We start from the raw sequence: 52,720 nt of genomic DNA on the forward strand, positions 1-52,720 counted from the left end.
GAAAAATGGGGTACTTACAATCAAGTTATCGATGTAGATAATGATAACCTTGATGTCAACATTATTTTGGAGAATGATAAGGTTTATTTTGGAACATTGTTTACGTTGACTAATATTGATAAACTGATGGAGAAAAATCGTGAAATCTATTTTTGGTCTACAGATATGCTTATTGTAAAAGAGCTCTCTTATCAGGGGATTCATGCAGCTCTCCAAACTGTATTAAATGAGGGCTATTTTAATTCAGTTTTCAGTAAAATAGGTGTGGTCAAGGATATTTATTCGCATTGGGAGTGGAAAGATTTTTCGGATGTAGTATCGGAGATAAATGTGCAAATATGAAATTAGAAGACCAAATTTTAGTCAATCGGTTTGGCCAAGGTTTGATTGCAATTGATCAATTAACAACAGGTTTTAGATTACTTGAATTGATGACGAAAAAGAAATTTCTAAACGAACTTCTTTTTCTAATTATGCAGTCTAAACCGGAAGAAGGAGATATTGAATCCGCCATTATAAAAAGTGATTTAAAGTCCACTTTTACCCCCTGCGTTCTGCTTAAAAGAGGAGTTGCAAACCATAATTTGAAAAAAATTATAAATCTGCCCGAATATGAGTTAACAAAAGCATTTGTGCTGCTTTTAAGTTTATTTAAGATAGCTTATGAGAGAAGATTTAATGATGAAAAAGACAATCCAAACAAATGGTGGTACTGGGATTTGTCTGATCATGAAAAGCTTGAGAAGATAATAGAATCTGAAGGAAGAGGGCTATGAAGTTGAGTTCGAATAAATCAGCCGAGGGTTATATGAAGGTACCTATGGGAAATTAGAAATCAATCTTTCAAAACGCACTTTCTCCGAATTAATAATGTCTGTTGACTTTTTATTTTTAAAATTCAAGGCGAAAATAATGTCAGACTGACATTGCTATTAAATTAAACGGTTTTAATATGAATTTTGAAGAAATAAATAGAATTTTGTTTTTTACATTAAATGATATTTGCCCAATTGCGACAAGTAGGATATCAATGATGTCGACGGAGGATCGGTATGCGGTATACCCAATTAAAGATAAATTTCATGCGCAATAATTGTATCGTATGTAATTTAGAATGAATAATTTAGAATGTAAGCCCAAAAATTATCTTTTGGGCTAACTTTAAAAATGTTTAATCATTCATTTCATCGTAATAGACATCCGTCTTACTCAGGATCTGCTGTACCTGTTCGTACTGTTTTTTGCTAAGCCCTGTATCGTTCAAAAAGAAGAGACCGCTCCATTTTATTTTTTTGACAGAAGCCAAAAAGGGTTCCCATTGCAGGGGATTATTTGTAAATGGTACAAACACCAGTTTGGGATTATTGTACAAGGCTGCAGGGAAGCTCGTAAATTGATTGAACGAAAAATTGGCCTTTTCTAGATTTTTTAATGCAGCAATAGATTTCGGAAGCGTCGATAGCCCTGCATGCTCTACCCCGAGTTCCTTCAGCTCCGGTAAACGATCAAATTGATCAGGCAGATCTGTCAGCTTGGTCTCTCCTTTGTAATTGCCCGAAAGGTATAGGAAGGACAGCTTGTTCAAACTAAAGATTTCTTTGGGAAAAGTACGGAACAGATTGCCATTCAGTCCAAGCTGCTTTAGATTTTTGAGTTGTGCAAAGGATGCAGGCAGACTCGTCAAGGGATTATTGCAATCGAATTCTTCCAGCGCTGTCAAATTGGAAATACTTGCGGGAAGTACACTGAGATTATTTCTGCTTAACGTGATCTTTTTAAGTTTAGGATGGATGGTCTTGATCTCCGGAAATGTGTCGATGCCCAAATTGCTGATTTCCAGTGACTCCATTTGATTGCCTTCGTCCATAATCTTTTGTAGGATTTCGCTGCTGAGTTTCTTTCCGGAGATGGAAGAACCCAGGAATAAGGTTTTCACTTGAGCTAGGTCTGTACTTACTAATTCCTCCAGTTTCTCCAGATTCAGTTCTTGCCCATCTGTCTTTTTGATGCGCACCTGATCTGTAGCCCGCATGGGCATGGATATCATAACAGGCATGCTTTCCGAAGTACCCGCCTGTTCGATCACTTTTGGTGGCTCGGGGATGGGTTTCACCACTGGTGGTGGGCCCTGTTTCTTCTTTTTCTTCTGCGCCGAAACAGTTAACGTGAGTAAGGATAGACTGAATACGATAATATATTTTTTCATGTGTGTGCTTTGTCTTTTGTCGTTGAAGCAAATATGCACATTTTAAGACGAGTCTTTTCTATGGATTTATATCTGATCGTTTTGGCTTACGATTCGTTGCTGCTTGAACAATATTAATTTTAAAATACGGTCCGACAGAAGTATAAATGTAGAAAGAGCTGGTGGATTTTAAGGGCTCCCCGACAATTTAATGATCAGGGAGCTTCTTGTTAAAGGAAGTAAGAGGTTTTGTGAAATAGGCTGGGCTATTTTGCTTCAATCTTATACACGAAAATCGGTATTTCCTGACCCTCGGCAGTGGGTAAAGACAGCTGTAAAGCGTCTTTTTCCTGTGTCCATTTGACCTTTGAAGTGCTGCCAAGCAAGCTCAGGCTCTTGATCTCAAAACTGCTTTTTGAAAGCTCTGGAATGTCTATTGTAGCCGTTGTCGGACTCCGTACAAAGAGATAAATGGCCTTGCCTTTCTGTGTAAAGCAATAGTCTGACACGATTTCTTTGGACGTCGCATCATTCACAGCATCTTTCATGCCCACATTCTCCTTTTCGGCTATCTTTTTGTCGGCCTGTACGGCTTGCGCGGTTTGTTTGCCACTGCTCCAGACCCTGGTGCCGTAAATCGCCTCACCGTTGGTCTTCATCCAGCTTCCTATGGCTCGAAGATTTTCCTGACTTTCAACCGGCCAGGTGCCGTCGCCTTTGGGACCGACATTGAGCAGCAGGTTGCCGCCCTTGCTTACCACCTCAATCAGGTTGCGGACCAACAGCTCGGGGCTTTTCCATTTTGTATCATGCCTGTTGTAACCCCAGTTTTCGCTCATCGTGATGCAGGCTTCCCAGTTCTTCCGTGCAGTCGATACCAGCGACTGCTCGACAACAGCATAATCGCCAAGTCCATTGCCTATCCGGCTGTTGATGATACAGTGGGGCTGGATGGAATGGATCAGATCTTTGATCTCCTCGCTCTGCTTTTTAGTAATGAGCTCGGGGGTGTCAAACCAGATAATGCCGATGGGGCCGTATTGCGTCAGCAATTCGCGCAGCTGCGGTTTAACTTTGTTTTCGACGTATTTGTTGAGGTCTTTGGCATCTTCGTCGGGATAATCCCAGGTATTGCTGCGCCCAGCTTTGACAGGCCAGTTGGTGGGCACATCGGGGTTTTCCCAGTCGCGGCCAAGGGAATAGTAGAAGCAGAGCTTGAGACCGTATTTCTTGCAGGTCACCACGAGTTCCTTCATCGGATCTCTTCCCCAAGGCGTACGCTTGACGATGTTATAGTCGCTGACAGCCGAATTGTACATCGCAAAACCATCGTGGTGCTTGGCCGTAATCACCAGGTATTTCATGCCGGCATCGTGGGCCATCTGCGCCCAGCGGTCAGCATCAAAGCCCGTTGGATTAAATTGATCGGCGATCTTTGCATAGGTCTTGACGGGAATCCGTTCGTACAACATAAAATGCTCGCCTCCTTTGGTGGGATGACCGTTCCAGTCGCCCGCGGTCTGGGAATAGAGCCCCCAGTGCAGAAACAAACCGAATCTTCCGTCGGTAAACCAAGGAGCGGGCTGGCTGTATAATTTCAATCCTGACAAAGCAAAGAACAGAACCAACCATGCTCTTGCGTTTCTTATTAGTAATTTATTCATCGTATTTTCCGGATTTCCTAACGACTTTGTACTTTCATGGATGAAACCTTATCGTTAAAAGTCGAGAGATAGGAAGAAGAAGATGTGACAACAAGACTATCGCCTGTAAAATTATTGCCGTTGTATAACGTTACTTTAACATTGGCACCAACTTTAATGGAAGAGACGCTATTGTCTGTCACGCCTTTAGCCAATAGATCTGCGGTGGTATATTGCCCTATGCCAAAGCTGCCTTTCACGCCGGCATAGGATGCATTAGAATAGGTATATACCGAGTCTTGATTGGTCGTCATGAGATCGTTGACATAGTTGAATTCGTAAACATTAGAAGTGGTGTAGCCATTTTGCAATAATAATTTTACCTTAAGCTCATAAGGTGTATTGCCTTTGTAGTAGAGTTCATTGAGATCAATAGTACCCTGGATGTTGCCGGAGGAAACCGGTGCAAATTTCCAGGTAACTGCATTGTAATCTTTGTTGGCTCCTGTACCTTCGTTGTTCACATTGGGGTCCATATAGACCAGTATCTCGCTCACAGGTAAATTTGACGTATAATTTCCTGTGATAAAGATTTTTTGCTGACTGTTATCAATGGTAAATTGAGGCTGTATCGAATAAGTAGGTGCCTGATAAGGAGTAGCTGTCGCCGCCGCAGGCTGAAAAACTTCATTTCTATTGAGAATTGCTGCATCGGAACCCGTTAGAAAAGTAGGCTGTCCCTTGCTAAAACTTACATTACCGCTTCCCATTAAAGATGTCCCCAAGGTAGGTTCTTCGCTGACATACTTCGCGCGGTTATGGGGTAGATTTAACCCGTGTCCCAATTCATGCAGCATACCGCCAAGGTAGTTTGAGCTTGGATTTGGAATCCCATTGACAGACATGGAGGAGTTATCTACAGCAAAGCAGTATTTTCCATAGCCATAGAAGGGTTGACTGTTATCGCCATCTGTTCTTGCTGGCAAAAGGACTAAATAGTGATTGTTGGATGAAAACTGGCTTGGGTGGGCTGCTCTGTAGGTGTTGATCTCATTTATAATTTTACCAGCTGATATGGCTGAGCTGTAGGGGTAGTCTGCTTGAGCTCCCGCCGCCGGGATTTCAATGATGTTAACCAGACCGGTAGAATCTTTTGCCAGACCCAAATAGCTATTGTAACCATAACGTGCCATCTCAGTATGCATCCAGTCCTGGAAATGGACAAATAATTGAGATAACCGTGTTTTGTAGCCGGGTAAGGCAGGATTGTCTGTGGGGACAAACATGACGATATTGAGATTTACTGGATTAGTTACAAATGTAAGATTGGAAAGGGAGGTATCTATAACGCCGTTCGATGACGCTTTCAACCGTTGGGTTTCTGGCGTGTTTTGTTCTACCAATGGCTTTGAACAGGCGAAAAAAAGTGACAGGACTATGCTGGACAATGCAATTGCCGGCATCCATCTTTTGGTTTGTTTTTTCATAATTTTTGAATTAAATAATCTATAATTGTTCATGTGTATTGGTTAATGAGACGAGCCAAAACACCTGTCTATAATAAGGTTTATGTTTTGATTTACATGGCTTTGTATGTAAGTCAAACGTTTGCGTAACTTGCGAAAACGTTTCAGTTAATCTAGTTATTCAGAAGATCTGCGTGTCAGAATAGAAGCTTGTAATTCAATGGTTGGGTATTGTTTCGTAATCTTATGATCGGAACTGTCTAAAATTTTACTGAGAATAGCAAACGCCTGAGACCCGATTTCACGTGAAGGCTGTACAATGCTTGATAATGACGGCTGAAAAATATTAGTGTATTGAAAATTGGCAAAACCAATAAGGGCTATACGGTCTGGTACCGCAATGCCGACTGTATGTAATGCCTCCAGTGTTAAATAGGTGAGTTGGTCTGAGGCGGTGAAAATTGCGTCAGGCAGGGTACTTGAATAAACGAGATCGGTAAGGTGTTTTTTTAATTGGTCCAGCACATCTATTCTCTTCTGACTGGTTTCTATCGACAGGAGATCATCCGAATTAAATGCGATGTCATAATCCCGGAGACATTGAATATAACCACGCTGGCGCTCTAGTGATGTACCCCGCGACTGGTTGGAAATAAATAGAATTTTCTTTCTGCCCTGATTGATTAACTGGGAAATCCCTTGGTAAACAACTTTAAAATTATCTATTCCTATTTTGTAAGTGTTTATTTCGTAATTGGTCCGGTCAATAAGAACAATAGGTATACCCTCACCAATTAATCGTTCGAGAAACTTTAACGATGTATTATTTCCCGTTGCTGCAATGACGACCGCGTCGGCTCCCTTTTGATATAACATTTCTAAATGTTTTAATTCGAGTTGGGGATCGTCTGCGCTCTGCATAATGATTAGGTTATAAGTCGTTTCTGACAGCTCTCTTTCAATACCTTCGAGAATCTGTGAGAAAAATGGGTTGCCGATCGAAGGAACAATCATACCAATAATATTCGTTCGCCCCTTACGCAGGAGTTTAGCGTATTGATTCGATCGATAGCCATGCTCATCCGCAAATTTTTGAATTTCAACTTTCCTTACCGTACTGATTTCGTGACTATTTGAGAGCGCTTTGGATATGGTGCCCACAGAGTATCCTAAAGCCTTGGCAATATCTTTTATCGTTATTCTTTTCATGTTTGGAAATACTTTTTAGCGAAGTCCGAATGGAGAAACTTCAGGTGAATATTCTTGATCGCTTTGATTTCTGGTGCTGACTATTGGTTGCCTGTTTAACGTTTTTAGCGGTCACATGCCTTGGTCTATAAAAGAAGACTACCAGGCGGGTTTGCCTGATAGTCTAAACTAAACACTAAATTAACAAATGGTCATCTCTTACCATTATTTTTTGAGCATCGTAAATGCCGACTGTTAGTTGGTTACATTGACAATATACCATACATTCAGTTCGCCAGAACGGATAGTAACGGTATCCTTGCCGACGGTTAAACCTGTAACTAGGCCGGTACTGCTATAGGTTGCAATTTCGGGATGTTTGTTGCTATAGGTCGCTTCAGTGACGGTACGGTTTCCGGGATTGACCGCTAGATTGATCTGTAGCGGTGTTCCGATTTTAACAGGAATCTGCATGAAGCCGCCAGAATTTGCAGCTTCCCTAACGGTCAGATTGTCTTTGATGGGACCGAGTTCTTTTTTGCAGGCACTCATGCCTATAATTAGCCCCAAACAGCTTATCAACAGGTATATATTTGATCTAATTTTCATCTGTAAAAATTTGTTTTCAATTGTGATGAAGCTATCAGATTTATTCTTTCCCCAGTGCGGTTATTCATTTATAATTTGTTTTTGAGTTGTATTTATGAACTCGTTTCACTCGGGTTGAATAAATCATGATGGTTTCATGATGTTATTTCTTATGTATTCGGATTATTTTGCACCCAACCATCCTTGATTCTGAACCAGCTGATTACCGTCCAATGTGAGATCATATAAAGGTAAGGGCCAATAATAGCGGTAGTCTGCCCATAAGGCGACACCATTTGTAATGTTGGCACTCCTTGGATAAGCAATGATAAATCCATTATTATCCAAAAAGATGTCTTTATTGACTTCTTCTTTTAGGGCGATAATCGGTTTGGCGGTATGAGTACCATCGTACAATTTTCCTTTTTCAGCTGTAAATTTCATGCCGCGTAAGGGAACTGTCATCAGATTGCCGGCTTTCCAGCGCATCAAATCTTCGTAACGACGGTCTTCCAATACCATTTCGATACGGCGTTCGCGTCTGATTTCACGGATGATGGGGCTAACGGCATAGTCAAGCTTGGTGGCATAGATCTCATCGAGTCTTGGATCAGCAGGAAGGTTGCCAAGCTCGAGCCTGCTGCTTGGGTATTTTGCAAAGTCGAATCCTGCACGTTGGCGTAACAGATTGATCGTCCGATCCAGGTCATTTTGTGTCAGGGTACCTAAAATGGCTTTTGCTTCTGCCAGCATGAGCAGCACCTCGCCGTAGCGGAATTCGATCGCCGTCTGCTGTCCGTTCGTTGTTGCTTCGTTTTCGGTCCGGTCACCCATCCAATGCTTAATGGGTAGATAACCCGTAACAGTTGTACCGCCGCTCACATTATACGATAATCGAGGATAGGTGATGCCATTTTTCTCCAGACTGGTTGTACCGTCAGTCCTGTTGAATAATGACCTGTTTTCCCCCGGATAATTGATGGTCTGTTTCAGACGTGGATCGCGGTTCTCTAACTCGGACCATAGACCATCATAGCCTTTGAAAAGTGGGTTGGCAGTATAGTTTCCTGCAGATCCTGACGTATAGATCGGCTTACCGTCAATACATAAGTATTCGTCGATGAGGCCCCTTGTGGCTCCACCAGCCGGACGTCCGCCGGAAATACTGTTGTTCTGATCCCAATAACGCTGGGTCGCATGACCAACTACCGTACCATCATAAACGCGTGCGAGGATGGCCTCTTTATTGCCGTCGGAGTTTGGATCTTTCTTAAAAGTAAATAGTTTCCAGTAAGGTGTTTCACCGCTGGCATACAATTGATATCTGCCAGATGCGATGATTTTTTCACAGGCATCTACTGAAGCCTCCAGGAAGGACTTTGCTGTACTCTGTAACGATAATTCGTTGTGATAGGTCCGGAAAGAGCCTTCAAACAGGCCTATTCTTGCTTTTAAAAATAAGGCCATGTCCTGATTGATGCGTCCATCAGGGCGGCCGGTAACACCCTCTAGTGCTGCGATGGCCAGATTGATAGTCTTCATCAGCGAGTCGGCAACTACTGTCCGTTTGTCGCGCGGTTTGTACAGTTCCTTGCTATCGATGTTGAGGTCACTTGAAAGCCAGGGCACATCGCCAAAAAGCATCAGCTTGCGGTAATAATCCATGGATTTGAAGAAGTAGGCTTCCCCGATATATTTGTTCAGTCGGGTAACATCATTATTCACGGCCGGCAATGCATTTATGTAATTCCTGATGAAATAATTGACCGAGCGCAGGTTTTCCCATGTCCAGTCAACTGAAGTTCCCCCATTTGGTGGGACAAATGTATTGTCCATTATGCTTCCGATGTTGCCATAGCGGACCATATTGTCAGTCATAAAGTCGGAAGCCAGCAAATGGCTTCCGCCGACAACATTGGGGTTGACTTTGGCATCAGCCCAGTCAGAACCATGCCCCAGAATATAACGGCTATAAAGGTTATTCAGGTATAATGTCAACTCGGTTTCGGTATGTAAGGAGTTATCGTCCGATAGTTCAGTTTCGGGACTTAACTGTAAAAATTTATCGTTACAGGACTGCGTCAGTAATAGGGAGGACGCTGCAGCAATGCCGATTAATCTTAATATATTTTTTTTCATAATAGTAATGGTTAGAATACAATTTGGGCTCCGAAAGCAATAGATCTTTTTTGTGGATAGTCGGCAGATATCTGATCGACATCAAAAATTGTTGGTATTTTTGTAATTTCAAAGATGTTGTAACCGGCAAGCGTGAAACGCAGTCGTTCGACACCAAATCGTTTGGTCAGTTCATTGGGTAAAGTATAACCCAATACGGCCTGTTTAAGTCTCAGATAAGCACCATTGATCAGGTATCTGTCCTGTACGTTGACTGAGGAGCCATACATCGGAAATTCAGCATCTGTACGGTCGGGAGTCCAGGACCTTTCGTACATCCATTTTGAACCTGCTCCACCGCCCCAATAAGACGATAAGCCCGTCCAGATATCACGTTTCAGCACACCTTGGAACAAGAAATCAAGATCGAAATGTTTATATTGCACGTTTCCCGTGATACCAAATCGATACCGTGGTGTAGAATTTCCGATGACAACACGGTCGCCCGGATTCGCCAGTGTATTCAAACCTGCATTGATAATACCATCAGGTATCCCCTCGGGGCCGCCGAGATCCTGATACCAGATATATCCCGGATAGAGGGTGCCTTGATAAGCTCCATTGTAGATCCAGTTACCATTGCTTTCGTTTCGTCCGGCAAAATCACTTTCCTGCAGTATACCACCCGTTCGGTAGCCCCATATTTCGCCAATCGTTTTACCATCATACATGACCTCCCTATTGGATTGATTGACAATCATCATACTAGGGTTACCAGCGTAATGCTGTACTTTGGTCAGGTAGTCGGATAGGTTGAGTCCCACACGGTAGCGGAGATCGGGATTGATAGTTTGTTTCCAAAGGAAAGAAAGCTCAAATCCTTTTGTTTCCAGAATGCCTGAGTTTTCTAGCGGTGCGGCTGTTCCCAATGCAGTCGGAAATGCAGCGCTGCCATCGGTCAGGATATCGGTGGTTTTTCTGTTGTAATATTCAAAAGTTACATCAAGTCTGTTTTTGAGAAATGTACCATCCAAACCGATGTTCCATGTTCGCGCTTTTTCAAAAGTGAGGTAGGGGGACACAAGCCCCGGCGGGTTGATATAGACAATTTGCTGTCCATTGATCAGGTAGGGAGCTTTTCCTGTACCCATTGTTGCCAGATAGGGATAATTGTCTGAAGGCTGATTGCCCAATTTTCCCCAGCTTCCGCGCAGTTTAAGTTCGTTGAGCCAGTTCTTCGTCCCAGCCATAAAATCCTCCTGCGATATCCGCCAGCCGGCCGAGAAAGATGGAAAAGTGACGAACCTATCATTTTTTGTGAATTTGGAGCTGCCATCGTAACGGAGATTGCTTTCAAAGAAATACTTTTCGGCAAAGTTGTAGTTCACCCGGCCGAACACTGCCCGTCCCGAAACCGTATAAGCGGATCGGGATACTGTATGTAAAGAAGGATCCTCGGCAGCGTCAGGGTTCTGTATATCTGGCGAGATCAGTTTCCGGAATGTATTGGTGATCTGATTATATTTTGTCTGTTCCTGATTGTAACCTACCACAGTGGAGAAATTGTGTTTCTCCGCCCAGGTCTTCTTATAATCAGCATAGATGTTGACCAAATATTTATTGGTGTTATTGTTGTCAAAATAAGCCTGATTTTCTGCTGCGTCAGCCTGTTGGGAGGAATATTTCCAGGAATCTATGATTTGGTTGAATTTTGGGCTGTATCTACTCAGACTGTAAGATTGCGGCTGATAGCTAAGATCGGCTTTTAATTTCAGTGCATTTGGGATTAAGGTAAATTCAGGGGAGATCAACAAAGATACCCTTCTGTCCGTGGATTGGTTGTTTGCACCATAACTTAACCAGGCCAGGATGTTGTCGGTATAGGTATTGGGCAATGGATCATTTGGCCCCGTTTGGATAGGCATATTGATGTTTTTGTTTGTCTCACCCATCATGGCTGACCAGATGCTTCCCTTACCGCCGACGATATAAGGATTATTGAAGTTTGTCTGGTCAAAACCTATTTTTCCAAAAACGCTGAACCAGTTATTTACTTTGGCATTGATGTTCATCAACGCATTGTAGCGTTTCAATTTGTCGGTGTTGATTTTATACATGCCCGATTGGTTTTGTAATCCCCCGGAGATATAGTAGTTGATGGACTCGGCACCGCCGCTCAAGTTCAGCGTATGTTTTTGCATCGGAGTCCATTTTTTGACCGCTTCCTCAAAGGGGTTAACGTTAGCCACCCAAATAATGCTGTTTCCTTCCTGATACCAAGCATTTTCAGGCGTAGGATTATCCATGTATTTTTGGATCATCTCTAGCCTTTTTTCGTCCGATGTACTGGGTTTACTGTTTGTCCATAGGGTTCTGTCCATGCCTGATTTCTGGATCTCATAGGCATTGAGGATATCAGGGACTCCAGATGGTGTATCAAAATTGGAATCGAAGTTGTAGCCGATTTTGCCTTTTTGATTGAATTCACCCCGTTTTGTTCGCACCAGGATAACGCCATAGGCTGCTTTGGTACCATAGATGGCTGCCGCAGAGGCGTCTTTGACAAAAGACATGTCCATGATGTCATTGGGGTTGAGCTGATTCAGAGCACCGGTAGAGCTTTCTACTCCATCTATGATAACCAAAGGATCACCATTGACGGATTCGAATACTTTTGTATTGTTATTATAACTCATGGAGGTACCACCACGTAAGTTAAATCCCGGTGTACTGTTTGGCGATCCGTTTCCGAAGGTGATATTCAGATTGGGGACAAGGCCCTGTAAAGCCTGTCCGATATTGGCAACCGGCCGATTCTCAAAAGCTTCTTTACCAACATGGGAAATGGCTCCTGTCAAGTTGACTTTCTTCTGTGTACCGAATCCGACAACAACAACTTCCTCCAATGCGCTGTCATTCTCTTCTAAGGTTATTGTCAAAACACCAGTTGTTGCACTGTTAAACCGCACGGTCTGTGGTTTGAAGGAAAGGTGCGAAATGGTCAACGTACCCTCGGCTTGGACTGTTTGTAGTGAAAAGTTTCCTTTGCTATCGGAAGATGTCCTGCTGTTGCCGCCGTTGATGCTGATCGTTGCGTTTTCAATGGGTTTACCGTCTTTTTTGGAAACCAATTGCCCATTTATCGTATACTGTTGTTGCTTGGGCTGAAGGGAAGTTTTCGGAGCGCTAGGCAAGACGATTATATGATTTTTGTGCATCTCAAACTGTAAGGGGAGCTCATCGGACAATTCTTTGAGCACGCTTTCCAGCTTTTGGTTGGAAACATTGACATTCACCTGTTTGAGGCCATTGAAGAGACTCTCATCATAAAAGAAATGATAACCGGTCTGTTTTTTGATTTCGGTAAAAACCGATTTTAAGTTACCCTTATTGATATGTAAGGTGACCTGCTGTGCTTCGGTCTTACCGTATACACCATAGGTAAATAATAAACCCAGAAATAAGGTTGCTTTCACCTTTTTTGAAATGAGGGGTGCAAAGCTAGGCTGATCCATTCGGTTCCCGAATAGGTAATCTTTGCATTTGATAAAGTAATTCATATTTTCAGTAATAGGGTTGGTTTTTTTGGTTTTTAATTCTAGTACAGATGTTGTTCATTGTGCTGCTTATAGCAGCATTCGTATTTGTCGGTCAGGTAAATATTTACATCATATTGGATCCTCCTTTGGTTTTTAAAAATTGGTTTATCTTCTTTAGTTTTTATTCTTTACGGTGACGGTTTTTCTATCGATTCCAAATTCGACTCCGGCTCCGCGTCTGATCAGTTCCAGAGCTTCGGCCAGACTTACACTGCGGCTAATACTTCCCCCAAACCTTTTTTTGCTGATCTGCCCCTGATAGATAACCTGGATGTCGTACCAGCGTGCTAGCTGTTCCATAATGTCTTGAATCTGATCGTGTTCGAAATAGAAATAGCCATGCTGCCAGGCGGTTTCTTTTTCAATATTTGCCTGGGTAACACGCATGTTGCTGCCATCGAATTCGACTTTCTGTCCGGGTACAATCTGTCTGCTGCTCTGATTTTTATTGGTCAGCTGGATGCTGCCGTTGATTAGGGTCACGTTGGAAGCTGTATTGCTGTAGGCTGTCAGGTTAAAAGCAGTGCCCAGGACTTTGATGTCGCCATGGATGGTGGTGACAATAAAAGGTCTATCTTTTTCATGGGCAACTTCAAAGTACGCTTCACCGCGCAGTTCAACCTGACGGATCGACTTGCCGAAGGCGAGGGGGTAGCTAAGCTCGGAAGCAGAATTGATCCATACTTTGGTGCCGTCGGGCAATACCATGCGATAGAAGCCCGACTCTGGGACGCTCAAGGTGTTTTTTAAGTTGGCAAGTTCTGCATTTCCGCTACTGGGCTTATAATGCAGTTGTCCGCCGCTGACCTGGAGCTGTTCGCCATTTTTTTCATGGAGAGTCGTTTGCTCTTCCGATAAGGCGACAACTTTACCGTTGGATAGGGTAAGGGTGGCTTTTTGTCCACCGGGTAAAACATCATTTTTATAGTGGTATACTTGATCGGGAACGAGTTGTTTGTCCTGATGGGGTATTTGTAAAAACAAGGCTACTCCAACAAAGACCAGTAGGCTGGCCGCTAGCCCTATATAGATGCTGAGTCTCGACATATTATTGCCAAATCGTCGGCGGGCAGGTTTGATGGATTCACGGGATAGGATATTGGCTCTTGCCTGGTCCAGATCCAGTCTATCCCAGAACTGTGCATCGCTGGATCGGACCCCCTGACGGGTATATCGGTCCCAGTGATCGCGCAGGCTGGGATCGTCGTCAAAGATCTTTTGTAGGGCCTGCCTGTCAGCTTGGCTCAGTGTCCCGCTAAAGTGTTTTACTAAGAAATCGACGAGTACAAATTGGTCATCCTTCATCATGTTCAATTGGTGGTATAAATAGAGGAGCCACTGCTGGTGCAAAAGGATGGAAGAGAAATTGAAAAAAAATATAAAATATTGTTATTCAGAAAGTAAAAATAACAAAAGTGTGAGCAGTTGGGCATTGAGACGCGTTCTTAGAAGCTGAATAGCTCTTTTTTTCTGGCTTTTGACCGTATTGATAGAAATGGATAGGGTATTGGCGATTTCATCGTTGGAGAGTTTCTCGAAAACCGCCATGTGTAGTACTTGCCTACAACCATTTGGCAGCTGATTGATGGCTTCCATCAGCTGGTGGATGACTTCAGCCTGTATCATGGCATCCATGATTGTTTGTTCTTCGATCATCTCTTTGTCGAGCTGATCGACGTATCTGTTCCTTGTTTTTTCGCTGCGGAGCTGTTTCAGGCAATTGTTGCGGACGGAGATGAAAAGATAGCTTTTGCGCGCATGTTCCTCTTCAGGCAGGGTATTGCGCCCTTCACAAAGTCCGGCAAAAAAGCTCTGTACAACATCTTCGGCTTGAGCTTCGTCGTGAAGGATATTGTTTGCAAAAAGACAAAGCTGTCGGTAATATTGCTGAAAAAGAGATTCAATATTGTAGGGTAAAGCTATCTGCAAGTTTTTCAACCGGTTTAATCAAGTATTAAGAAATCGACATAACAGGGGCTCAGGGAGCACGGTATAAATATAGGGAAATATGCTTAGGTTTTGGAGGGAGAGCTTGTCATGGTTATTTTATTTCTTCGAAAACGATTGAGTACCGGCTGCTGTTCAGCTGTTGAATTCGATTCGGTCTATAGGGAACACTTAAAATAAAGTGCCGTACCCTATGTCTATCTGAAAAAGCGGTCTTGCTGTCACAGGTGAGGGCCGCTTTTTAGCTATCAAAGCTTTTTTATCGGCATTTGTCTAGTGGCTTACGGAAGTGCTATTGCAGAGCTTTGTTTTTTTTATTAATTTTTTATGTATAGAGTTAAAATCATTGTGGTTATTTGCCTGTATTTTATTAGCTTTATACATTCATTTTTGCTATTTAATTGTTTGCTCGGCCTCCAAATTCGATGTTCTCTTGAATAGAAGAATTGAAACTTTTATCCAATTCTGTAAATTATATCATAAGTTATTGCTAGTTAATTTTCATAGATAATGAATCATTTCAAGTTACAATCTGCTGTATTCATATTTTTGTGCTGGATATTTGTTTACCCTGCAGTAGCGCAGCAGCAGACATTTCCGCAAAAAGAAAATTATTCAAAGCTGCTGGAACGCGCCGCAAAGGAAAATAAGCTGATGTTTTTGGTGGTTCATCAAAGGGATGATCAGTTTGTACCGTTTAGAGGCTCTATTTCAAAAACAGCAGCGGATATGCTCAGTACGCAGTTTGTGTCGGGAATTGTTCAGGTAGATCGGGATGAATTTGACCATCCATTGCAACGGAGTTTCTATTTGAATAAACCGATGTACCTTGTGACCGATAAGGATGGAATTCCTATTTTGCGGGTGGATAGGGCTGTTGATGGGGGAGCTGAGTTGGAAAGACTGCTAGATTCGGTCAATACACTTGCAAAAGCTGAAACTCTCGGTAAGCTCATGGCGCAATATCGAAAAGGGATGCGTCAGCAGTCTCTGTTGAACAAGATACTTCGCTACAACCAGACGTTTGATCAATATACAGATCAGTAGCTATTGAGCGACTATATAGCGCAGCTGACCATAGAACAATTGAATAATTTTGAGACAGTTAAATTTTTATTGAGCTGTGGTCCTGTATATAATAGCAAATCGTATTTACTGGCACGCACCAACAACAAAATGGTGGATAGCCTCTATTCCTCTTTGCCATTACCCGTTCGTAAAAAGATAAACAACAGAATTATCCAGCGGACATTCCGGGAATCGCTTGACCAGAAAAACTTTTCTTTGGCCCAGGAGATTGGTTACTTTGCCTATACGACATGGGCGCCTAATTATTTGCGTGGATCTAATTCGCAGGCTTTTTATCCTTTGGAATATAAGCGACTTATGAAAGATAGTCTATCTTACATCCAGATGGCGCGGAACTATTACGATCAATCATTTTATCGGGTTGATCCTGATTCATTGTCCCGAATAGATTTTGCGCAAGATCGGCAGATCCAGTTCACACGAAACCGTCTTTTATTGGACAGTGCGCAAAACGCAGATTTCAAATCTCTAGTGAGTAAAGGGCGTAAATATTATCAGGATGACCAGGCAACTAATTTAAATTACGGTGCGCAACAGATCCTGGCTTATGAAAAGAATAACCCTGAAGTTATATTTGATGCGATCCGTTGGCAAAAGAAAACGATAGATCTCAAACCTGATGTACCCGCATTCCGTTATACGATGGCCTTATTGTTGTATCGGGTTGGCTTTTATGCGCAGGCAGAAGCAGAACAACAAAAAGCGCTGGAACTATCGAAGCCCTATAAGTTGTATCACAAAAAAATGCAGAGTGTATTGAAGCAGATAAAGTCCCGGCATTTATGATCGGGGCTAATTTGGAGCAGGCGCTGTATTTAAACGGATAGGAATTGAATACTGTACGCGCACAGGCATGCCATACTGATAACCCGGAGTCCATTTTTCGGCTTTCTTCAGTACTGCTATACCACTTGCTGCTGTTCCATAGCCGAGGTCATTAATCACTTCAAATTCATTTGCCAGACCATTTTTTTCAATGACAAAACTGATGAGAAGTTGTCCTGATACTTTTGCATTTAAAGCTTCTTTGGGATATTTATAATTCTGGGCAATAAAGATCATGAGGTTTTTTATCCCACCAGGGTATTCCGGTTGGACATTCCGCTGGGTATAATGATGCACATTGCCCATACTATCTGTGCTGGTGCCTTTGCTCAATATGCCTTTTTCGTACCATTCCTCAAACTTATTTTTACCCCTTTTTAGAGTACCCTCCCAATGTCCTTGACGTAAACCATCGATATATTGGCCTTTTTCACTATTTATGCTGTCCTTAAATTCAAACTTGCCGTTTCCATTGACAATCTGTTGGCGGCCTGTTGAATCAGCATAATAGATTAGTCGGCTATGCTGGTCCTGAAAAAGAAATTCGTTGGGGCTGGCTTCAGAACCGGAGAAAAACCTAATTTCTTTTAAAAGACCATTTTCGTAGTATCTTTTTAACGTATCGCTCAGTTTATTGTCTTTATATCCGGCTGATACCGCTAGGTTGCCATTGTTGTGATAACTTTCAATAATGCCTTCCAGATATAATCTTCGTGGGTCAGCTACTTTGGTCCATCCATGTCTTTTTAAATTGCCGTTTGGATAGTATTCGTTTAATTCGTGAAGCCCCAGCTCGTTTGTTGATAACCGGATGATGTTGGTGTAAGCTGCCGAATCTTTGAATGCAGTAAAACCACGATTTTTCTTAATGTAGCTGACGATTGTTTCTTGTGCTTTTGAAGGAATTACAAGGGCTGTAAAAAGGAGGAAAATAATGCATTTATGTATATTTAAGCGATAATAGTGCATAATATGGTTAATTTTATTTAATCAAATATATATTTTTTAGGTGAAATAATCCGCAGCGTTGGACAAACTATTTCGAGTGGAATGATGTACTCTAAGTAAAAGATTATGAATAATTCACCTATGCAGAAGATCGCCCGTTATGGTCTAGGTACCTTTTTGGTGGTGGCGGGAATTGGACATCTAACTTTTGCCCGCAAGGAATTTCAGGCACAGGTGCCGGATTGGGTACCGATCTCCAAAGACAATACGGTCGTATACTCTGGCTTTGTTGAAATTGCTTTGGGTGCTGCTTTGATTTTGGCGCCTGCTCAACAGCGTGCGAAGGTCGGGAAAATTGCTGCGGCTTTTTTTACAGCCGTGTTCCCCGGAAATATTGCGCAATATAAAGACCGCCGAGATGGCTTTGGTTTGGATACCGATGGTAAACGGCTAGCACGCTTGTTTTTTCAGCCAGTATTGGTAGCCTGGGCATTAAAAAGTACGAGTAAAAGATGATCGGTGGAAAACTGGTTGGCAAAGGTCTGCCACAAAATTCCGAAAAAAACAAACGATTTGCTTCATGGATCTGTCCTATAGCTATCCAGATGAAGGATAACTTAGTTAGTAAGGCCCGGTGTTCCATTTTCACCTGGCCTTTTTTGTGTCTGTTTAAATAGTTATATTCGCATACTATATATAGTAACTAACCTATAAAATACAGACCAGATGGAAGAAAAGAAATTGGATGAATTGACCAATGAAGAATTGTTGGTACTCCAAAAAAAATCTAAGCCCAATAAAATAATCAATGCATCGATCATTGGTTTTTGTCTGGGTATCGCAGGCTACAGTATTTTCGTTGCCGGCATAACCTGGCCCACGATTTTTCCCCTAATATTGGCCTTCATTGCCTTTAAATATTTTGGCAAAAATGAAAAAGCGGTGGATGCGGAATTGAAAGCCCGAAATCTCAAATAGAAAAAAGAAAACCATTGCAGTTGCTCTGTTGTTTATTTAAAAAAAAACAGCAGAACATGAGAAGGGAACAAATAGAAGCATGGATAGCTCAAGGCTATAATGTGCTGGATCATCGGAAACCTAAAGTCGTACAGGGTGATATCTGGGCGTATCTCAATCACTGTGATGGCCACGGTACAGATGTGCATGCACTTTCCGAATTGCAGCAATGGTCGGATAAAGAACTTGCGGAAATGGAGCTGAAAAAATATGCCGATCAATATGGACAGATGGGCGAGAAGTTGTTTCTGCGTAATGAAGCAATCCGAAATAAAGAATTTGATAAATATGAGGCATTCCTCCTGCTATTCTTTCCGGACAGTGTCGAAAAAGAGGTAGAGGAAGCCCGGTTTTTGGCCGACCGTGTAAAACGTGTCAGCAAGGAAGAAATGGAGAGATGGGTGCAGGCCAATACGGTGAACGTGCTAATCTCGGATCTGCATTGTCTGGATTATGGTGCCATTATGAGTGGGATGGTCATCCCTTCTGAAGATGTGGTCCGCTACACCGATGATGGGCTCAGCGATACGATTGATTGCCATGTCACACCGATGGAATTTTTCTCCCATACCAATCATGACTATTATTGGATTGACCCAGTCATAAAGGCCTAGTTTAAACTAGGCCTGTTTTTTGTAAAGCGTGTATTAAGCCACGATTTCTATTGGATTGCCTTCCGGATCAAGTATGACACTTTCATAATAACCGTCGCCCGTTGTTCGCGGTTCACTTTCAACGGTATAACCATCGGATCTCAATCGTTCTGTTAGCGTATCGACAGCTTCCTTTCCACCAACGACAATAGCCAAATGGGTATAGCCTCTGCTCAGACTCCTGTTGAAGGCTTGTGTTGTAATATCCATGCGTTTCATGATCTCCAGTCGCGCGGCACCTTCTTTAAATATCAAAAAATAGGATGAAAATCCTTTCATTGGATTGTGATACTTTTCTCCGCTTACTGTACCAAAGTACCGGGCATAAAACTCACGTATTTTCTCGAGGTCATCGACCCAGATCGCAAGATGATCTATCTGCATAACAATTTTTAGTTACTTTATTTTGCAATATTATGCAAATTTGCATAATATTGCAAAATAAATTCTTTTTAATATGGTGGACAAAACGATAGTTAGGGGAAAGACAGCGACACAGGTCATGTTTTTGGTATGCGGACTAGCCTTATCAAGTTGGGCCCCGATGGTGCCATTTGCAAAAGATCGCCTGGGTCTTAATGACGGTGAGCTGGGACTTCTGCTCTTGTTTTTAGGTGGAGGTGCGCTGTTGACGATGCCCCTTTCGGGGTTTTTAATCGGGAAAGTCGGAAGTCGAAAGGTGATTTTGATTGCAGGACTCATTGCTGCCCTCGTGCTCCCTGTATTGCTGATGGTAACAAACAGCTATCTAATGGCTGGCGTTCTTTTTATATTTGGTTGCAGCATTGGGGGAATAGATGTAGCCATGAACGCACATGGTGTGCAGGTTCAAAATGCGATGGGCCGGCCTATTATGTCGTCTTTGCATGGATTGTTTAGTGTGGGCGGTCTATTTGGATCGATCGGCTTGGGTTTTTTGATCAAGATGGGATTAAATCCCATTTATGCAGCAGTTACGATAGCGATTCTATTAGTATCGCTGCTGCTCTTACAGTATCGGAAGCTACTGGATTATCAGAAGGAAAAGGAGATAATTGTACGTTTTTCCCATATTGATGAGACCAAGCTGTCCAAGGATAAATTTCAATGGTTCAGGTGGAGTGTGCTGATACTCGGACTGATGTGTTTCATTGCTTTTCTTTCGGAGGGCGCAATGCTGGATTGGAGTGCGATATTCTTACGGGATCACAAAGGGGTTTCTTCGGAGTTTACGGGAATTGGATATGCCGCATTTTCGATAGCGATGGCAGTCATGAGGCTACAGGGGGATCGGTTGGTCAGTAAGCTAAATAGTCATGTTGTCGTGATCGGCGGGAGCTTGTTGGCTGCATTGGGAATTTTGATCGTGGTAGGCAGCCCCTGGTTATCTTTAACGCTCTTTGGGTTTGTCTTATTGGGATTAGGTGCTGCTAATATTGTTCCGGTATTTTTTAGTGAGGGCGGCCGTATAGAAGGACTTTCACCAACAATCGCAATTCCGGTTATTTCAACGATGGGTTATGCCGGCCAGCTGGCCGGACCAGCACTTTTAGGGGTCATTGCACAGTATTTTTCTTTGATCATTGCATTCGAAACAATAGCTTTGCTGTTTATAGTGGTAGCCCTTATCTACAAATTCAGAAAGTAACATGATGTTGAAAGAAGAACGCTTTGAGATTATTCTCCGTGAATTGGAGAGCCGAAGGAAGGTTAAATTTGAAGAGCTTGCCGTATTGCTGGCTGTATCGGAAGATACCATTCGCCGGGATATAGACCTTCTCTATCGTAATGGACTGCTTTCCAAAACTAGGGGCGGGGCCATGCTTCGCGAAAAAGATCCCCTTACTTTTCAGGATCGGCAATCATTTCTGACCAAAGAAAAGGATGTTATTGCGCTAAAAGTCCAGCAATTTCTAAAAGATGGAATGACCGTATTTGTGGATGGCGGTACAACGATCTGGGCGGTTGTGAATGCCATGCCATTGGATATCCGGATTCGGATGATTACAAATAATTTTTCCATCGTGCCGCTGATTGAAAAATTTAAAAATGTAGAACTGATCTTTTTGGGGGGCAACTATGAATCTGATCTGGCAGTAACCTCAGGGATAACCACCTGCGCGGAGGTTGCTAAATACAATGCTGATCTTTTTATTATGGGAACTTGTGCTGTAGATCCGGCGCTTGGAGTCTCCGCGATTTCGGCTACAGATGGTGAAACGAAGAAGATGATGGTGCAATGTGCCCGGAAGACTATCGCGTTAGCTAGCCGGAACAAGCTTTATCAAGTTGAACTGTTCAGGGTCTGCAGTATAGATTCGCTCAACGCATTGATTACAGATCTGGACTCCAATGATCCTGAACTGAATTCCTTTAGAAATAAGGATCTCCAGATTGTCTAAACTAGCTGAAAATAGCATCTACATCCCATACTCACAGGTTGGTAAACAAAATCTCAAAATATTGTCAACAGTGTTTTATAATGTAGCGTTGTTCGGCAGCATGCGCCAATGTATGCTGTAAATCTACGACGTCGCCGATAACAATGATGGCAGGATGTCCCATGTTATGCTCTTTGCTTATTCTCACGAGGTCTTTAGCTTTGCATAAAACATGTTTTTGTTGCGGCAAACTAGCGTGTTGTATAATGGCGGCGGATGTTTCACCTTTGCCATAGAGTACATAAGTGCGGGCGATTTCATCGAGCTTGCGCATGCCCATATAGATTACCACAGTGGATTTGCTCTGAACAGCTAGGGTTAGATCTGTTGCCAGGCTGCCATCTTTTTTCATTCCTGTCAATGCCCAAACGCCTTCGCTGATGCCGCGATGTGTCAATGGAATATTGTTGATTCCAGCGCCTTGCATGCTACTGATTCCGGGGATATAAGAAACTGTTATGTTTTTTTCTTGTACTGTTAGCCATTCTTCAAAACCTCTTCCAAACAGATAAGGATCGCCGCCTTTTAGACGAACTACATTGTCATAGCGTTCGCAACACTGTAAGATAAGTTTATTAATTTCTTCCTGTGGTACATATTTTCCATAAGGATGTTTGCCAACATCATGTTTTATGCAGTTTTTGTCTGCGATTTGAAGTATTTCTTTATTAATTAGGTTGTCATAGAGGATAACTTCTGCGTTTTCTATTGCTTTATATGCTTTCAGCGTGAGTAATTCGGGATCTCCTGGGCCAGAGCCTACAATAAATAGAGTTTTTTGCTTTAATTTTTCCATTATATTCTTGTTTTGTGTATTTATTTATGTGAATTTATTAAAAAATATGATTAAAATCATGTTTTATTTTATTTTTTATAAGTTTTTAATGAAAAAGTATGATAAAAATAATATTTATTTTGATTTTTTGATTTTTTATTCCATAAATTAGTGTTGTTGAAATTATAAATTGATTTTTTATAATAAAAAAATGAAATTATGGGTGTAAAAAAGGTAGTTGTTATCGGAAACGGTATGGTTGGTAATAAGATTTGTGAAAAATTAAAGCAGAAATCTAATGAACTAGATGTAATTATATTCGCAGAGGAACCAATTCGAGCTTATGACCGGGTTCATCTGACAGATTACTTCAAAATTTCGTCAATTGATGAGCTTTTTATGTTGCAAAATGATTGGTATGCGGAAAATAATGTTAAAATTCATTTAGATGATCCAATTGTCGCTATAAATCTCTTGAAAAAAGAAGTGAAATCCTCAAAAGGTATCGAAGTCAATTATGATTATTTGGTCTTTGCGACAGGCTCTTCCCCTTTTGTTCCTCCCATTCCGGGTATTGAAAAAGAAGGGGTGTTTCTCTACCGTACTATTAAAGATATGGACCTAATTAAAGCTTATGCGGCAAAAGTCAAAACCGGTACGGTCATGGGGGGTGGACTTTTGGGACTTGAGGCAGCTAAGGCATTGGTGGATCTTGGTTTGGAAGAAACGGCTGTAATCGAATTTGCTCCGCGTCTAATGCCGCGTCAGATTGATGATAGTGCGAGCGTGCTTTTACAAAATAAACTTGCAGAATTGGGCTTAAGTTGCTTATTGCAAAAATCCACGAGTCAATTGCTTGGTGATACTCACCTTACAGGAATTGCTTTTAGTGACGGTACTTCGATAGCGACAGATCTGCTGGTGATATCTGCTGGTATACGGCCCCGGGATGAGCTCGCCCGTAAAATTGGACTGGACGTTGGTGAAAGGGGTGGAATATTGGTTAATGCGCAGATGCAGACCTCTGATCCTGCAGTTTATGCTATCGGCGAGTGTGCCTTAGTGGATGATATGATCTATGGTTTGGTAGCACCGGGCTATGAAATGGCTGAAATTGCGGCAGCTCATATCGTGGGAGATAAAAAATCCTTTAAGGGATTTGACATGAGCACCAAACTGAAACTGATGGGAGTCGATGTGGCTAGTTTTGGAGATCCATTTATCAGCGAACCTTATGCACGCACGATCTTATTGGAGGATCGTAATAAAGGTATTTATAAACGATTGAACGTAAGTACGGATGGAACGCGTCTGCTGGGAGGGATACTTGTCGGGGAAGCGGAAAGTTACAACATGTTGCTTCAAATGGTTAATAATAGTATGCCGCTGGCAGCACATCCGGAACTTCTTCTCTTTGGCCAGCAGAGCGAAAGCAAGTCAGCTTCTTCTGGTCTAGAGGCTCTTCCCGATGAAGCATTGATCTGCAGTTGTGAAGGTGTCTCCAAAGCACAGATCTGTGATGCTGTAATAACTGGTCATTGTGAAAATGCAGATGCGGTAAAGAAATGTACTAAAGCCGGATCGGGATGTGGTGGCTGCGTGCCGATGGTCAAAGACCTTGTTAATTACACGATGAAACAGCAAGGGAAATATATCAGGAATACCATCTGTGAGCATTTCGATCTGAGCCGTCAGGAACTATATGATCTAATCAAGATCCATGAATTGAAAAGTTACGATCATGTATTGGATGCGCTGGGTCATGGGCATGGTTGCGAAGTCTGTAAACCTTTGGTATCTTCCTTACTTGCGAGCCTTTGGAACGAGATGATTCTTGGCAAGGGCAATGATGTGGCTCAGGATAGTAATGACCGTTATTTGGCCAATATACAGAAAGGTGGGACCTACTCCGTGGTTCCGCGCATTCCGGGAGGTGAAATTACCCCAGATAAACTAATTGTTATCGGGGAGGTCGCCAAGAAGTATAGCTTGTATACAAAAATTACGGGCGGACAACGCATCGATCTATTTGGTGCACATCTCAATGATCTGCCGTTTATCTGGGAGGAACTTATTGCAGCCGGCTTTGAAAGTGGACATGCTTATGGCAAGGCGCTGCGGACTGTCAAAAGCTGCGTGGGCAGTACCTGGTGTCGTTTTGGGCTGCACGATAGCGTTTCTTACGCGATACGGATAGAGGAACGTTACCGTGGTCTACGTGCTCCACATAAGATAAAGTCGGCCGTTAGTGGCTGTATCCGCGAATGTGCCGAGGCGCAGAGTAAGGATTTTGGAATCATTGCGACGGAAAAAGGCTGGAACCTCTACGTGTGCGGTAACGGCGGAAGTAAGCCGCAACACGCTTTGCTGCTTGCCTCGGATGTCGATAGTGAAACCTGCATCCGCTATATTGACCGTTTCCTGATGTTTTATATCCGCACTGCAGATCCGCTGACTCGGACTGCTACCTGGCTCAATAAAATGGAAGGGGGAATAGATTATTTAAGGAATGTCGTGGTCGAGGATAGCTTGGGTATGGGGGAGGTTTGGGAACAGGAAATGCAGTTGCTCGTCGATAGTTATCGCTGTGAATGGAAAGTAGCTGTAGAGAATCCGGAAATTCGCAAACGCTTTGTCCACTTTGTAAATGCACCAGAAGAGAAGGATGAAACTGTTCGCTTTGATAGCTTTCGCGGACAGAAAAAAGCAGCTGATTGGAACCTGAGTACTTATTAAATATAAAATCGCTAAACCTTTAATTGAAATCATATGAACACGCAAATTGACATGAAATGGCTGAAAGCTTGTCGGATAGAGGATGCTATTGAAAACGGCGGAGTCTGTCTTAAATTGAATAACGAACAGGTGGCTTTGTTCTATTTCGCCCGCCGCAATGAGTGGTATGCCACACAAAATGAATGTCCGCACAAACGGCAGATGATTTTAAGTCGCGGTATGTTGGGGTCTTTGGGCGAAACGCCTAAAGTCGCTTGCCCATTCCATAAGAAAACCTTTGCGTTGGACACCGGCGAGTGTCTTTCGGGTGATGAATGTGCCATTAAGACTTATCCTGTGAAGGTGGAAAATGGAAGTGTTTTTATTGGAATGATTGCTTAGGCGGAATAAAAAAATAATTAAATCTAGCACCGTTTAAAACAAAAATACGATGGATTATATTAGCCCCAAAGAGGTAGCTGGTGCCATGATGAACACCGCTATCTACAAATCATCACTTCCGGTCAAAGATCTACTGATACGGGGTGCATTGTCAGGTGCCTTATTGGCAATTTCTGTAACGCTTGCATTGTTGGCCACTTCCCAGACTGGATTGGGATTAGTCGGCGCTTTTGTTTTTCCAGTAGGATTTGTTATCATCGTCATCCTTGGCTTGGAACTGGTGACAGGCAGTTTCTCCCTGGTTCCTTTGGCTTGGTTTGAAGGTAAAATCAATTTTAAGGCTATGGCCAATAATTTGTTCTGGGTTTTTCTCGGAAATTTAGTGGGGAGTGTTCTCTTTGCAATTTTGTTTTGGGCTGCCAGCACAGAAACTGGGCAGTCGAGCCAGCTCGGAAATATCGAACAGAGCTTGGTTCTGATCAGTGAAAAGAAAACCCTTGGATACAGCGCCCATGGTGTAGCAGGCTTGTTTTCGGCCTTTGTTAAAGCTGTATTGTGTAATTGGATGGTTTGTATGGGTGTGGTGATGTCCATGACATCCAAGTCTACCCTTGGTAAAATACTGGCAGCAGGTATTCCGATCTTTATATTCTTTGCATTAGGCTATGAGCACGCGGTGGTCAATATGTTTGTGATTCCTGCCGGAATGATGTTCGGTGCAAAAGTGACTATCTCCGACTGGTGGCTGTGCAATCAGCTAATCGTAACAGCTGGAAATATTGTCGGCGGATTGCTGTTTACGGGGATGGCTATCTATTATACCTATCATCAAAAAGAAAAAGTGTCGACTTCACAAAACTAGATTTTTATGCATCAGATAAAACAATTATTGGTGTTACCTCTACTGTTGGTTATTTGCATGGGGTCTTACGGTCAGGAAAAAACAGTCAAAGGTAGTTTGTTTGAGGGAATTGCTGTGGCGGGATATACGGATCATGGTGCTTATATTAATTGTACTGGACCAGCTGTGAAATATATATTCAGTCCAAAAAGTTGCCTGTTGCTGGGTTTATTGCCGAGCTTAAAACTTAAAGAAGATAAGGTTGAAGCGGGGAAGCCAAAGAACTCTTGGGTAACACCCACTCTCGGGTTTGGTTTAACGGCCGTAATCCGACATATCGCCATTCAGCTGCCAGCATTTTATGCGGCGAAAACGGGTACTGCTGATGGTAAGTGGCGTTTGGGTGTCGGTATAGGCTATAAATTTTAATGCGATGTATTTTTAGGGAAATATATGGTTTGGGAGTCGTTAGCTGTCACGGACGGTTTCGCTCCCCTATTTTTCTTCCGAGAGATCATGCAAAAGTTGGAAGTTTTTAATAAAAATATCTTTTTTGTCCATCGCTATCACCTCTAGATCGATAAGTTCACCTAGCATGCGGTAGACGGTCTCGTAAGTAGTACCTACATAGGACGAAAGATCTTTTTTGCTTAAACTAAGTCCGATATATCCGTTCGTGTTTTTCTCGCCAAAAATACGATAGATTAACAATAGGCTCCAAGCAAGCCGGTTTTTAACAGGAAGTTGTGTCAGTTGGGTCATCTTCTGCTCAGAAAGATGTAATTCGTCTGCAAAAAATAACATCAACTGGTAGCTCAATTCGGGATTTATGCGTAGTGTGGACAGAAAAAACGGCAATTCGACGAAGCAGAGCTGCGTGACATCCAAGGTCGTTGCCGAAATGGGATAGACGGTTTGTTCTGTACTGATACCGCGATGGCCTACAATATCTCCCTTTTTTGCAAAACGAACAATGGTTTCCTTATCTCCAAGATTGCGGTGAACTTTGACGAGTCCAGACTGGATAAAATAAATACCTCTAACCGACTCCCCCTCGGTGATAAACTGCTCGCCTTTTTTCAATTTAATATTTTTTCGGTGCAAGTCGATCTGTCCAAGCCAGTCTTGTAAGACATAACGGCACATAACGCAGGAGTGGTCGCAAGTATTTACTTTTTTCGATTTCATGAAGGCCTGATTCGTATAATGGATGGTGTTTTAGCTGTTCAAAGTTATTATCTATTCGTTTAAAATCCTAATGTCAATTATGCTTGAATCCAGATAATAGAACCTTAAGGCTATCCAGCGCCTCTTCTAGTAGGAAAAAAGTCGAATTGTTGACAAAGGTTTCGTAATTTGTATTGATCTGTTCATTTTTCCACCGATAGAGTGCTTTGAGATCTTTTGGTATTGCAATATCATATCGGTATCGCAATGTCATATTTCTGTTCAAGGGCCCTAATCTCTTCTGTCGATAAACGGGACTGTAAATCGGTATACTGCTCGGGTCTTAAATTTTCAATAGAACTGTCCGATGTTGCTAGCATCTGTTGCATAATGGTCGGTTTTTGATGTATTAATAAAGTTAGTCATAATTAACTGCGTATACCAATAGTGCTGCGCCCTAGTGATCGCGGGAAAAGTTAAAAAACTTAATAAGTATTTAATGGGAATTAATGTAAATTTATTTCAGCATAGAGCTATAGTATGCTTGTCGTCAGATAAAACGATAGTATGTGTTGAATTGTTAATAACACAGGTATACCCTTTTAATTTACTGAATATACATGAAAAAGATCGAACTTATTCCACTCGTTGGAATTCAAATCGAAGGTATTGGTCAGGTTGATCTCGGAGCGAACCGTGCCGAGGTCCAACGTTTACTTGGTGCACCCTCGGATGCACTGGACGACCAATACTATTATGATGAACTCGAACTGAGACTTGTTTTTAATGGCCAGGGAGTCTTGGAATTTATAGAAAGTACAAATGGACCCAATCCGGAAAAAACGGAGATCAGCATTTATGGTGTTAATCCATTTCAGGTGGAAGCGACTGAACTTGTAACGATCTTAACGGATAAAAACCAGGGTGAGGTCGACGACGCTGAAGCAGGATATTGCTATACATTTTTGAATAGCTCCGTTGGTGTGTGGCGACAGATGACCGAAGAGGATGTGCAGGAAGAGATCGAAGAAATCAAAGCCGATGGCGAATACGAAGATAATGCGGATATGCTATTGGAGGATCTTGAAAAATCGAAATTCTTTTGGACGATAGGCATCGGCGTTGAAGGGTATTACGTACCGTAAAGTAAGACGTGGAACAGCTCAAAGCAGGCACCTACTTCGGTGCCATCAATAGGAAAATTAATTCCAATGAACTGCTTGTCTCAGATGCTATTTATACGCTGGAAAAAGTGGATTGGCATTACCATGAAAATCCGTATTTTACGTTTATTCTGGAGGGAAACCTACTGGAGGGCAGCAAAAAAGGAATTCATCATTGTACTGCAGGGGACCTGCTTTTTCATAATTGGCAGGATGCTCATTACAATAGAAAGCCCGATGGCCGTACCCGGGGTTTTCATATTGAACTAAGTCAAGACTGGCGCTGGAACGAGGTGGCAGCGTTGCATCTCCTGGAAGGTAATATGGATATCCAAATGCCAGAGGTAAGGTTGCTCTTTCATAAGCTCTTTTTAGAATCTTTCGATCTGGATAACAGTTCGGGACTTACAATGGACAGTTTACTCTTAAATGTATTTTCTTTGCTGCATCGGGACCGGGTAGTGAGCGAACGTAAAGTTCCTCAATGGGTGTATATGTTACGTGATTATTTGCGGGCGAATTTTAACAAAGAGCTGAAACTGACAACTATTTCCCATACGCTCGATCTGCATCCCGTTTATCTGTCCCGTGAATTTTCCCGGTACTTTGGCGTCACGATGGGGGATTATATCCGCAAGTTGAAAGTGGAAAATGCCGTATTGCTACTTCGTGAACCTAACCATTCGCTAACCGAGATAGGTTATAAATCAGGTTTTTCCGATCAAAGTCATTTTATACGTTGTTTCAAAAGTTTGTTCGGATCGACACCCGGGGAGTATCGAAATAAGATCAATTCCTAAAAAGTTAATTTCATTCTATTTTGTTCATTTGGCCCGCACTAATTTTATACAAGTAGATTGAACAAAACTTTATGAACTATTTTTTTTTTATTTTTTTTCTTAGGCTTTCCGCAGTGGCTGAGTGCACAGTACCAGTCGGAACGTGATACTTTGCAGGTTCATTTTAATCAGAAAATACCGGGTGAAATTCTGTTTGCAAGTTCACAGCAATTATTGCAAAAAGAAGAGTTTATGCACAGCTATGTGCTCTCACCTAAAAGTAATCTGTTTGTTGCTATCAAACTACAAAAACCATTGATCTATTATCAACAGATCTTAGCGCCACAGCTTACAGATACTGAACTCTTTCAGCAGGGTAATTTTCAGTTTACACTATGGATAGATGGAAAAGTAATCTATCGCAGTAATTTATCGCCGGGAGCACCGATGCAGGAGATGCAGTGTAAAGAAGTAACCTTTAAGCGTCCCCTGATTGATCAAATCAACGGACAGGGATCCTGGTCTGAATCTTTCTGGAATCGTTTTCTTTTTAATGGTGGTGAAAAAGCGCTAACGGATGGACAACATCATCTTAAGATGGAAATCAGACCTTATGTAAATGCAGATAATCTCTTAGTCGGTGATATTATTGCAAGTGGAGAGCTGCAACTTTCTGTCAGCTTGAATCCAGTGATAGATCCAGATAAATATAAACTACAACATCCAGCGACCTATCCTGGCCTGAAGGTGTCAAAAGCGAAGTTTGACCGCCGTAGGATACAGCAGCTAAAAGGGATGATTGAAGAGGGTATTTTTAAAAAGCTGAACGGAATCGTTGTATTAGAGCATGGAAGCCTTTTGATAGAGGAATATTTTAATGGTGAAAATAGGGATAGTCTGCATGATCCCAGGTCGGTCGGCAAGAGCTTCGCTTCGACATTAACCGGTATCGCTATTGCGGACGGGTACATTAAAAATGAAGATCAAACGCTGGATCAATGCTATGATTTTGAGAAATATCAACATCCTGATCCTGATAAAAACAAAACAACAATCCGTGAATTATTGACCATGAGTGCTGGCTTTGATGGTAACGATGAAGATCCCACTAGTCCCGGTAATGAGGAAAATATGTATCCTACAGCAAATTGGGTAGACTTTACCTTAGATCTTCCTTTTCGAAAATCGCTACAGCGACAATGGCATTATTTTACTGCTGGAGTCGTTGTATTGGGAGATCTACTCGATAAACAAGTGCAAGGTGGATTGGAGTCTTATGCAGATAAAAGACTATTTGTTCCATTGGGAATACGGAAATATCGCTGGGAGCATACGCCGCAGGGGGTGCCAAATACCGCTGGCGGTATTCGAATGAATGCACTTGATTTTGCCAAGTATGGTCAACTGTATAAGAACGGTGGGCACTGGAATGGCAAGCAGATCCTTCCGCAAGCCTGGGTCGAAAAGAGCCTTTCCAAACAGCTTATGATTCCTGAAAGAGAAAAAGAGTATTATGGATACCTGTTTTGGAACAAGTGCTTTCATGTTGGAAGTAAGGCCTATGAAGCTTATTATTGTGCCGGAAACGGAGGAAATTACATTATAATAATGAACGATATTCCCTATGTGATCGTTATCACAGCCAGTGCCTATGGTCAAGCTTATGCACATAAGCAGGTGGACCGGATTGTCAGCGAATTTTTGCTTCCGGCTTTGCTTAATACTGGTCAAAGATCGCTACCTCAAGTGCCTTATTTTTACTGAAATAGCTGCCTAAACTCCAGAGGACTCTGCTGTGTATTCTTTTTGAAAACTTTGCTGAATGACTGCGGATGCTCGAAACCTAATTCATAGGCAATTTCACTGATGGACAGGGAGCTGGTGCTCAAGCGCAATTTAGCATACTCGATCATTTTGTGCTGAATATGCTGCTGGGTGTTTTGCTGTGTATAGATGCGGAGCAGGCTGCCAAGATAGTTTGGCGATAGATTGAGCTTTTGTGCTAGAAAGCTGACGGTCGGAACACCGTGCTCAGCGAGTGAGTCTTGCTGAAACTGTGCGGATAGCAATTGCTCAAACTTGGTAACAAGCTCTTGTGTCGATCGTTTGCGGGTAATAAACTGCCGTTCGTAGAATCGTTCGGCATAAATCAGCAAGCGCTCAATCTGTTTGATAATGAGTTCGCGGCTGAATTTATCGATATTAGACTGATATTCCTTTTCGATATTCTGAAGAATATCCACGATCACGGCTTCTTCTTTGTCTGAAAGAAAAAGTGCTTCATTGACCTGATATTGGAAAAAATCATAATGGTGAATATGTTTTGCGAGTTCGCTGTTCCATAGAAAATCAGGGTGGATCAACAGGATCCAGCCGCTGGGCTGGGCCTGTATTTCCTGGTTGATCTCCACTTTTAAAAACTGCAGTGGGGATATAAAAGTGAGTATGCCCGAATCAAAATCATAGTGCTGTTGCCCATAGTTGAACCGGGCATTTACATTTCGCTTTAAACCGATCGAATAAAAATGCTGTATCCAATTCAATTTGCTGTCATTTACGGGATAATGTACCTGACTATAGTCGACTAAGCTGATCAATGGATGCTCAGGTTTTGGCAGTCCGCAGAAGCTGTGGAATTCCGTTAGGGAATGAAAGCGAAATGTATTCTCCATTTTATAAATTTACTTATTTTCTTGTTTTGTTGCCGTTTAATTTACATTGCTCCTCACGAGCGCTGTGGGTTATTTGAGGGATTGTTCAAATCCGGTTGAAACCGTATAGCTTTTCCATTTTTCGATTTCAGCGGTCAGCATATTGACTTTGTTTTTGGCTAGTTCGTAAGCGTCTTCGCCCATCAAAAAATGAAGGGGTGGCTGCTTCAGGGTGCTCAGCTCGATCAACAAGGTTGCCGCTTTCTGTGGATCATTTGCCTGATTACCGTGGATCTGATGCAGGTGTGCGGCTTCGTTTTCTCTCGCAGTGACGTAGGCTGCAATTGGATTAGCTGCGGTATGTAAAGATCCTTCGGATAAAAAATCAGTTCTGAAGTAGCCCGGATACACGAGGGTTGTGTGTACGCCGAAGGGCTCCATCTCGGCAGCAAGGGCCTCAGTAAAACCTGCGACGGCAAATTTGGTGGAACAGTAGACTCCAAATGCTGGATAATTTCCTACAAGGCCACCAATGGAGGCAATATTGAAAATATGCCCCGATTGCTGGTGCCTCAAATGAGGTGCGATATGCCGGATGGTATTGAGAGATCCAAAGACATTGACCTCAAAGTTGCGGCGCGCTTCCCAGTCACTGAGCTCCTCCAGAGTGCCTGTTTGGCCATACCCTGCATTGTTGACGAGTACATCAATCCTTCCGAAATAATCAATTGCCGAGAGCACTGCGCGGGCAACGTCTTTGTCATTGGCAATGTCGACTTCAAGGGGTAAAAAATTCTCCTGATCGCCGATTTCATCTTCCAATGCCTGTTTTGATCGTGATGTGGCAACGACAAGGTAATCTTGGGCGAGCAACTCTTTAACGAGGCTGAGGCCTAGTCCTTTGGAGGCGCCAGTGACGAACCATACTTTTTGTGATTTCATGTGTTTCTATTTTTAATAATGGATGTTACAAAAGTGATGAATCGACGAACGGCAAATGTAGGCAGATCAACGGATCTTGTAGCCAGATCGTGGGTAAGCAATTTTTTCTTTAAAACAATTTTTCCTTTTGAGTGCTTTATTTAATAGTGGTACCAATCTTTTTGAGGGTCGGCACCTCAAATGGTAGTTAAACTTTAAAGACGTTGATATGTTGCAAAAAAATGATATTGCACCCGATTTTACCCTGTATGCGACACCGGATCAAAAAATTAAATTATCAGAATTTAAGGGGCATAATGTGATATTGGCATTTTACCCGGCAGACTGGAGTCCGGTATGCAGTGATCAAATGGCGCTGTATAATGAAATGCTCAAATATTTCAAAAAGTATGATGCGGAGATCATGGGTATTTCCGTTGACAGCAAATGGTGTCATATGGCTTTCGCACAGTCCCGAAAACTGCATTTTCCGCTTTTGGCTGATTTTGAGGGCAAGGGTGAGGTAGCCAAACAATATGGTGTTTACGATGAAGAGGAAGGTGAGTGCAAGCGCGCGCTTTTTGTGATTGATAAGGAAGGGGTTATTGCCTGGAGCTATCTGTCACCGACTGCTGTCAATCCGGGTGCAGATGGTATTATCGAGGCGTTGGAGAAACTTAAATCAAATTAATTATGTCACTGAAACCGAAGGTCAGCAATGCTGACCATATACTGGGAAATGGCCAGGCGGATCTGACTATTGTCGAATATGGGGACTACCAATGTCCACATTGTGGTGCAGCCCACCCAATTATAAAAGAAATGATGGCCGAACTGGGAAGCCAGATTAAGTTTGTATTCCGCAATTTTCCGCTTTCGGAAATGCATCCTTATGCACGGCCCGCTGCACTGGCAGCTGAAGCAGCAGCGCTGCAGGGGAAATTTTGGGAGATGCATGATGCCATTTACGAAAATCAGAACCTGCTGGGTGCAAGATTGCTGCTGGATATCGCCGAACAACTGGATTTGGATATGTCGAAGTTTAAATCTGATATTCAGGATCAAGAACTGCTGGATCGTGTAGATGCTGATTTTGAAAGTGGCATGCTGAGCGGCGTAAATGGGACCCCTACTTTTTTTGTTAACGGACAGAAATTTGATGGTGGAGCGGAGGATCTGGTTCAGGTTTTGGGTGAAAACTGAATATATGATTACTACTTAAGTAACAGTGAACATACAGCAAGAAGCCTCCTGCAGGAAAATAGAACCTATCGTAAAAAACGAATGATTCGGCTGTATAAATAACGATATATCGTCGTTTTTAAATAGAGTGTTAATCTTTAAACAGGTTCAATTAGAGTTATTTATGTTTTTTGGATTGCTCATTGCAATTCGAAATCATATCATGTAAACAATAAAAAACATAAAGTATTCATTATGGCAACATTCAAAGTTCAAGACGGAACAGAAATTTATTACAAAGACTGGGGGACAGGACAACCGATCGTTTTTCATCACGGCTGGCCTTTATCCAGTGACGATTGGGACGCGCAGCTGATGTACTTCCTCCAAAAAGGTTACCGCGTAATTGCGCACGATCGTCGCGGACATGGGCGTTCTACGCAAACCGCAGATGGTAATGAGATGGATACCTATGCATCGGACATTGCACAATTAGTAGAAGCATTGGATTTAAAAGATGCCATCCATATTGGTCATTCGACCGGGGGAGGTGAGGTTGTTCGTTACCTGACCAACCACGGTACATCACGTGTCTCAAAAGCTGTATTGATTAGTGCGGTTACACCGACGATGGCCAAAAGTGCGACTAATCCGGATGGCGTGCCAATGGAGGTTTTTGACGAAATTAGATTGAATACGGCAACCCGCAGACAGCAATATTTTCAAGACTTTACGCTTGCTTTTTATGGCTATAACAGGGAGGGAGCGAATGTGCAGCAAGGTGTGATGGACAATTGGTGGCGGCAAGGAATGATGGGCGGTATCAAGGCGCATTACGACTGTATCAAGGCCTTCTCGGAAACTGATTTTACCGAAGAGCTTAAAAAAGTGGAGATTCCTGTATTGGTATTGCACGGTGAAGATGATCAGATTGTACCGATTGATATCACAGGTAGAAGAGCTGCGGAGCTGGTAAAAAATGGTACATTGATTACTTATCCCGGATTCCCACATGGAATGCCTACGACCGAAGCGGAGACCATCAATAAGGATATTTTGGCTTTTATAGAGAAATAAGGTATCCAGTTGATCAAAAAATAGTTTTTAAATAGTTGTATAAGCCATTCCCAGCGACGGGTAATGGCTTTCTTGTTTATTCTTTTGAATGTGAAAATTTCTTGCCAATGCCCAGTTTTTTCATTTTTGATTGGAGCGTTGTAGCAGGAATACCTAGAATAGTTGCGGCCCCGTTCGGGCCGGAAATACGTGCATGACAACTGCGTAGCACCCAAAGAATATATTCTTTTTCAAAATCTGCCAGACTTTGTAAACGAAAATCAGGAGCCCTGCTTTCTCCTGCAAAATGAGCTTCAGTAAAAAAAGGGATTTTCTTTATGGTAGGCTCTTCTGTTGATAGAATGGAGCGCGTTATGACGTGCTCGAGTTCGCGGATATTACCCGGCCAAGAATGCAAATGGAGTCGCTGCATCACTTTTTTGCCTAGCTGCTTAGGAGTGCTTTCTCCAGCATGTTTTATGAGAAAGTGCTGGACCAAATGTGGGATGTCTTCCTTTCGTTCACGAAGGGAGGGGAGTGTAACAGGAAATGCACTGATCCGGTAATATAGATCGGATCGAAAGTTGCCGGTCTTCACTTCGGCTTGCAAGTCCTTGTGTGTGGCACAGACAATGCGCACGTCTACAGGAATGTTTTTATTTCCACCTACACGCTCAATTTCTTTTTCTTGCAAAACGCGTAGGAGTTTTGCCTGAAGTGTTAAAGAGAGCTCTCCAATTTCGTCCAGAAAAAGTGTTCCGCCGCAAGCCAGTTCGAACTTTCCGATTTTGCGCTTTACAGCACCGCTAAAACTTCCTTTTTCATGTCCGAAAAGCTCACTTTCGATCAATGTTGGAGCAATAGCCGCGCAGTTGACTTTTATCAGTGGATGGGTTGATCTTGGTGAAAGATAATGTACAAGGTGGGCAGCGACTTCTTTGCCCGTTCCGCTTTCACCTTGGATAAGCAGACTCATCTCTGAAAGTGCTGCTATTTTGAGTTGTGATTTTACGGCTTGTATCAGATCACTCTCTCCAATCATCTGCGGAGCTGAACGGTCTTTTTCCTTCGTGTAATCCAGAGCTGGCGGAACGAGATCTGTTGAACTAGGTAGTTTGTTTATCATGGCAGCATTTACTGACCGTTCATATAACAGTATATTACCGATGGTTATGCCAAGTTGAGGGATCAAATTTTTAATGCGGTACTCAAGTTGAGAATCGATATGTTCTAGTCTTTTATACCCTAGACTTAAGATGCCCCAACGTTGGTCGTGTACGCGAAAAGCTTTGGATACGATTGCTTTGGTACCCTCCTGTAAAGAGCTGAAAAAGTTTGTTGGAAACGAGCTATCTCTTTTTAAAATATCGTTTGCGCGATGTAGAATGGGATCTGCGGCATGGATGCATTCTTTGAAGTACTGATCTTTACAGCTTCGTGATCTATCCTTGCTCGTGTTTGCCCTCTTTTTGGAATCAAAAAGAGTGGTATAATTAATCTCCCGGTCGTCGGCAATAAATAGTGAAAACCAATTCTGCCCCAACAAATTATAGATGTCGTTTTGAAGCGAATCCAATGCAGCTAGCGTATGAAGAGGAGCGATTTTCTGATTTATAGCAATTTGAGCAATCTGCTCGATTTCGCGTTGCTGGATACGAGCATAGATCGCTTGTGTATCTGATCCTACGGCTTTGTTTTGCATGAAGGTAATATGCTAGTTTTGTTATCAATAAAAGTCGGGTTTAATACCATATTTTTTCATTTTGCTATACAGACTGGATGAGCTGATCTGTAAGATTTCTGTTGCCCCGCCTTGACCTGAAACTTTGCCTTTGCAGGATTCAAGAACGCGTAAAATGTGGTCTCGTTCGATCTCCTCGAGAGAGCCTAATTTTTGATCTGGAGAATCCGAAGGGATGAGCTTACTTTCCAAATGTTCAGCAAATATCATTTCGTTGATGACAGGATCTTTTGCAAGTAGAACAGTTCTTTCAATTAGATGTTGCATTTCCCGGATATTTCCGGGCCATGGGTAAGTTTGCATCTGCGCAAGGGCGAGGGGAGCAAAGGCTGTGATATTTTTTTTAAGCTTTGTGGCATACAATGCCAGGAAATAATTAGCCAATATTTCAATATCTTCCGTTCGCTTGCGAAGAGGTGGAATGGCAATTGGAAAAATGTTGAGCCTGTAATAAAGATCCAGTCTAAAGTGGCCTAGGGCGACTTCTTGTTCTAGGTTGCGGTTGGTCGCGGCGATAATACGTACGTTAATCTTGACGGGCAGATCTCCGCCTACACGGTCGATTTCTTGTTCTTGGAGCACCCGGAGTAATTTGGTCTGCGCTTCTAGAGGCAATTCACCAATTTCGTCCAAAAAGATCGTTCCGCCGTCTGCCAATTCAAATTTGCCGATTCTTCGATTTTGTGCGCCAGTAAAAGCCCCTTTTTCATGTCCAAATAGTTCAGACTCAAGTAGGGATAATGGTATGGCAGCACAGTTGACCACAACCAAAGGCTGATGCTTCCGTAATGATTGCTGATGTAAAGACTGGGCAATCTTTTCCTTGCCTGTACCGCTTTCTCCCAGGAGCAAGACGGAGGTATCTGTTGGCGCTACTAATTCGAGCTGTGATAAGACCTCTTGAAAGGCCTGGCTTCGACCAATGATTTGGGGTTTACCAGTTTTATGTTGAACTTCCTTAATTTGGGGTTCCTCAGGTTTGTTTTCAGTATTGAATCTTTCATTGGCAATATCGAGCATAATGAAAAGATCCTTTTCGCGAAATGGTTTTGTCAAAAAACCATAGGGCCTAGCCTCTTTAACGGCTTCCAAAATACCCTGGTTGGTATTAGCCGAGATAAATAAGAAGGGTATCTCTAGTTTGTTCAGCTCAAAAGCGAGGTCAATGCCTGTTTCGTGCCCTTTTAATATGATGTCTAACAGTACCCAGTTAGGTTTTTCTGCAGCGATGATCGTCTTGGCTTGTGTCACTGAAGACGCAATGCCAATAACCTCATAGCCGTGCTTTTTGAGAATCATTCTGAGATCATTAGCGACGATAAATTCGTCTTCTACAATTAAGATCTTTTTTCCTTTTTGCATAAAATTCGTCTTAGATTTCACCTTCTTTTTGTGAAAATTGGATAGTAATAAAAACACCCTGATCGGATACAAGTCTGAATTCACCCTCGAGCTGGGAAGTCAACCCCTGCATAAGATTCATTCCGAAAGAGTCACTTTCACCGTCATCTATATTTTTCTGTAGACCTACACCATTGTCTGCGATACTCAGAATCAGATCATAGGGTGAAGCTTTTGTTCGTTTAAAACTAATAAAAACGGTTCCTTCGCGATGGGAAAAAGCATGTTTGATGGCATTATTGATTGCCTCGTTGAGGATTAGTCCAACAGGGACAGCTTGTCCCACATCCAACGTAATCTCATCGACCTGTATTTTAAATTGGATTGATTTTTCGGACTGAAAGCTATCCTTCAGGTAGTCGGTCAGCTCCTGAATATACCATTTCATGTCGATGCGCGAGAGGTTGTCTGTTTGATATAATTTTTGGTGAATCAGGGACATCGCATGCATCCGATTTTGACTATTCTGAATGGCACTGATGGCATCCGCATTATCCAGATAAGCCGATTGGGTGTTTAACAAGCTGATGATAATCTGCATATTGTTTTTGACCCGATGGTGAATTTCTTTGAGAAGCCACTCTTTTTCTGCTATAAGCTGCTTCAACTTCTCGTTCTGCGCATTGATCTCTTCTTGTTTAAGGGTAAGCTTCGCATTGCTTCTTTTTTTGATGCTATTTTGTACATATAGGAAACCCGCAAAGATAATCAGGATGATTAAGCTACCGATGAAAACGTATCTGATAATGGCTTCCCGTTCCAGTAACGATTTTTGCAATTGGCCTTTTTGCTTGAGAAGCAAAATATCATGATCTTTCTTTTCGGTGTCATAATCAAGTTGCAAAGCCGTTAGTTCTTTGGCGCGGTCGACACTGTTGATGGAATCGTTGATGGTTTTAAACGCTGTAAAGTTTTTAAAAGCAGATTTGAAATCTCCTCGGGCGGAATCTGCAAGGTAGTAGAGTTTACGCAATTCGGATAGACGAAGTAGACTGCTTTCTTTGTTCAGGGAGCGTTCTATTTCTTCGAGGTAAGGGTACATTTGTTTTATTTGACCATCAGCAAAGAGGTAGCTTGAGATACCGACCATCATAATATGACGCTCCTGTCCGGTAATGTTTCCTGTTTTGTAGTATTTTAAAAGCTCTTGATAATAAGGGAATGCTTTTTTCGTATTCTTTTCTCTTGTATACAGCATGGTATACAAATACGCATAACGGATGGCATAAACATCTGTTGCATAATCTTTCGTGACATTATTGAGCAGGTTCAGGGCATCTGCTGTTCGGTTTAAGCGCGAAAGTATTGTCGCTAGATTGAGGGTGACGGTATGCACTGCATAACGGTCGCCTTTATCTTTGGCAATTTCAAATGCCTTTTGGTAATTTTCTAAGGCTTCTTTGTTGGATTTGAGATCGTAATATATTAGTCCGACGATATTGTATACCGCTGCCATATCGTCTTTGGAGGTTTTTATACGCTCATTTTCTACAATTGCTTTACCTTGTAAGGCATACTTTAAAGCTTCCTTGAGTCGTAACTGCATCCTGAGATTACCTGCAATCATAACAAGTTCCTGACTGATGTTCAATTCGCGATTTTGCTTTTTCAGGAGCGCGGCGTTATACGCTTTTTGGATCGCTTCAGGATAGCTACCGTAGTTTGAAAGTGAGCTGGCCTGCTCCATTAGTATTTTTGCTTCGAGTAATTTATCGCCGGCCTTTTTAGCTTGTTGAATTGCTTGCTCAAAGAATGCTGTTTTTTGCTTAAATTCCACATCTTTTATGTCATTGGCCATGGAGAGATAAATCACGGCAGAAGCTTTCGAAAGCTGATTTTTGTTTGCAAAGTGTAAACTGGCTTCCTTTTGGCTTTTTGCCATCGAGGGTTTCCCCATTTCTTCCTGGATTCGTGCATCCAGAAGCATATTCAGGGCGGCATCGGTTTTGAGGTTTTCGGCGAGATGTAACTTTTGGGATCGGCTATTCAGCCATAAGGCACTATCGAGATCTTCTTTTAACTCACCGGGTTTTTCGAGGTAAGATTTGGCAGCTACATAAAGCAAACGTGCTTTTTGTCCGGTGTTCTGTTCAGTTTTAATGCTGTCCAATACACGTCGAAGATAGCTGTTGTCCTGACCAAATGTACAATTGATCGTAAGGATTAAAAAACTAAATAGTAGATAGAATCTCATCAAGATGACTTATGTTAAAGACAGGGCAAGATATCGTCAGACCGATAACTTGCCCTGTTGGGCGCAATGCCAGTATCTTATTTACTGGTCTTTGTCTTTTGAAAGAAAATAACAGATCAGCATTGCTATGCCTGCAAATATAATAGAACTTAATCCAAATTGTTTACCAAAATAAGCACCCGCCAAACATCCGATGAAAAAACCGGACAAGGTGATTAGCTGTTTACCAAAACTGACATTGGTGTCAGGATTTTGGAATTTGTTGGCAATTAAGACACAAAGGTCCAAAGATGCCTGCGTAACATTTCCGGTCATCATGGTCGTGGGACCATGTGTTGCTTTAACAAACAGTTTTCCGAATGCATTCTGCATTCCCAAGGCGAATACAATAAGCATAACGAGTCCATACATAATGGTTTTGGACTCCGCCACTGGAAGAACAATCGCTAAGAGTCCTGCTAGGGCGAGTAATAGCGCTTCCACGAAGAGAACTGTATTTTTCTTGTGTGAACGTGAGGTCAGCCATCCACCTATCATTACCGCGATTACGAATACCGGAAATGTAGCTAATTTGATCCAGGCAGTAATATCTCCACCGTTAATGAGCTGGTATGCAAAAACAATAAAGTTACCTGTGACGTGGGCAGAGAATATTTTGTCGGCAGCAACAAAGGTTACAGTGTCACAGTAACCACCTACCAGCGTAAGAACTAATGTAGTGATGCTTGCGTTATTTTGATTTTCCATAGTTTTTATTTTAGGTGTGCGCGTAACATCCAAGCCATTTTTTCGTGTGTTTCCAGTAGTCCTGTGACATAGTCACTCGTCCCGGCATCCTTCAGGTCAGTAGCCAGATGATCGATGTTTTCACGTAATGAAATAATAATGCTCTCATGGTCGACCAATAATTCTTTGATATAGCCTGCGCTATCGTTGCTTGATCTGTTTTCTTCGGTCAACTGTGTTAAAGCAAGGAATTGTTTTAAGCTCGCAACGGCGTAGTGGCCAAGGCTCCGGATACGCTCCGCGAGGCTGTCAATTAACTCGTCAAGCTCATTATACTGAGCTTCGAAAAAGAGATGCTTGTTATAAAAATCGGCTCCTTCAATGTTCCAATGCGCATTTCTCGTTTTGGTATAAAGAACATACTCGTCGGCTAATAACTTAGAAAGAATCTGTGCAGATGCTGCGAGGTGGTTTTCATGAATTCCTATATGTGGTTCCATATGTTTAATGTGTTAAAAGTTGATAGATATAATGATCAATTGAATAAGTTCCCGGACCGATCAATAGTAGTAAAAGCAGGCATAGCGTATACATAAATGGAATATCGCGAACTTCGCGGGAATCGTTCCTATGGACGACAAAATAACCTACAGCTGTGACGCCAATAGTGGGCAGTATGGCCAAGCGGCCCAATAGTCCGGCGGCGATAAAAAAGGGAACTACGGTATCGGCAAACTGCGCTACCGCCGCATTGAGCTTTTCAGGGAGATGCAAGGGGTTAGGAACATGTTCCGGTTCGGCATGTGGTCCTTTCTGTATTTTTTTGAGACCATGAACGGTAAGCAGTTCCCAAGCCAAAAGCAAACGGAAAATCAATATCGCCGCATTGTTAACTGTGTTGCCTAGGTCGGTATAAAAGAGTTTTTGAAGTATTTCCATTATTTTTCGTAATTAAAAAGCAAAGCATGAACAACCTAAGGCGCCCCAAAATGCCGTGTAATTGTTGATAGCGATATCGCTCATACGCGCATGGTTGTGATCGTGTGCATGCACCTGACAGCTGCCGCTACACAGATGTACGGTATTGACAATACTGCTTTGTGTCGCCGAGGTTGCTATACGGCTATTTTGAGCTGTTTTTGAAACGCTATAATAACCGCCGTAGCTTTTCGTTGGTGACCAATCGGGTAAAACTGGGATCGGCGGAGGAGAGAAGGAACTAAAATCGCCTTCTGCATAGACAATCTTGCCTCCCACGATGGTGAGTTCCGATTCGATCTCCTTGATGGATTCATCGTCTACTGTAAAATAGTCGTTGTTGAGGACCGTTAAATCCGCTAACATTCCCACCGCGATATCTCCTTTTTTCTGCTGCTCCTGTGAAAACCAGGCGCTCCCCTTCGTATAAAGCTGTAGCGCTGTCAGGCGGTCCAGTCTGCTGTTTTGATATATCTGTAGTCCGCCCACAGTTTTGCCTGCAGTAAGCCAATACATCGATACCCATGGGTTGTAACTGCTTACGCGTGTCGCATCCGATCCACCGCCAACAGGTACTTCCATGGCTAGCATTTTTTTGACCGGAGGTGTTTGTTCGGCTGCGGTAGCACCATAGCGATCGGCAAAATATTCGCCTTGATAGGCCATGCGGCTTTGGATAGCGATACCACCACCTAAGGCTTTTGTGCGTTCGATATTGCGTTCATCGATTGTCTCGGCATGATCAAAAATCCAGGCTAGGCCATCGAATGGAGTATCGCGGTTGACCTTTTCGAACACATCCAAAAATCGACTGATGCTTTCGTTGTACGTTGCATGCAGCCTGAACGGCCATCTGTTGCTGACGAGCAGGCGGACTACTTTTTCGAGTTCGGCTTCCATATTTTCACCAAGATCGGGTCTTGGCTGAAGAAAATCCTCAAAGTCTGCTGCCGAGAAGACCAGCATTTCGCCAGCACCATTGTGACGGTACATTTCGTCACCCTGATGTAGAGGAACGCTATCTATCCATTGCTGGAAATCTTCATATTCATGCTTAGGTTTCTGTGTGAAGAGGTTGTAAGCAATACGCACTGTGAGCTGGTCTTCCCGATGTAGATCACTGATGACTTTGTAATCGTCCGGATAGTTTTGAAAGCCTCCGCCGGCGTCGATGACACTCGTAATGCCGAAGCGATTCAATTCCTTCATGAAATGGCGCGTTGAATTGATCTGCTCTTCGTAAGGAAGTGTGGGACCTTTGGCCAAGGTAGAATATAAAATCATGGCGTTGGGAGAGGCAATCAGTAGGCCTGTGGGATTTCCCTTGCTATCGCGTTCAATGGTGCCGCCCGGAGGGGCTGGTGTATCCTTGGTGTAACCTACTGCGCGGAGCGCTGCTGCATTTAAGAGTGCTCTGTCATAAAGATGAAGAATAAAAACGGGCGTATCTGGTGCGATCGCATTGATTTCCGCCAAAGTAGGCATACGGCGTTCGGCAAATTGAAATTCGGACCAGCCACCCACGACACGTACCCATTGTGGGTGTGGGGTTCGATCGACTTGCTCTTTCAGCATACGCAAGGCATCTGCCAAAGATGGGACGCCATCCCAGCGCAGTTCTAAATTATAATTAAGTCCGCCACGGATTAAATGGATATGCGAGTCATTAATGCCAGGGACAGCCCGTTTGCCCTTTAGATCAATTAGCTTTGTATTTGTACCGCTAAGTTTAAGGACATCATTGTCCAATCCTAAAGCGATAAATTTGCCATCTTTGATTGCAACTGCAGTCGCTGCCGTCTGCGTGCTGCCGAAATGGGTTATTTTCCCATTATGAAGAATTAGATCTGCTTTCATAATTCTTTATGTTTAGTTGTGTAAGGAAGAAATTGCTTTTTTGATACCTTCACCAGCTGTTTCAAAGAACGCAGGACCGGCCAAAAGCGTGATTTTGCTCAATACTGGAGTATGATCCAGCTTTTTTTCGCCCAACCATTTTTGTGTTCGGTAGGCATCGATACTGCCAAGAACAACGTTTTCGGCTACTAGTGCTGTGGGTGAATCTACACCTGCATCTTTCAAGTCGCTGGCGAAGCTAAAATTGCGTACACCCAGACGCAGCGCTTCGCGCATAGCAACACTGCCAACATCTTTCATGAGTCCAGCATTAAAATCTTCACGTTTGCCTAATCCGATCAATAACAGTTTTTTGCTTGCGAGTGTGCCATGTTGCGCCGGTGTCAGGAGCACAGTTTCTAGCGCATGCCCTTTGAATTTTCCTGTTTTACGTATTGCAGTCAGCGTACCGTGCAAAGCTTCGTCTAAATGAACAAGCCCATTCAATGCGGCTGGCAATGCCGGTGGGGAGATAAAAATATCACCTTCGGTATATTCAAAGACACAGGCTACCTGTAGATCGCTGACGGCGGCAGATGGACCTTGTACCAAGCCCTCAATAGCCAATCCGTCTACATTCCCCCAGATGGAACTTGTGCCTATTGCCGTTGTTTTTGGAGTAGCTACCGTTGTTTGTGCATAAGTCTGTATTGGGCTTATCGCTAGCGCGCTGAAAAGCGCGACCAACGACCATTGAATTTTTTTCTGTTGAAAGATTGTCTTTGTAGTTTTCATGATATTAGAATTTAAAGGCTATTCTGCTGTTGAAGAAAATTCCATTTTTGGGTGTTGGAATAATATCTTCAATGAATGCGCCTGTTTTAAAATATTGGATGCCGGTTACCAGAGATACCTGTTTGCTGGCGGCGTAGGTAAAGTTGGCCAGATAAGCTGTGCCAATATAACGTTTGTGTGAAGCTGATCCGGACAGGTTGAATGAGCCACTTGGCCTGTATATACCATCCTGCAGGCTATGCCGCCAGTTGAAAACCATGTCAACCTGCATTTTTAACTTAGAAAGTAGGTCGAAAGTGGCGTAGGGATGGATGTCAATTAGGTTGACAGGGCCGATCTGTGGGCTAAAACCAAAGTAACCGCCCTTTGGGTAGATGGGATTAAAGGTTCCAAGATTGCCATCGCCGGCCTGTTTGTCGCCTGAAATATAATCATTGCGTAGATTGATAGACGGTTTAAACATAGTATTTTCAAAGAGGTAACCGATATCCACGGATGCTGTCCAAGCAGCGATGTTGCCTTGACCAAAGGATCCAAATTGATAAGCTCCTTCGAGGTTGTAGATAAACCCACCCCCATATTTCCATACCCGAGCGCCAACAGTATGGCGGGTTTCGGCGGCTATTCCTTCTTCGAAAACGGAGCGATCACGATAGATGCCAACATAGTATAGGTCAAGATTTGCCTGTTTGGGAATAATGATTCTACTGTAGGCGCCCCATAGGTTGACTTGTTTGGATGGTTTATTGTCAAAAATCCCCGGTCTAATGGTATCGGCCATCATCGCGAATGCCTCCACGTTAACTTTGTTACTGCTGTATGCGATCTTGGCTCCGGTAAAGTACCTTCTTGCATTGGGACCTTCGCCGACGGAAATCAAACGGCCAGATCCATAGTCAAGTTCCTGTCTGCCCAAGCGGAATAGGATTGCTTTGTCCTTTTGTTTGAATACGGTAGCATCGAGAAATAGGTTCTGTACATTAAGCTGATCTTCATCAATCTGACGAGAACCATTTTTGCGGCCATGCTGCAGGGCTGAGCGAAGCTGCGTGAACAAACGAAAACGCTCACCGAAATGGATGTCGGCATGTAGGCTATAGCGCTGCAATAGGAAGTTGTTGTGCCCCAACGACTGTCGCCCCCAATCTTCATTATTGAAATCAACATATTCTAACCGAGCCTCGCCACCCATAGACAGCCATATTTGTCCATCAGCGGTTAAAGAGCTGTATTTTAGCTTTTGATAACCATGGCGTGTGCTATCTGCTAGGTTACTATAATCTTCCTCAAAGCGCAATAATTTGTAGGTCTGAGCCAACGAATAATGCGGTAATAGGTTAAATAGTAAGGCTGCGAGTGTCACCTTTCTGAGGTATGCCGATATGATCTGTAATGGAAGCACGAGGTACGGTTTTGAGTAAAAGAATGTTAGTTTTTTGTTAAGCGTGTTTCACCATGTTGTGTGCGTAGTGAATCCCAAGACCATAACTGCCACCATGTTTTTTCATGAGGTCTGTTACGGCAACATAAGTTTCTTGGCGAGCCCAGTCACGTTGCAATTCGAGTAGGTACTGTACAGATGTAATTGGCTTGACGCCCATATGGATCATTCGTTGCATGGCACGCTCATGTGCTTCTTGGCTGACGTCGCCACAGGCATCGGCGATGACGTAAACCTCATACCCTTCAGCTAGCGCAGACAACGCTGGTCCAACGATACATACCCCAGTCCATAGGCCGGCTAAGACTAACTTTTTTTTGCCTGTACCGGTGATGGCACGGTAAGCGGCTTCATCTTCCCAGGTGTTCATACTTGTACGGTCAATGTAATCTGTGCTGGCTTGTGGATAATAGGTTTCAATTTCCGGAAACACAGGTCCTGAAAAGCTTTCCTCCGCAACAGTGGTGACGATGGTCGGAACATTGAATATTTTGGAAGCACCGCAGATTACTGCGACATTGTTGCGCAGTTCTTCCATAGTAATGCTTTTCGTGGCAAATGCCATTTGGCCTTCGAAGTCGATCAAAACAAGTGCGTGGTTGCTTGGCGACAATAGTTCTAATGATGGTTTCATAAATGTGTGTTTTATTGTTGTTTGATGATTGTTGAAATTCAATTTCTTTACCTTTTTTCTTATTGTATTGATAGTTAGTTTTTTGTGTTGTTTTATTGGTTTTTGAAATTGACGATATATCGCCAATTGATTTTTTGTGTTAAAATATTTCAGTAAATCAATGATCTCTTCGTCCTTTCGCCATACCGGATGTCCCTTATGGATTTGCGAAGCTCCTACTGTATACCCAAATTTAGGCGGGTTAATTTTGCTGTTCATTGAACTAGTTCAAGAAAAATCAAAGGAAGAAAAATGGAATAAAACGGACTGTATTTAGGGATTTCGAATTAGTCATTTAGGAATATAGAAGGCGAGTTCCTCTTTTTTTAGTTGTTTTTTACAAGTAAATTAACTTTTATAGCTGTCTATAGCTTTTTTTATGATTTATGTTATCTAAAAGCTAAATTTCTATTAAATGTATGCCTGCAAAACCTGTTTAGTTGTTGATGTTATAGATATTAATTAAATATTTGTTAACATTAAGGTAGATTATAAACCAAGTCAAAGCATCAACTTTGATGCAAAATTCTAAACCAGACTAAAAATGCAGAAAACATTACTAATCAGTATGGCATTGGGTCTCTCATACCCAACTTGGGCTAATGTAGAGCGTGATTATGTCAAATTGACCAAAGAGACGCACGGTGTTGCAGTTCAGTCTACCGTGAAAGGGGTGGTAAGAGACAAAAGCGGAGCAGCCTTGTCCGGAGTTACCATCACCAATTTAACCAGCCAAAAAACAACCTCAACGAATGTAGCGGGTCAGTTCACGATTGAAGCTAGTGTAGGGCAAAAGCTCAAATTGACAGGTATAGGCTACAGTGAAAAGATCGTCAGTGTGACCGGGGGGCAGATCGATGTCATCATGGAATCCAAAGACACTGAACTGGAAGAAGTCGTGGTGGTCGGTTATGGTACACAGAAAAAAGTGAATCTTACCGGTGCCGTAGACCAGGTGGGGTCAGAAGCTTTTGAGGGACGCGTACTGGGCAATGCAAGTCAGATGCTCCAAGGGGTAATTCCCAACTTAAATGTAACCCCGGCTGATGGTAAACCCAATCGGGCTCCAAGTTTCAATATCCGGGGAACAACTTCTATTGGTCAGGGGGGTAGCGCACTTGTCCTTATCGATGGTGTCGAAGGGGATCTTTCTGCTATCAATCCCAATGATATCGAAAGTGTAACGACACTGAAGGATGCCGCTTCATCGGCAATCTATGGTTCCCGCGGAACGTTCGGGGTTGTACTTGTCACAACCAAACGTGCCAAGTCCGGAAAAACGTCTATTAACTATTCGGGAAGTGGCTCTTTTCAGAAACCGATCGCTTTACCCAAATTTGTGACGGATGGCTACGAATATGCTTCGCATTTCTTTACAGCCTATAATGCCTGGAACAATTATTCCTCGATTCCGAGCAAGCTCAACAAGACACAGATCTTTACAACAGATTGGCTGGAGGAATTTAAGAGAAGAAAAGAACAGGGAATTACGGAGCAGGTCACGGTAGATGATAAGGGCAATTATGTATACTACGGTAACGAGGATTATTATGGCATGCTGATCAAGGACAATACCTTTGTCCAGGATCATAACCTCTCTATCAGCGGTAATTCGGAAAAAATGGATTACTATATTTCTGGTCGTGCTTACGATTACAACGGTATGTACCGCTATAATAGCGATAAATATAAGACCTATAATACGCGTGCAAAAGCCGGGCTTCAGGTGACAGACTGGTTGCGGATCAGCAATAACATCGATTTTAACTACGCCAAATACAGGGATCCTTCCACAGCCGGTGAAGGTGGGAATATCTGGCGTAATATTGCAGATGAAGGACACCCTTCTTCACCAATTTTTAATCCCGACGGATCAATGAGTTTCTCGGCAGCCTACACCGTAGGGGATTTCATCTACGGCAAAAACGGTACCAACACTGCCAATCAGGATCTCCGCAATACCACTTCTTTTGAAACCAAATTTTTAAACAATACTTTCCGTGTAAAGGGGGATCTGACTTTCAGAAACCGTGATTTTAGTTCGGTAAGGGTTCGTGTGCCTGTCCCATATAGCACGCAAGAGGGAAAAATGCTGCGGTTGGAAACAAGCATGAATGATAATATTTATCAGGTAGACCAACGTTACCGTTACTTGTTCGGAAATCTTTACAGTGAATATGAACGTACAATAGGTGACCATTACTTTAAAGGTTTGCTCGGTTATAATTATGAGCAACGGACTTATAATTCAACTTATATCACCAAGACCGGTCTGCTTAATGACGACGTAGAAAATATCAACCTGGCGGTGGGGCAGAATACCACAGCAACTGCGGGATATAACAAATACCGCAATGTCGGTGTATTTATGCGAGCCAATTACATCTTCAAAGACCGTTATCTTTTTGAATTCAATGGCCGGTATGATGGTTCGTCCAAATTCCCGACCAACCAACGGTGGGGATTGTTCCCATCTGCATCCCTGGGCTGGCGTATATCGGAAGAACCTTTCTTCCAGGTGGACAAAAAGGCGCTGTCTGATCTGAAGCTAAGGGCCTCTTATGGTTCCCTGGGTAATGGTAATGTGGATCCTTATTCCTATCTGGATATCTACGAAATCAAGATTATGGACCGGGTGCTGAATGGTCAGAAACCTGCCTATACCTCGGTTCCTAAAGTTATCCCGGATAACTTAACTTGGGAAACCGCGCGTACGGCCAATTTAGGTCTTGACCTATCTTCGTTAAATGGGAAATTGACCTTTACCGGAGATATCTATCAGCGCAAGACCCTCAATATGTATACTCTTGGTGTCGCACTGCCGGATATTTTTGGAGCGGAGTCACCAAAAGGTAACTATGCGGATATGACAACTAAAGGTTTTGAACTGAGCTTGACTTATAAGGATCGATTCGACCTTAATGGCAGTCCGTTTAACTGGTCTGTACGGGGAACGCTGGCAGATTATAAATCTAACATAGACCGTTATGAGAATAAGGAAGGTTTAATCAAAGACGGTTCCTATTACGAAGGACAGCGGATTGGTGAGATCTGGGGTTATGTAACCCAGGGGTTATTCCAGAATCAGGCGGAGATTGATGGAGCAGCAACTCAAAAACTGATCAAATCGTCCAACAATGGGACGATCTATCCGGGGGATGTCCGTTTTACGGATCTCAATGGCGATGGTGTGATTGATTATGGAAACAATACGATCTACAGTCATGGTGATAGAACGGTCATCGGTAACGCCGATCCAAGGTATATCTATAGCTTTAACCTCAATTTGGATTGGAAGGGGATCTACTTTTCTTCATTTTTCCAGGGAGTAGGGAAGCAGAACTGGTATCCGAGCAATGAGTCGATTTTCTGGGGACAGTACAATAGACCTTATAACAATTTACCGGAATGGCATCTCAATAATTACTGGACAGAAGATAATCCGAATGGCTATTTCCCACGTTATGCGGGTTATAACGAGTCTATTAAAACTACACCCCAAACCAGATATCTACAAAATGTGGCCTATATTCGGATGAAAAACTTACAGATTGGGTACAGCTTTCCTAAGTCTGTGACAAACCGATTAAAAATCAGTAGTCTTCGTGCAGGCCTGTCGGGTGAAAACCTATGGACCTGGTCACCGCTTTACAAAAAGACGAAGGATCTCGATGTTGGCAACCTGGGCAAATCGGATCCGGAAATCGGAACAGGGTCCGGTGATGGATTTAATTATCCGATCATGAAGAGCATCAGTTTTAACTTATCTATTGGCTTATAGTTTTATATCAACATGAAAAGATTGTTTTATATACCTGTTGTTGCACTTTTGTTCAGTTCTTGCGAACTGAATGAGCTGCCAAAGGCAGGAGCTACCGAAGAAGACATCTTTGGTAGTGAAAGTGGATTAAAAAATTACAGTAACTCCTTCTATCGGAATATCACTTCGGGAAGTGACGCTTATAAAGGTGACGCAATGGCTGATTATTCGGCCGTAAACAGCCTTAATGATTTTATGGTCGGCGGTGCTTACAGCGCGGAAATCAGTTCGGGCTGGTCGTGGACGACTTTGCGCAATATCAATCAATTGATCGCTAAGTGCAACAGTCCCAAATTGACTGATGCCATAAAAAATAATTATATCGGCCTGGCACGCTTTTTTAGAGCTTGGTTTTATTATGAAAAAGTGGTGCGTTTTGGCGATGTGCCCTGGGTAGATCATCCGCTGGCTGTGGATGAAACAGATATTCTCAAGGCACCACGTGATTCGCGCGAAGTGGTCATGAAGCACATCATGGAGGATCTGGACTTTGCCTACGCCAATATCACCAATACAGGAGGCGATGGCAGTACGGTTAATAAATGGACAGCACTTGGTCTAAAGACGAGGATTGCACTATTTGAGGGTACATTCCGTAAATATCATAAACTGAATCTTGCGACACAGCCGGAGGTATTTTTTCAGATGGCAGTAGATGCTGGAAAGATCTTAATGGAAAATGGCCCTTATGGACTTAATATCTCTGCAGATCCCAAGACCTCACAGCGGATGCTGTTTACAAGCAATGCACCTGTAACCAAAGAGGTTATGCTGGCTGTAACCTTTAGCAAAGATCTTGCCCTGCTGAATGATGCGAACTGGTGGTGGACGTCGGCTACCTATGGCCCCCGTCTGAGTTTGGTAAGACCCTTTATCAATACCTTTTTGAATGTTGATGGTACCCCTTATACGGATAGACCCAACTTTCAGACGGAGGAGTTCTATGAGGAATGTCAAAATCGTGACTTGCGGCTTGCACAGTTGATCCGCACACCGGGTTACTCGCGTAATGGACAGGCGGCACCTCCAAATTTTGCGAGTTTCACCTATACAGGTTATCAACCGATTAAGTATACATTGGATGATTCGTATTATGACAACGGCGGGTATAATACGAATGCTGTGCCGCTAATGCGTTATGCGGAGGTGTTGCTAAATTATGCCGAAGCGAAACAGGAACTCGGTACCTTTACTGATGCGGACTGGTCTAAAACCATTGGTGCGCTACGAGTTAGAGCAGGGATCAGTAGTGGAATCAACAGCTTGCCGACAAAAGTTGATAGCTACCTGAAAAATACATTCTTCCCTGAAGTAAACAGTCCTGTGCTTTTGGAAATCCGCCGGGAAAGACAGGTAGAGCTGGCGCTGGAAGGATTCCGTTTCAACGATTTGAAACGCTGGAAACTTGGACCGCTAATGGCCAATTTACCTTGGACAGGTATCTATATTCCAGCGCTGGATAAATTGATCGATATCGATCATAATGGCACACCTGATGTTGTCTTTTATGACGGCAGTAAATCTGCTCCTTCGATCACTGTCCCTGCTGGAGTGGCCAAGGTGGCCATTGGAGGCAAGAGCACCAACTTCCAGACGATGACTTCAGACAATCATCTGGAATGGTTTAAAGCGGTGAAACGTACCTGGGATGATAGCAACAAACAATACCTATACCCGATTCCTTCAGCGGCAATCGTGTTAAATAGTAATTTGATGCAGAATCCGGGTTGGAGCAAATAGTGTTTATTTGATCTGTACTCTAATGATAAAGCCCCTT

General features: G+C 42.8%; 47 protein-coding genes. 21 read left to right on the forward strand and 26 right to left on the reverse strand.

Annotated features, from left to right (window positions below; translation table 11 throughout):
* On the forward strand, nt 1-342 hold a 342-nt coding region (locus B3C94_RS09000; RefSeq protein WP_293902295.1), incomplete at its 5' end, for a hypothetical protein.
* Entirely contained in the window at nt 339-776 is a 438-nt protein-coding gene (locus B3C94_RS09005; protein WP_293902297.1) for a DUF5958 family protein, read from the forward strand. The genes B3C94_RS09000 and B3C94_RS09005, both read left to right, overlap by 4 nt.
* 395 nt (nt 777-1,171) lie before the next feature.
* On the opposite strand, the gene B3C94_RS09010 is transcribed toward B3C94_RS09005, so the two are convergent.
* The 9 genes from B3C94_RS09010 to B3C94_RS09050 form a co-directional block, all read right to left on the reverse strand.
* Nucleotides 1,172-2,206 carry a leucine-rich repeat domain-containing protein gene (locus B3C94_RS09010; protein WP_293902299.1) on the reverse strand — a complete coding sequence of 345 codons (1,035 nt, stop codon included), beginning with the start codon at nt 2,204-2,206 and terminating at the stop codon, nt 1,172-1,174.
* Between the two features lie 245 nt (nt 2,207-2,451).
* A complete protein-coding gene (locus B3C94_RS09015) occupies nt 2,452-3,849 on the reverse strand; it encodes an alpha-L-fucosidase (RefSeq protein ID WP_293902301.1) in 1,398 nt (465 codons plus the stop codon).
* Nucleotides 3,850-3,866: 17 nt separating this feature from the next.
* Complete coding sequence (locus B3C94_RS09020) at nt 3,867-5,315, reverse strand: hypothetical protein (protein ID WP_293902303.1); 1,449 nt, start codon at nt 5,313-5,315, stop codon at nt 3,867-3,869.
* Nucleotides 5,316-5,471: 156 nt separating this feature from the next.
* Nucleotides 5,472-6,503 (reverse strand): LacI family DNA-binding transcriptional regulator, encoded by a 1,032-nt coding sequence (locus tag B3C94_RS09025; RefSeq protein ID WP_293902305.1) that lies wholly within the window; start codon nt 6,501-6,503, stop codon nt 5,472-5,474.
* A gap of 234 nt (nt 6,504-6,737) precedes the next feature.
* Nucleotides 6,738-7,091, reverse strand: coding sequence for an Ig-like domain-containing protein (locus B3C94_RS09030; RefSeq protein ID WP_293902307.1), 354 nt, complete (start codon nt 7,089-7,091; stop codon nt 6,738-6,740).
* A gap of 162 nt (nt 7,092-7,253) precedes the next feature.
* Nucleotides 7,254-9,209, reverse strand: coding sequence for a RagB/SusD family nutrient uptake outer membrane protein (locus B3C94_RS09035; protein ID WP_293902309.1), 1,956 nt, complete (start codon nt 9,207-9,209; stop codon nt 7,254-7,256).
* Nucleotides 9,210-9,220: 11 nt separating this feature from the next.
* Nucleotides 9,221-12,748, reverse strand: a complete 3,528-nt coding sequence (locus tag B3C94_RS09040; RefSeq protein WP_293902311.1) for a SusC/RagA family TonB-linked outer membrane protein — start codon at nt 12,746-12,748, stop codon at nt 9,221-9,223.
* Nucleotides 12,749-12,901: 153 nt separating this feature from the next.
* Nucleotides 12,902-14,095, reverse strand: coding sequence for a FecR domain-containing protein (locus B3C94_RS09045; protein ID WP_293902313.1), 1,194 nt, complete (start codon nt 14,093-14,095; stop codon nt 12,902-12,904).
* An 81-nt stretch (nt 14,096-14,176) separates the two neighbouring features.
* The gene (locus B3C94_RS09050; protein ID WP_293902315.1) at nt 14,177-14,725 is read right to left on the reverse strand and encodes an RNA polymerase sigma-70 factor; all 549 of its coding nucleotides are present in this window, start codon (nt 14,723-14,725) and stop codon (nt 14,177-14,179) included.
* A gap of 519 nt (nt 14,726-15,244) precedes the next feature.
* Between B3C94_RS09050 and B3C94_RS09055 the strand changes: the two genes are divergently transcribed.
* Both B3C94_RS09055 and B3C94_RS09060 read left to right on the forward strand, forming a co-directional pair.
* Nucleotides 15,245-15,781, forward strand: a complete 537-nt coding sequence (locus B3C94_RS09055) for a hypothetical protein (RefSeq protein WP_293902317.1) — start codon at nt 15,245-15,247, stop codon at nt 15,779-15,781.
* 3 nt (nt 15,782-15,784) lie between these two features.
* Nucleotides 15,785-16,609, forward strand: coding sequence for a hypothetical protein (locus tag B3C94_RS09060; RefSeq protein ID WP_293902320.1), 825 nt, complete (start codon nt 15,785-15,787; stop codon nt 16,607-16,609).
* Nucleotides 16,610-16,615: 6 nt separating this feature from the next.
* Here the strand turns inward: B3C94_RS09060 and B3C94_RS09065 are convergent, their stop codons facing one another.
* Nucleotides 16,616-17,617 carry an energy transducer TonB gene (locus B3C94_RS09065; RefSeq protein ID WP_293902323.1) on the reverse strand — a complete coding sequence of 334 codons (1,002 nt, stop codon included), beginning with the start codon at nt 17,615-17,617 and terminating at the stop codon, nt 16,616-16,618.
* A 105-nt stretch (nt 17,618-17,722) separates the two neighbouring features.
* Between B3C94_RS09065 and B3C94_RS09070 the strand changes: the two genes are divergently transcribed.
* The 3 genes from B3C94_RS09070 (at nt 17,723) to B3C94_RS09080 (ending at nt 19,227) form a co-directional block, all read left to right on the forward strand.
* Complete coding sequence (locus tag B3C94_RS09070; RefSeq protein ID WP_293902326.1) at nt 17,723-18,112, forward strand: DoxX family protein; 390 nt, start codon at nt 17,723-17,725, stop codon at nt 18,110-18,112.
* Between the two features lie 210 nt (nt 18,113-18,322).
* Nucleotides 18,323-18,574: a hypothetical protein gene (locus B3C94_RS09075; protein ID WP_293902329.1), complete on the forward strand. Its 252-nt coding sequence runs from the start codon at nt 18,323-18,325 to the stop codon at nt 18,572-18,574.
* 56 nt (nt 18,575-18,630) lie between these two features.
* Nucleotides 18,631-19,227 carry a hypothetical protein gene (locus B3C94_RS09080; protein WP_293902332.1) on the forward strand — a complete coding sequence of 199 codons (597 nt, stop codon included), beginning with the start codon at nt 18,631-18,633 and terminating at the stop codon, nt 19,225-19,227.
* A 33-nt stretch (nt 19,228-19,260) separates the two neighbouring features.
* Here the strand turns inward: B3C94_RS09080 and B3C94_RS09085 are convergent, their stop codons facing one another.
* Nucleotides 19,261-19,650 (reverse strand): VOC family protein, encoded by a 390-nt coding sequence (locus B3C94_RS09085; RefSeq protein ID WP_293902334.1) that lies wholly within the window; start codon nt 19,648-19,650, stop codon nt 19,261-19,263.
* 73 nt (nt 19,651-19,723) lie between these two features.
* Here B3C94_RS09085 and B3C94_RS09090 point away from each other — a divergent pair, with 73 nt between their 5' ends.
* Both B3C94_RS09090 and B3C94_RS09095 read left to right on the forward strand, forming a co-directional pair.
* Entirely contained in the window at nt 19,724-20,893 is a 1,170-nt protein-coding gene (locus tag B3C94_RS09090) for an MFS transporter (protein ID WP_293902337.1), read from the forward strand.
* Nucleotide 20,894: 1 nt separating this feature from the next.
* Nucleotides 20,895-21,647 carry a DeoR/GlpR family DNA-binding transcription regulator gene (locus tag B3C94_RS09095; RefSeq protein WP_293902340.1) on the forward strand — a complete coding sequence of 251 codons (753 nt, stop codon included), beginning with the start codon at nt 20,895-20,897 and terminating at the stop codon, nt 21,645-21,647.
* Nucleotides 21,648-21,711: 64 nt separating this feature from the next.
* Here B3C94_RS09095 and cobA read toward each other — a convergent pair whose 3' ends face one another.
* Nucleotides 21,712-22,482 (reverse strand): uroporphyrinogen-III C-methyltransferase, encoded by a 771-nt coding sequence (cobA, locus tag B3C94_RS09100; RefSeq protein WP_293902343.1) that lies wholly within the window; start codon nt 22,480-22,482, stop codon nt 21,712-21,714.
* A 198-nt stretch (nt 22,483-22,680) separates the two neighbouring features.
* Between cobA and nirB the strand changes: the two genes are divergently transcribed.
* Genes nirB through B3C94_RS09120 form a run of 4 tightly spaced genes read left to right on the forward strand, consistent with a single transcriptional unit; the run spans nt 22,681 to nt 26,848 of the window.
* Entirely contained in the window at nt 22,681-25,197 is a 2,517-nt protein-coding gene (gene nirB, locus B3C94_RS09105; protein ID WP_293902346.1) for a nitrite reductase large subunit NirB, read from the forward strand.
* 33 nt (nt 25,198-25,230) lie between these two features.
* Nucleotides 25,231-25,578: a nitrite reductase small subunit NirD gene (nirD, locus tag B3C94_RS09110; RefSeq protein WP_293902349.1), complete on the forward strand. Its 348-nt coding sequence runs from the start codon at nt 25,231-25,233 to the stop codon at nt 25,576-25,578.
* A 49-nt stretch (nt 25,579-25,627) separates the two neighbouring features.
* The gene (locus tag B3C94_RS09115; protein ID WP_293902352.1) at nt 25,628-26,440 is read left to right on the forward strand and encodes a formate/nitrite transporter family protein; all 813 of its coding nucleotides are present in this window, start codon (nt 25,628-25,630) and stop codon (nt 26,438-26,440) included.
* A 6-nt stretch (nt 26,441-26,446) separates the two neighbouring features.
* Entirely contained in the window at nt 26,447-26,848 is a 402-nt protein-coding gene (locus B3C94_RS09120; protein ID WP_293902355.1) for a hypothetical protein, read from the forward strand.
* Nucleotides 26,849-26,914: 66 nt separating this feature from the next.
* Here B3C94_RS09120 and B3C94_RS09125 read toward each other — a convergent pair whose 3' ends face one another.
* Together B3C94_RS09125 and B3C94_RS09130 are read right to left on the reverse strand one after the other, a co-directional pair.
* On the reverse strand, nt 26,915-27,607 hold the full coding sequence (locus B3C94_RS09125) for a Crp/Fnr family transcriptional regulator (protein WP_293902358.1): 693 nt from the start codon (nt 27,605-27,607) through the stop codon (nt 26,915-26,917).
* Nucleotides 27,608-27,837: 230 nt separating this feature from the next.
* Nucleotides 27,838-27,975: a hypothetical protein gene (locus tag B3C94_RS09130; protein ID WP_293902361.1), complete on the reverse strand. Its 138-nt coding sequence runs from the start codon at nt 27,973-27,975 to the stop codon at nt 27,838-27,840.
* A gap of 231 nt (nt 27,976-28,206) precedes the next feature.
* On the opposite strand from B3C94_RS09130, the gene B3C94_RS09135 reads away from it, so the two are divergent.
* The 3 genes from B3C94_RS09135 (at nt 28,207) to B3C94_RS09145 (ending at nt 31,292) form a co-directional block, all read left to right on the forward strand.
* A complete protein-coding gene (locus tag B3C94_RS09135) occupies nt 28,207-28,731 on the forward strand; it encodes a hypothetical protein (protein ID WP_293902364.1) in 525 nt (174 codons plus the stop codon).
* 8 nt (nt 28,732-28,739) lie between these two features.
* Entirely contained in the window at nt 28,740-29,549 is an 810-nt protein-coding gene (locus tag B3C94_RS09140; protein ID WP_293902367.1) for an AraC family transcriptional regulator, read from the forward strand.
* A gap of 231 nt (nt 29,550-29,780) precedes the next feature.
* Nucleotides 29,781-31,292, forward strand: a complete 1,512-nt coding sequence (locus B3C94_RS09145) for a serine hydrolase domain-containing protein (RefSeq protein WP_293902370.1) — start codon at nt 29,781-29,783, stop codon at nt 31,290-31,292.
* Here B3C94_RS09145 and B3C94_RS09150 read toward each other — a convergent pair.
* Nucleotides 31,286-32,200: a helix-turn-helix domain-containing protein gene (locus B3C94_RS09150; protein WP_293902373.1), complete on the reverse strand. Its 915-nt coding sequence runs from the start codon at nt 32,198-32,200 to the stop codon at nt 31,286-31,288. The genes B3C94_RS09145 and B3C94_RS09150 overlap by 7 nt on opposite strands.
* Nucleotides 32,201-32,269: 69 nt before the next feature.
* Nucleotides 32,270-33,121 carry an SDR family NAD(P)-dependent oxidoreductase gene (locus tag B3C94_RS09155; protein WP_293902376.1) on the reverse strand — a complete coding sequence of 284 codons (852 nt, stop codon included), beginning with the start codon at nt 33,119-33,121 and terminating at the stop codon, nt 32,270-32,272.
* A gap of 208 nt (nt 33,122-33,329) precedes the next feature.
* Here B3C94_RS09155 and B3C94_RS09160 point away from each other — a divergent pair, with 208 nt between their 5' ends.
* The 3 genes from B3C94_RS09160 (at nt 33,330) to B3C94_RS09170 (ending at nt 35,359) form a co-directional block, all read left to right on the forward strand.
* Complete coding sequence (locus B3C94_RS09160; RefSeq protein WP_293902379.1) at nt 33,330-33,791, forward strand: redoxin domain-containing protein; 462 nt, start codon at nt 33,330-33,332, stop codon at nt 33,789-33,791.
* Nucleotides 33,792-33,793: 2 nt separating this feature from the next.
* The gene (locus tag B3C94_RS09165) at nt 33,794-34,303 is read left to right on the forward strand and encodes a DsbA family protein (protein ID WP_293902382.1); all 510 of its coding nucleotides are present in this window, start codon (nt 33,794-33,796) and stop codon (nt 34,301-34,303) included.
* 234 nt (nt 34,304-34,537) lie between these two features.
* Nucleotides 34,538-35,359 (forward strand): alpha/beta fold hydrolase, encoded by an 822-nt coding sequence (locus tag B3C94_RS09170; RefSeq protein ID WP_293902385.1) that lies wholly within the window; start codon nt 34,538-34,540, stop codon nt 35,357-35,359.
* Between the two features lie 76 nt (nt 35,360-35,435).
* Here the strand turns inward: B3C94_RS09170 and B3C94_RS09175 are convergent, their stop codons facing one another.
* The 10 genes from B3C94_RS09175 to B3C94_RS09220 form a co-directional block, all read right to left on the reverse strand.
* Complete coding sequence (locus tag B3C94_RS09175; protein ID WP_293902387.1) at nt 35,436-37,040, reverse strand: sigma-54 interaction domain-containing protein; 1,605 nt, start codon at nt 37,038-37,040, stop codon at nt 35,436-35,438.
* A 24-nt stretch (nt 37,041-37,064) separates the two neighbouring features.
* Entirely contained in the window at nt 37,065-38,441 is a 1,377-nt protein-coding gene (locus tag B3C94_RS09180) for a sigma-54-dependent transcriptional regulator (protein ID WP_293902390.1), read from the reverse strand.
* Nucleotides 38,442-38,451: 10 nt separating this feature from the next.
* On the reverse strand, nt 38,452-40,674 hold the full coding sequence (locus tag B3C94_RS09185) for a tetratricopeptide repeat-containing sensor histidine kinase (RefSeq protein WP_293902393.1): 2,223 nt from the start codon (nt 40,672-40,674) through the stop codon (nt 38,452-38,454).
* 81 nt (nt 40,675-40,755) lie between these two features.
* Nucleotides 40,756-41,421: a YoaK family protein gene (locus B3C94_RS09190; protein ID WP_293902396.1), complete on the reverse strand. Its 666-nt coding sequence runs from the start codon at nt 41,419-41,421 to the stop codon at nt 40,756-40,758.
* Between the two features lie 5 nt (nt 41,422-41,426).
* Nucleotides 41,427-41,900: a Dps family protein gene (locus B3C94_RS09195; protein WP_293902399.1), complete on the reverse strand. Its 474-nt coding sequence runs from the start codon at nt 41,898-41,900 to the stop codon at nt 41,427-41,429.
* Between the two features lie 4 nt (nt 41,901-41,904).
* Entirely contained in the window at nt 41,905-42,339 is a 435-nt protein-coding gene (locus B3C94_RS09200) for a DoxX family protein (protein ID WP_293902402.1), read from the reverse strand.
* Nucleotides 42,340-42,351: 12 nt separating this feature from the next.
* Nucleotides 42,352-44,235, reverse strand: coding sequence for an amidohydrolase (locus B3C94_RS09205; protein ID WP_293902405.1), 1,884 nt, complete (start codon nt 44,233-44,235; stop codon nt 42,352-42,354).
* 12 nt (nt 44,236-44,247) lie between these two features.
* Entirely contained in the window at nt 44,248-45,009 is a 762-nt protein-coding gene (locus B3C94_RS09210) for a M17 family peptidase N-terminal domain-containing protein (protein WP_293902408.1), read from the reverse strand.
* Between the two features lie 4 nt (nt 45,010-45,013).
* Nucleotides 45,014-46,411 (reverse strand): alginate export family protein, encoded by a 1,398-nt coding sequence (locus tag B3C94_RS09215; RefSeq protein WP_293902411.1) that lies wholly within the window; start codon nt 46,409-46,411, stop codon nt 45,014-45,016.
* Between the two features lie 37 nt (nt 46,412-46,448).
* Nucleotides 46,449-47,342, reverse strand: a complete 894-nt coding sequence (locus B3C94_RS09220) for a hydrolase (RefSeq protein WP_293902414.1) — start codon at nt 47,340-47,342, stop codon at nt 46,449-46,451.
* Nucleotides 47,343-47,667: 325 nt separating this feature from the next.
* Here B3C94_RS09220 and B3C94_RS09225 point away from each other — a divergent pair, with 325 nt between their 5' ends.
* Together B3C94_RS09225 and B3C94_RS09230 are read left to right on the forward strand one after the other, a co-directional pair.
* Complete coding sequence (locus tag B3C94_RS09225) at nt 47,668-50,904, forward strand: SusC/RagA family TonB-linked outer membrane protein (RefSeq protein WP_293902417.1); 3,237 nt, start codon at nt 47,668-47,670, stop codon at nt 50,902-50,904.
* Nucleotides 50,905-50,916: 12 nt separating this feature from the next.
* Nucleotides 50,917-52,683, forward strand: a complete 1,767-nt coding sequence (locus B3C94_RS09230) for a RagB/SusD family nutrient uptake outer membrane protein (protein WP_293902420.1) — start codon at nt 50,917-50,919, stop codon at nt 52,681-52,683.
* Nucleotides 52,684-52,720: the final 37 nt, after the last annotated feature.

The organism is Sphingobacterium sp. UBA5670, assembly GCF_002420705.1.
Lineage (GTDB): Bacteria > Bacteroidota > Bacteroidia > Sphingobacteriales > Sphingobacteriaceae > Sphingobacterium.

Excerpts from the sequence above, each read along its gene's own strand:
- B3C94_RS09005 (WP_293902297.1), top strand. The coding sequence starts at position 339 with ATGAAATTAGAAGACCAAATTTTAGTCAATCGGTTTGGCCAAGGTTTG.
- B3C94_RS09010 (WP_293902299.1), bottom strand. The coding sequence starts at position 2,206 with ATGAAAAAATATATTATCGTATTCAGTCTATCCTTACTCACGTTAACT.
- B3C94_RS09015 (WP_293902301.1), bottom strand. The coding sequence starts at position 3,849 with ATGAATAAATTACTAATAAGAAACGCAAGAGCATGGTTGGTTCTGTTC.
- B3C94_RS09020 (WP_293902303.1), bottom strand. The coding sequence starts at position 5,315 with ATGAAAAAACAAACCAAAAGATGGATGCCGGCAATTGCATTGTCCAGC.
- B3C94_RS09025 (WP_293902305.1), bottom strand. The coding sequence starts at position 6,503 with ATGAAAAGAATAACGATAAAAGATATTGCCAAGGCTTTAGGATACTCT.
- B3C94_RS09030 (WP_293902307.1), bottom strand. The coding sequence starts at position 7,091 with ATGAAAATTAGATCAAATATATACCTGTTGATAAGCTGTTTGGGGCTA.
- B3C94_RS09035 (WP_293902309.1), bottom strand. The coding sequence starts at position 9,209 with ATGAAAAAAAATATATTAAGATTAATCGGCATTGCTGCAGCGTCCTCC.
- B3C94_RS09040 (WP_293902311.1), bottom strand. The coding sequence starts at position 12,748 with ATGAATTACTTTATCAAATGCAAAGATTACCTATTCGGGAACCGAATG.
- B3C94_RS09045 (WP_293902313.1), bottom strand. The coding sequence starts at position 14,095 with ATGATGAAGGATGACCAATTTGTACTCGTCGATTTCTTAGTAAAACAC.
- B3C94_RS09055 (WP_293902317.1), top strand. The coding sequence starts at position 15,245 with ATGAATCATTTCAAGTTACAATCTGCTGTATTCATATTTTTGTGCTGG.
- B3C94_RS09065 (WP_293902323.1), bottom strand. The coding sequence starts at position 17,617 with ATGCACTATTATCGCTTAAATATACATAAATGCATTATTTTCCTCCTT.
- B3C94_RS09070 (WP_293902326.1), top strand. The coding sequence starts at position 17,723 with ATGAATAATTCACCTATGCAGAAGATCGCCCGTTATGGTCTAGGTACC.
- B3C94_RS09075 (WP_293902329.1), top strand. The coding sequence starts at position 18,323 with ATGGAAGAAAAGAAATTGGATGAATTGACCAATGAAGAATTGTTGGTA.
- B3C94_RS09080 (WP_293902332.1), top strand. The coding sequence starts at position 18,631 with ATGAGAAGGGAACAAATAGAAGCATGGATAGCTCAAGGCTATAATGTG.
- B3C94_RS09085 (WP_293902334.1), bottom strand. The coding sequence starts at position 19,650 with ATGCAGATAGATCATCTTGCGATCTGGGTCGATGACCTCGAGAAAATA.
- B3C94_RS09090 (WP_293902337.1), top strand. The coding sequence starts at position 19,724 with ATGGTGGACAAAACGATAGTTAGGGGAAAGACAGCGACACAGGTCATG.
- B3C94_RS09095 (WP_293902340.1), top strand. The coding sequence starts at position 20,895 with ATGATGTTGAAAGAAGAACGCTTTGAGATTATTCTCCGTGAATTGGAG.
- cobA (WP_293902343.1), bottom strand. The coding sequence starts at position 22,482 with ATGGAAAAATTAAAGCAAAAAACTCTATTTATTGTAGGCTCTGGCCCA.
- nirB (WP_293902346.1), top strand. The coding sequence starts at position 22,681 with ATGGGTGTAAAAAAGGTAGTTGTTATCGGAAACGGTATGGTTGGTAAT.
- nirD (WP_293902349.1), top strand. The coding sequence starts at position 25,231 with ATGAACACGCAAATTGACATGAAATGGCTGAAAGCTTGTCGGATAGAG.
- B3C94_RS09115 (WP_293902352.1), top strand. The coding sequence starts at position 25,628 with ATGGATTATATTAGCCCCAAAGAGGTAGCTGGTGCCATGATGAACACC.
- B3C94_RS09120 (WP_293902355.1), top strand. The coding sequence starts at position 26,447 with ATGCATCAGATAAAACAATTATTGGTGTTACCTCTACTGTTGGTTATT.
- B3C94_RS09125 (WP_293902358.1), bottom strand. The coding sequence starts at position 27,607 with ATGAAATCGAAAAAAGTAAATACTTGCGACCACTCCTGCGTTATGTGC.
- B3C94_RS09130 (WP_293902361.1), bottom strand. The coding sequence starts at position 27,975 with ATGCAACAGATGCTAGCAACATCGGACAGTTCTATTGAAAATTTAAGA.
- B3C94_RS09135 (WP_293902364.1), top strand. The coding sequence starts at position 28,207 with ATGAAAAAGATCGAACTTATTCCACTCGTTGGAATTCAAATCGAAGGT.
- B3C94_RS09145 (WP_293902370.1), top strand. The coding sequence starts at position 29,781 with ATGCACAGCTATGTGCTCTCACCTAAAAGTAATCTGTTTGTTGCTATC.
- B3C94_RS09150 (WP_293902373.1), bottom strand. The coding sequence starts at position 32,200 with ATGGAGAATACATTTCGCTTTCATTCCCTAACGGAATTCCACAGCTTC.
- B3C94_RS09155 (WP_293902376.1), bottom strand. The coding sequence starts at position 33,121 with ATGAAATCACAAAAAGTATGGTTCGTCACTGGCGCCTCCAAAGGACTA.
- B3C94_RS09160 (WP_293902379.1), top strand. The coding sequence starts at position 33,330 with ATGTTGCAAAAAAATGATATTGCACCCGATTTTACCCTGTATGCGACA.
- B3C94_RS09165 (WP_293902382.1), top strand. The coding sequence starts at position 33,794 with ATGTCACTGAAACCGAAGGTCAGCAATGCTGACCATATACTGGGAAAT.
- B3C94_RS09170 (WP_293902385.1), top strand. The coding sequence starts at position 34,538 with ATGGCAACATTCAAAGTTCAAGACGGAACAGAAATTTATTACAAAGAC.
- B3C94_RS09175 (WP_293902387.1), bottom strand. The coding sequence starts at position 37,040 with ATGCAAAACAAAGCCGTAGGATCAGATACACAAGCGATCTATGCTCGT.
- B3C94_RS09180 (WP_293902390.1), bottom strand. The coding sequence starts at position 38,441 with ATGCAAAAAGGAAAAAAGATCTTAATTGTAGAAGACGAATTTATCGTC.
- B3C94_RS09185 (WP_293902393.1), bottom strand. The coding sequence starts at position 40,674 with ATGAGATTCTATCTACTATTTAGTTTTTTAATCCTTACGATCAATTGT.
- B3C94_RS09190 (WP_293902396.1), bottom strand. The coding sequence starts at position 41,421 with ATGGAAAATCAAAATAACGCAAGCATCACTACATTAGTTCTTACGCTG.
- B3C94_RS09195 (WP_293902399.1), bottom strand. The coding sequence starts at position 41,900 with ATGGAACCACATATAGGAATTCATGAAAACCACCTCGCAGCATCTGCA.
- B3C94_RS09200 (WP_293902402.1), bottom strand. The coding sequence starts at position 42,339 with ATGGAAATACTTCAAAAACTCTTTTATACCGACCTAGGCAACACAGTT.
- B3C94_RS09205 (WP_293902405.1), bottom strand. The coding sequence starts at position 44,235 with ATGAAAGCAGATCTAATTCTTCATAATGGGAAAATAACCCATTTCGGC.
- B3C94_RS09210 (WP_293902408.1), bottom strand. The coding sequence starts at position 45,009 with ATGAAAACTACAAAGACAATCTTTCAACAGAAAAAAATTCAATGGTCG.
- B3C94_RS09220 (WP_293902414.1), bottom strand. The coding sequence starts at position 47,342 with ATGAACAGCAAAATTAACCCGCCTAAATTTGGGTATACAGTAGGAGCT.
- B3C94_RS09225 (WP_293902417.1), top strand. The coding sequence starts at position 47,668 with ATGCAGAAAACATTACTAATCAGTATGGCATTGGGTCTCTCATACCCA.
- B3C94_RS09230 (WP_293902420.1), top strand. The coding sequence starts at position 50,917 with ATGAAAAGATTGTTTTATATACCTGTTGTTGCACTTTTGTTCAGTTCT.